Here is a 56475-nt window from a genome sequence, read left to right on the forward strand (position 1 = left end):
GTTTCACGAGGTCCTTCAGGCGGAACTCCCCGCGCAGACGGCCGCCAGCTGGGGCGCCCTCGCGGACAGGATCGGCGAGGGCTTCAGAACAGGCGTTGTGGCCATGCGCCAGCCAAAGGATGCAGTTCCGAACCTGTTCTGACGTTCTGTTGTGACGACCGGCCGCGCCGCGCCAGCGGCGCCGGGCCCAACGGGGCGAGGCCGTCGCCAGACGGCCGCAGCCCGGGCGGGAGCTGCACCTTTCCCTTCGGTCACAGCCGCCAGCCAGCCCAAACCGCTAGGTTTTGCGCTTTGAAAACAGGCCCGACAGCGCGCCCTGGACCACCTTGCGGGTCGAAGGCTTGCGATGCGCGGAAAACGGCATCGGCCGGCACACCTCCATCGCCGCGATACCCACCCGCGCCGACAGCGCCCCGTTGACCACGCCCTCACCGAACCGGCGCGACAGTTTCGACAGGACCGAGCCACCCAGAACCGACTCCAGCATGTCATCGCCTGCCGCAACGGCCCCCGTCGCCACAAGATGCGCCAGAACCGCCCGCATCAGCCGCCAGGAACTGAAAAGCCCCGACCGGCCGCCATAAATCTCAGCCACCCGGCGGATCATCCGCACCGAAGCCGTCAGCGCCACCACCACATCCGCAAGCGCCAGGGGCACCAGTGCCGTTACCATCGCCACCTGCCGCGCTGCGGCCTCGACCTCAATCAGGGCCTGCGCATCCAGCGGCGCCAGCAATTCCTCTTCAACGAGGTCCAGCACCGCATCGCCATCCATCACCTCGCCGCTACGCTCCGCCAGACGGGCGCGCTGCCAGCTCAGGTCTGCGCGATGGGCATAAAAGCGGTCTATCCGATCCTGAACCTGCCGCGCAGCGGAGATATCCACGGGCGCGGAGGCCCGCGCCTGCGCAGCGGTGCGGCGCAGATCGTCCACCCGGCGCAATCGCGCAATCGCCAGCCCTTCCCACACCAGCATGACCAGCGCCAAAGCCAGCAGGATCACCAGCCCTGCACTGACCGCCCAGCCCAGAAGCGGGATCCGCGCAACCAGGGATGTGGCAAAATCCCAGGCAGCGACCGAGACCACCGCCCCAACAAGCGCCAGCAGCATGCCCCAGAACCATCGCGACAGGCGCGAGCCTGGGCGGGCCGCCAGACGGGCCGCCCGCTCCAGCGCCGCGGGCGAGGCCTCCGGCCCCGCAAGAGGCGCGATGTCCGGCACCGGCGCGGCCTCGCTCACCCCGGGCGCGGGCTTGGCGTCATGCTCAAGATCAAAAATAACGGGGCCCTGGGTCATGCAGGTTCCTCCAGCTTGCCATCACACGAAGGCCAGACGAATTCGATATCCGGCAGGCCCTCTTCATTGCGATTCCCGTCGCTGCGCCGGACCTCGGCAAAACCTTCACGCCGATAGAACCGCTGCGCGCCCTGATTGGCCTGAAAGGTCCAGAGACTGAGCCGCAGCGTTTCAGCCTCCGTGCCGACCTGCCCCTTTGCAGCATCCAGGAGCCGCTTTCCGATCCCCCTGCCGCAGGCCTCGGTGGCCACGTAAAGAGAGCAGATTTCCCCGCCGTCCCGCGCCAGAAATCCCAGGATCCCCCCCTCCGCTTCAGCCACCGTGACCCAGCCTCGGTCGATCATCTCCCCGCAAAAGGCAATGGTTTCGGCCCCTGTATAAAGATCAGGCATCCACGCGGTTTCTTTCGAGAACCCATGCAGGATCTCGCCAATCTGTCCGGCATCGGTCGAACGGGCAGGCCGCAAGGTCAGGCTCATAGCCGATCTCCGATCAGGAATTCCGCCGCCCGGTCCAGCCGGATATGCGGCGGGCCGTCACCGGGTTTGAGATCCAGGACCGCAGGCGCGAAGTGCATCGTCTTGTAGTCCCCTTCCAGCCAACGCTCGGCGCCCTGACGGGCCGGGACAAGCAGCTTGCCCGGATCCTGCGGCAATGCGCCGGGATAAAAGGCTGCCTGTCGGCCGCTGTCCAGCAGGGTGCCCCGCACACACGGCAGATCGCGCCCCTCGTGCGAGCGCATTTCCTCGGTCGTCGCCCGGATCGAGGCCAGCGCAAGCGCTGCCGTCTGCGCCCCGGCAAAGCGGGCGCGATCCCGTGCGTCGCGGGTCAGCGCTTCGATCACGGACGTCAACTGCGGGTGCTGCTCGTGGTGCAGATGATCCGCCTTCGTCGCTGCAAAGAGGATCTTCTCAACCCGTTTTCCGCCCAGAATTCGCGTCAGAAACCGATTGCGGCCGGGCCGGAAGGCGCCAAGGATATCCGCCATCGACTGGCGCAGGTCCTCGACCGCGGGCGGCCCGGAATGAATGGCCCCCAGGGCATCTACCAGCACCACCTGCCGGTCGATCCGTGAGAAATGATCGCGGAAGAACGGCCTGACCACCTGCGCCTTGTAGGCCTCATAACGCCGCGCCATCTCGCGGCGCAGGCTGCCACGCGGCGGCTTTTCCTGCCCGGCCCGCAATGGTGCAAAGGTCAGAACCGGCGATCCTGCCAAATCGCCCGGCAACAGGAACCGACCCGGCGTGCAATCGTAAAACCCCGCTTTGCGAGCGGCGGTCAGGTAGTCGGTGAAGGCCGCGGCAAGCGCCTGGGCCTGTGGCTCTTCATGGGGCGCTCCGGCGTTGCATGAGGCAACCGCCGCGAGGAAAGACTTCGCTTCGGCGCGCGGCTTGATCCGCGTCAGAACCTCGTTTGACCAATCATCATAGGTCTTGTCGAGCAGCGACAGATCCAGCAGCCACTCCCCCGGATAGTCCACGATATCGAGGTGCAGCACACGTGACCCCTGAAGGCCCGCCAAAAGGCCCGTGGGCCGCACCTTGAGGCTCAGCCGCAGTTCTGAGACGGCCCGCGTGCTGTCAGGCCAGTGCGGCGCCGGACCGGTCAGGGCCGCCAGGTGGTTTTCATAGTCAAAGCGCGGCACCGTGTCATCGGGCTGGGGCTGCAGAAAGGCCGTCTCGATCCGCCCCTCGCGCGCCGCCGACAACTGCAGCATGCGGCCCCGGTTCATAAGGTTGGCCACCAGCGAGGTGATGAAAACGGTCTTGCCCGCCCGCGCAAGCCCCGTCACGCCAAGACGCAGGGACGGCTCGAAAAGGGCCTCGGACAGGCCGCTGCCCAGGGCCTCGACCCTGCGGGCCGTGCTGTCGGCTAGGGATGTCAGTACCACGCGCCTGCCTTTGTTCTGCTCTGCCACTTGCTTCGGTCGTTGCGCCGATTCAGTCAAGATAGGAAGGAAGGCGCGGCGATACCAGTGCAGGGCGTGCCATCCCCAAGGGGCTTGCCTCAGCCTGTGGCCCGCGCTACTGCCCCGCCATGGCACGCTATGCTTTGAAAGTCGAATATCACGGAGCTCCTTTTGCCGGGTGGCAAAGGCAGAAGGATCAGCCTTCGGTGCAAGGCGCGATCGAGGCGGCTCTGGCGCGGCTTGAGCCGGGGGAGCACACGATTGCCGCCGCAGGGCGCACGGATGCCGGGGTTCATGCGCTGGGGCAAGTGGCCCATTGCGACCTTGCAAAAGACTGGGATCCCTTCCGTCTGTCCGAAGCGTTGAACTATCACCTGAAACCGGAGCCGGTGGCGATCACGGCCTGCGCAAGGGTGGCCGATGACTGGCACGCGCGGTTCTCTGCCGTCGAGCGCCAGTATCTCTTCCGCATCCTGATGCGCCGCGCCCCGGCCACCCATGAGGCCGGACAGGTCTGGCAGATCTCCCATGATCTGAATGTGGAGGCGATGCAGGAGGCGGCAGATCACCTGTTGGGCCGCCATGACTTCACCACCTTCCGCTCGTCGATCTGCCAGGCGCAAAGCCCGGTCAAGACGCTGGACGAGTTGCGCGTTGAGAGGGTTGCCGGCTTCACTGGTCCCGAAGTGCACTTTCACGTGCGCGCCCGCAGCTTCCTGCACAACCAGGTGCGCAGCTTTGTCGGCACGCTGGAGCGGGTCGGCGCGGGCAGCTGGACGCCACAGGGCGTGAAGGGCGCTCTTGAGGCCTGCGACCGCGCCGCCTGCGGCCCGGTCTGCCCGGGACATGGCCTCTACCTTGCCCGCGTAGGCTATCCTGACCCGGTGTTCACCGAAGACCACGAATAAAATACAAGCTCTCCCGCGCCTTTCCCCGCATCACAGATGCGCAAGAAAGCCTTGGGCCCGGCGCCGCTGACGCGGCGCGGTCCCTCTTTAGCCGCCGGGTCAAGGGCGGCTCTGCCGCCGCGCGGCACGCGCGGTTTACCCTTGAGGCGGCAGCCGATACCACAATCGAACACGCGCGTTCAGGGGCACACCTGCCCCTGAACCGCTTCCCCAGCAGATCTGCGCCGCGTCAGCGGCGCCAGGCCCAACCATGAGCAGCATTCGCAAGAATGCTCCAAATGGGCGGGAGCCCCCGTTCGCAGTCAGGAGGGCGGATGCAGCACAAGGGTCTGCAGCGCCGTGCCGAACGGTCCCTTGGTGTCGTGCAAGACCGATTGCGACATGCCGATACCCGTGCCATGCCAATGTGAAATCGCCTCGGCAGCCAGCCAATCGCTTTCCGGCTCTCGGTGGACGTGCAGCGTCAGGTCCGTGTTCATGAACCCCATCTCGGAGGGGCGCGCATTCCAGGAAATGCCGTTGCCGCAATCGGCCAGCGCGCAGATGGACTGGATGGGCGATTGCACCTCCCCGTCCAAAAGCTGCGGCGTGCGCATCCACATGGTCTTCGGCCCGATGCCCACCGAGAAACCAGGGGCGTAGGCCACCTCGATGAAATCGGCAAAAAACGGTTTCTGATGCGGACCCCTGTCGGGGAAAAACGGCCCCGGCACGGCCTCTTCGAATCGCAAGGGGGTCACCGGCGTGGTCGGCACCGGCCCGAGGGTCTTGCGAACCAGGTGCATCGTGCTTGCCCGGGCGCAGAGTGTGCCTTCGAGATCCCGCACCGAAACCAAGGTAGTCGCAAGCGTTCGGGTGTGGCGCGTCGTCTCCGCAGAAACCTGCAGGCCCGCCAGGGGCAAGGGCCGCAGGATATCAAGGGTCAGCCGGGTCAGCATCTTCTCTGGCCCGACCTCCTGTTCGGCGGCCCGCGCAACCAGCCCCGTTACGGGGCCGGCATGACAGTGCGCGGGCGACCAGGGCCCGCGCGCCGTATCATTCCCGACAAAAACGCCTTGCGCGTCCTGCGAGAAAAACGGCGGCGCGGTGCGGGCATCGGCCACGCGATTCAGACCTTTTCCTGCGTGTACTTCTTCAGCTCGGCCCGAGCGACCTGACGCCGATGCACTGCATCGGGGCCATCCGCCAGGCGCAGGGTGCGCACATGGGTCCATGCAATGCCGAGGGGCGTATCCTGGCTGATCCCCTGTCCGCCATGCATCTGCACCGCCTCATCGATGACCTTGAGCGCAACGCGCGGCGCGACCACCTTGATCTGACTGATCCACGGGGCCGCCGCCACCTTGTCGCCCTGATCCATGTACCAGGCCGCCTTGAGGCACAACAGCCGCGCCATTTCGATCTCCATGCGGCATTCGGCAATGATGTCATAGTTGGCGCCCAGCTGCGCCAGCTTCTTGCCAAAGGCCTCGCGCTGAAGCGAGCGTTTGCACAGAAGCTCAAGCGCCGCTTCGGCCTGACCGATGGCCCGCATGCAGTGGTGGATCCGTCCCGGCCCGAGGCGCCCTTGCGCAATCTCGAAACCGCGCCCTTCGCCCAGAAGCAGGTTCTCGGCTGGCACGCGCACATTGGTGAAACGGATGTGCATATGACCATGCGGGGCATCGTCGTGGCCGTAGACTTCCATCGGGCGCAGGATCTCGATCCCCTCGGCGCCCGCGGGCACCACGATCATCGACTGGCGCTTGTGCTTGGGCAGATCGTCGCCGCCGGTCTTGACCATGACGATATAGACCTTGCAGCGCGGATCGCCGGCGCCCGAGGCCCACCATTTTTCGCCGTTCAGCACATAGTCATCGCCATCGCGCACGCAGGACATGCAGATATTGGTTGCATCGGACGAAGCCACATCCGGCTCGGTCATCAGATAGGCCGAGCGGATCTCCCCCTCCAGAAGCGGCGCCAGCCACTGCTGCTTCATCTTCTCGGTGCCGTAACGTTCGAAGACTTCCATGTTGCCGGTATCAGGCGCAGAGCAGTTGAAGACCTCGGCCCCCAGCGGCGTCTTGCCCATTTCTTCGGCAAAGAGCGCATATTCGACCGTGCTGAGACCAAAGCCCTTGTCGCTGTCGGTCAGCCAGAAGTTCCACAGACCTTCGGATTTCGCCTTCGCCTTCAACCCCTCAAGGATCTCGGCCTGCCGCGCCGTATAGGCCCAGCGGTCCTCCTTGCCGATTTCGGCCTGATACTCGGCCTCCAGCGGCATGATCTCGTCGCGCACCATGGCTGCGACCCGATCGAGCAGTTTGCGGTTTTCCTCCCGCATCCCGAAATTCATATCCATGACCGTCCTCCCTGCGGCTTTCGCTTTGGTCGAAATCATGGCTTAGTCGCGCAAAGACTGTCCAGCGCTGTGACGGAACGTAACAGGCTGACGGTACGGCACAAAGACGAAGGACATTGTTTCAATGGCATTGCTCATCAGCATCGGGCACGGCGGATGGTACAGCGAAGAGGACCTGGCGGCAGAGCTGCGTAGGCTTGCCCCCGGAGCTGATATCCGCCCCGCCTCAGACCCCGGAAACCTCGATGAAATCACCATGCTGGCGGTTTCCAACCTCAGGACGGATATCGCCGCGCGCCTGCCGAACCTGCAGCTGGTGCAGAAACTCGGCGCCGGGGTGGAGACCATCGTCAATCACCCCACCGTGGCCCCTCATGTGCGCGTGACGCGCCTCAAACCCGAGGAACCCGCCCGCGAGATCGCCGAATACTGCCTGGCTTATGTGCTTCGCGAGCAGCGCAACCTACTGCACCATGCCAAGGCACAGAGCCGCGCCCATTGGGATCCGGTCGAACCGAAGCGCACGCATTTGACGACCGTGGGGGTACTGGGTCTGGGTCATATCGGCGGGCTGACGGCACGACTGATGGCACGCCTCGGCTTTCAGGTCCACGGCTGGAGCCGCACTGAAAAAGCCATCGAGGGCGTCACCTGCCACCACGGCAGTGATGCCCTGCCGGAGATGCTGGGACAATGCGACTATGTCTGCGCGATCCTGCCTTCGACGCCGGACACCCGTGGCCTGATGAATGCAGAGATGCTGGCGGCAATGAAGCCCGGCGCGGTCCTGATCAACGCCGGACGCGGCGATCTCATCGATGAAGCCGCGCTGATTGCCGCGCTGGACAAAGGCACACCGGGCCATGCGGTGCTGGATGTCCTGTGCACCGAGCCTTTGCCCGAAGACGATCCGCTCTGGCGCCACCCTGCCGTCACAATCACCCCGCATGTGTCGGGCTGGCACTTGGGCGATGCGCTGGGGGATGTGGTGGAAAACCTGCGCCGCCTGACCAGTGGCGAGGCCTTGCTGCACGAGGTGGACCGGGCGCGCGGCTACTGACGCGCCCGGATACCTGTCTCAGATCGGCGCGAGGCACTGAAAACCAGAGCGTTCATACAGCAGCGGCTCGCCGTCGCCCTGCGCGATATCGACGATCCGCCCGATGAAGACCGTATGGCTGCCCGCCTCGGTCGCCTCGATCACATCGCAGGAAAAGCATAACAGCGCAGAGGTAAGTCGCGGCAGGCCGCGCGCGTCGCTGATCCAGTCGCCTTCCGCGAATTTTGCTTCGCCCGTGACCCCGCCCTGACCGGCGAATTGCAGCGCCAAGAGGCCGTCGGGCTTGGCCAGTAGGTTGACGTTGAAGCGGCCCGTCTCATGGATCGCAGCGCGGGTGCCGGTGGCGCGGTTGACGCAGACCAGAAGGCTGGGCGGATCGGCTGAGACCGAGCAGACGGCGGTGGCGGTGATGCCCCGCCGCTCTGCGCCCTTCCCTGACCCATCGTCTGACCCCGAAAGGGCGGTGATCACCGTCACCGCCCCCGGAAACCGCGCCATGGCCGACCGGAAGGCGCTCGGATCGACGCACATGCTCATGCCTCAGGCCGCCTGCAGGTCTGCGAGGTAGGCCTCGGCCGCCTGCGGATCGGCGAACCAGGGGAAGAAATCGCGCGGATCATCGAACCCATTGGTGATGCGATTGGCCAGGCGCTGCTCACCGCAGGCGGTGCCCATGATGTTCAGCACATGGGGCGGCGGCGGCAACAGCATCATGTTGGTCCAGTTCACAACCCATTGCGCATAGTCCCAATAGGCGTTGAAGGTGCCTTGCATCCAGACCTCATCAAAGGGCAGATCGTCCCGTGCCAGGATCCGGTCCATATAGACCTTGGCCGCCTTGGAGGCATTGTTGGACCCCTGCCCGGTGATCGGATCGTTGAGGCAAACCGCATCCCCGATGCCCAGGACCTTGGCCCCCGACGGCAGCGTTGCCACCGGTTTGCGCACCGTGGGCGGGAAGCGGCCCGCAAGGATGCCATTGTCATCCGTCAGCTCGATATCGGCGCAGCGCTCTGCCTCCCAGGGCAGGAAGGTCGACAGGATCTCTTTCGATTTTGCCAGATGCTGATCGGGGGATTTTACATCGCCCCAGCAATCCATCGGCCCACCCGGCACGCCCTCGAAGACCATGATCTCGCAAGGTCCCGTCGTGGTCAGGGCCGGGAATACGAAATATTCGCCAACGCCAGGGATCAGGTTGAAACAGACGGCAGAATGATCCGCGCGCGGGGTCATGCCCTTCACGTAAGTCAGCGCCAGCGCCCGCATCGGCGCATCATAGGGCGATTTCTCGGCGTCGCGTTCAAAGAGCCGCCCGACCTCGCCCTTGCCCGAGGCGACCAGCACCAGATCATCCTCGCGTGCTTAGAGCTCCAGATCGCTGATCCCGGCCTCCTTGATCACCAGCTGGCCGCCAAGACGCTCGAATTCATCGAGCCAGACCGGCATCTTGACCCGCTGGTCCACGGAATAGGCAAAGCGATCGAGTTTACCGGTCCAGTCGATCGCCTTGGCGCCTGCCTGTTCGGGGTGCGGCACGGCAAAGGAAATGCCCTCGACCGGAGGGCACTGGTCCTCTGTCCAGAAGTCGATGCCGAGGTCGCGCTCGTTCTGCACCGATTCGCCGAACATGCACTGGCTTGACATGACGCGGCCGTTCTTGATGTCCTCGCCGGTGCGGTTCTGCACGATGCGCACCTTGTAGCCCTTCTTCAAAAGGCCAAGGCCCAGTTGCAGGCCGGACTGGCCGCCGCCGATGATGGTGATTTTTCTCATTGTCATAATTCCCTGTCTTTTTTGTTTTGCGCGCTCAGGCCATCAGCTGGGCGATGGCTTCCTCGTCGCGCTCTGGCCCCATAGCGGTGTAGCCGCCGTCCACGCGGATATCGGTGCCGGTGATGAAGCCCGCCTCGTCAGAGCAGAGGAAGAGCACCGCGCTGGCGACCTCTTCCGGGTTGCCGGTACGCCCCAAAAGGTGAAAGGGCTTGGCGACATTGTCGGTCTTCTCCCGGTCGCCGCCGGTGAGTTCGTCCATGATGTTGGACCAGGTCCATCCCGGGCTGACCGCATTCACACGAATGCCATCGGGGGCCAGATCCATCGCCTGATTGCGCGTCAGCTGCAGGATCGCCGCCTTGGAGACCGGGTAGAGCCAGCGGCCCTTTTGCGCGACGCGCGAGGAGATCGAGCCGAAATTGACGATGGCACCCTTGGTCCTGGCCAGTTCTTCGCGCACCGCCTGCATCAGCATGACCGATCCGACGATGTTCACATCGAGGCTTTCGAGCCATTCTGCGCGGGTCGAGTCTGCTCCGTTGTCGAGGTAGGAGCAGGCGACGTTGACCAGAAAGTCGATGCGCCCGTATTCCTTCTTGGTGGCCGCGACCAGCGCGGTGATGTCATCGTCCTCGCGCAGGTTAGTCTTGCAGAAGGCGATGCCATCCGCGACCAGAGCCTGGCCTGCTTCTTCGTTGATATCGGCGATCATCACCCTGGTGCCGGCCGCGCGAAACGCCGCCGCAATGGCAGCGCCGATCTTGGTAGCGCCGCCCGGAATGATGGCAACTTTGCCGTCCAGTCCCTTCATCTGTCATATCCCTGTCGTTCTGGTGTGGTTCTTGCTTTGTTATGTGAGACAGGTTTCCCGCAGAGTTTGCGCCCGGCTATCCGGATCGCGCAGCCATTATCCGAAAAACGAAGGAATCTGCGTCGCGCTATGTGCAGCAGCAGAGCCGTGCTATGGTTGGCCAAGTTCAACAGGACGACAGATGCCAGCCCCGCAGGACACGCAGCATACCGCGGACCGGGGACCGGCAGCACCGCTGGCGCGGTTTGCACGGTTCCGCACGCATGATCTGGACGAGGCCCGCGAGGCCGTCGGCCGGATTTTCTGTCCCCATGAGCTGCACACCATCGGCAAGGAGCCCTTTGCTGCGCGTCACCACCATGTGCCGGGCGAGCGGGTGTCGCTCAACTATATCGAATATGGCGCAAAGACGCAGATCGCACCGGGGTGCCTTGATCAGTTCTACCTGGTGCAGATCCCGGTCGCGGGCAGCGCCGCCATCGTCAACGGGTCGGACCGCTACACCAGCGACACGACCCGTGCAGCGGTGCTGAACCCGCACCGGGAAACCACGATGATCTGGGAAGAAGGCTGCAGGCAGCTTTTGCTGCAGATCAGCCGCCGGGCGCTGCATGCCCATGCAACTGCGAACCTCGGCCTCAGCACCGACCAGCCCATCACCTTTGAAGGGGCTATGGATTTGTCACAGGGGCCGGGTGCGCGCCTGTTGCGGCTGGTGCATATGCTGGTGGCCGATGCAGAGGTGGCTCAGGGACCAGCCCCGTCACACGCCAGCCCGCTGCTCACCCACTACATGGAAAACACGGTGATGACCGGCCTTCTGGAGGCGCATCGGCACACCTATTCCGACCAGTTGCGGCGGGTGACCTCCTCGGTCATTCCCGGCCATGTGCGCCGGGCACAGGCCTATATGCTGGCCAATCTGGACCGCCCGCTGGACATCGATGAGATCGCCGCCTACGCCGGGGTGAGCGCGCGCAACCTGCAGATCGGGTTCAAGCGGTTCCTGTCCACCGCACCGATGGTCTACCTGCGCAATACGCGCCTGCAGCGCGCGCATGAGGATCTGCTGCAGGGCCGCCGCAGCGACAGTGTCACCGACATCGCCGAACGCTGGGGCCTGACACATCTGGGGCGATTTTCACAATACTACAAATCCCGCTATGGATGCAGCCCGCAGGATACCCTGAAAAGCGCCCGCGCCCGCGACTTCCTGTCTTGATCTGACCTGCGCCCACGCCCGGCGCCGCAACTCCACCAGGGTTGCGCGCTGGACAGTTTCCCCGGTATGCCGCAGCGCAGCACCTTCCGTTGCGTCACGTTCCTTCAGGGCGGGCTCAAGAATCCTGTTGCCTTTCCGGCAGCGATCAGACAAGAATTTCCAATATCGGAACTTAATTCTGCATAGTGGAATATCTCTGGGAGGAGACCATCATGACAACCCCTTTGAAATCACGCCTGAAATCCGCCCTCTTGCCTGCGGCGCTGATGGCTTTTGCCGGCGTTGCTTCGGCCGAGACCACGCTGATCCACGGCGAGGCCGGCCCGAATCGCGGCGCGCGTGCCGCTGCCCTGCAATGGTTTGCGGATAAGGTTGGCGAAACCTCGGGCGGGGACCTCAAGATCGACGTGCAATGGGGCGGCGCCCTGTTCAAGGCCAATGCCGCAGTGCAGTCCATCGGTGACGGCGTGGCCGATCTTGGCACCGTGATCGCCGTCTACTACCCGCAGGAAATGCAGTCCTACGGCATCGCGGATCTGCCGCTCGACAACCCGGACGCCTGGGTCGGCATGCGCGCCACGGACGAGCTGATGCGCTCCTCTCCGGTCATTGCCGAGGATCTGGCCAAGAAGAACCTCGTCTACATCGGCACCTTTACCACCTCTGCCGTGCATATCGGCTGCACCGGCGATGCGATCCGCTCGGTTGCGGACATCAAGGATCGCAAGATCCGCGGCACCGGCGCCTATGGCAAGGTATTCGGCGAGTTGGGCGGCAACATGGTCAACATGAGCATCTACAAGGCCTACCAGGGTCTGGACACCGGCCTTCTGGACTGCTCGCAGGGCTATTCCTACGCGGTGACCGCGCTCAAGCAGCAGGAGGTGATGGAAAACTACACCCTTCTGAACTGGGGGCAGGTGGGCGCCGTTGGCATCCTGATGAACAAGGACGTCTTTGACAGCCTCTCGGACGATCAGCAAAAAGTCCTGCTGGAGACCGGCAGCGCCATGGCGGATGAGTTTGGCCGCCTGATCACCACCGCAAACGATGCGGCGATCGAGACCATGAAGGAAAAGGGCATCGAGGTCATCACCCTGCCCGAAGAAGAGCGCGCGCAGCTGGTGGCCGCCGGCGGCAAATACATCGACGCCTGGGTCGAGCAGATGAATGCTTCGGGCATGGACGGCGCGGCCCTTCTGGAGGAATACCGGGGCCTGATCACCAAATACACCGAAGAGCGTGACAGCAAGGGCTACCCCTGGGCGCGCTAATCTTGATCCAAGGTTCCCCCCTCCTCAGTTTTGGTGGCCTGTCCACCCGGGGGGACCTTGCCTTGCAGGGGCTGGCCGCGTGCCGCCCCTGTTCTTTTCCCAACTGCCTGACAGATAAGAGAAACCAATGCTGAAAGCGCTGGAAAGCTTCCTCTTGAACCTTGCGGTGGCTGCTGTCATCGCCCTGGGTCTGTTGATCACGGCCAGCGTGGTCTCGCGCGCCCTGTTCAACTTTGCCCTGCCCGACACCATCGTCATCGTGCGCGAGCTGATGGTCGCCGCCATCGTGCTGCCGCTCGCTGCGGCAACGCTCGCACGCAGCCATGTCGCGGTCGAGTTCATCGCCGCCAAAATGCCCCGCCGGGCGCAGGCCTGGCTTGCGGTCTTTGGCTCTTTTGTCGGGCTCTTTGCGCTGATGCCGCTGATCTACGCGGGCGGGCGGGAGTTTGCGCACACATTCACCTCGGGCGGGTTCTTCTACGGCGATCTGGAGCTGCCGAAATGGCCCGGACGCCTTGTCTTCCTGGTCGGTATATCCCTGTGCTGGCTGCGCCTTCTGGTGCTGGTGGTGCAGGACATCCGGTCGATCCGCACAGGCGATTTCAGCTTTGTAGACACACACGCAGAGGGTTTGGACTGATGGACGCCTCAACAATCGGGCTGATTGCCTTTGCCGCCGTTCTGATCCTGCTGGCCCTGCGCGTGCCGATCAGTTTCACGCTTGCGGGCGTTGCCGCTGTGGGCACCTTCTGCATCTTCGCCTTCCGCACCGGGACTTTCATGCCCGAACGGGCGCTCAAGGCCACCACGTCGATGGTGTTTTCCAACTCCTTCGACCTCATACATTCCTACGATCTGTCGATGATCCCGCTGTTCATCGCCCTGGGGCATATCGCCTACAAGGCCGACATCACCACCCGCATCTACCACGCGGCGCGAGTCTGGCTGTCGGCGGTGCCGGGAGGGGTCGCCATGGCCTCGGTCATGGGCTGCGGCGGGTTTTCCGCCATCACCGGATCCTCAATCGCCTGCGCCTCGACCATGGGTCGGATCTGCACGCCGGAAATGCTGCGCATGGGCTATGACAACCGCCTTGCCACCGCATCGGTCGCGGCGGGCGGCACACTCGGCTCGCTGATCCCGCCAAGCGTCCTGTTCATCATCTACGGCATCTTTACCGAAACCTCGATCAACAAACTGTTCGTGGCAGGCATCCTGCCGGGGCTTCTGACACTGGCTGGGTTCGTTCTGGTGATCTTTATCTGGGTCAAGCGCGACCCTGCATCCGCCCCGGTGGATACCACCGAAATCACCTATGCCGAGCGGTTCCGCGCCGCCCTTCTGGCCTGGCCCGCGCTGGTCTTGTTCCTGGTGATCATCGGCGGCATCTATGGCGGCATTTTCACCGCGACCGAAGCCGCCGCCGTCTGCCTGAGCGCCGCCGTGCTGATCGGCATTGCCCAGCGCAAGCTGACGCTTGCCTCGATCTGGGAGGCCTTCCGCGAGACCTGCCTGCAGACCGCCGCGATCTTCTTCATTGCGGCCGGTGCCAAGATCTTTGTCGCCTTTGTTGCGCTCACCGGCGTTGCACCCGCCATCGTCGACGTGGTGACTGCGGCGGAACTCTCGGTGTTCTGGCTGATGCTGTCGATTGCGCTGATCTACCTGCTGCTCGGCATGTTCCTTGACCCGATCGGGATCATGGTGCTGACCCTGCCGCTGATGGTGCCGCTGGTGGAAACCTACGGGATGGACCTGATCTGGTTCGGTGTCGTGGTCATCAAGCTGCTGGAGATCGGACTGATCACCCCGCCCGTGGGTCTCAACGTCTTTGTCATCGCCAATGTGGTCGGCAAAGAGGCGCCCATCGACAGGATCTTTGCCGGGATTGCACGGTTCCTGTCAGTGGATGTGATCGTATTGATCCTTCTGATGGTCTTTCCCGCGATTTCGTTGCTTCTACCGAACTCAATGATGTAATCCGGTCTGAACCAACTATGACGGGAACCACAGACATGGCCAAGGAAGCTCCGACGGATCGCCGGTTTGCCACCACCCTGGCGCGCGGCATGAGCGTTCTGCGCGCCTTTCGTCCCAGCGACGACGGGCTCAGCAACCAGGAACTGTCCGAGCGCACCGGCCTGCCCAAATCCACCGTCTCGCGGCTGACCTTCACGCTGCAGACGCTCGGCTACCTGTCGCACGGGCATCGGCATGATCGCTACCGGCCGGGGCCTGCCCTTCTGGCCCTGGGGAACGTGGCCTCGGCCTCGGTCTCTTTCGTGGATACGGCAACGGACATCATGCAGCCCCTGGCCGATGAGACCGGCACGCTGGTGCTGATCGGGGTGCGGGACGAGCAGAAGATCCTGCTGACCAAGACCTGGCGCCCGCATCAGGCCTCCTCCATCTGGCTTGAGGTCGGGCACCGCATTCCGCTGACCCATTCGTCATCGGGGCAGGCCCAGCTTGCCGCCCAATCCGACCGGGAGTTCGCCGCCTATGTTTCGGCTTTCGGCGATGCCGTGGAAGGGTCTGACGTCACGGTCAGCGACCTGCGCGAAGATGCCTATTCGCAGCTCGTGGCACGGGGTTTCGTGATCGCAGGCAGGGGCCTGCGCTATGCGAGCACTGTCAATGCGGTCTCTGTCCCCTTCCGCAGCCATGAGTTCGACGAACCTGTCGTTTTCACCTGCGGCGCCACGCCAGACATGCTGAGCCAGGAGCGGATGGAGGCCGAGGTCGGTCCGAAATTGCAGGCCGCCGTGCGCACGCTGGAGCGGATGACCGGCAAAAGCCCGGCCCTGGTGCAGCGCGGATAATTCCGCATATCGGAATTTAATTTTGTCAGTTGAAACATCAGTGCCCCTTGTTATGGTGCCGCCAAAACGACTGCGCGCCCTGTAGCCCCATCGGCGCAGGCGCCGCAGGACCCAAGGAGCCACTGATGCAAACGCCCGATCTGATCATCCACGGTGAAACCGGCCCGCAGCGGCTGATCGGCTATGTGCTGGATGTGAGCAACAGCGCAGGCGATGGCGGCGCGCGATGCTGGCTGGACCTGAATGACAGCCACCTGAACCGCCACGGGGTCCTGCATGGCGGCATTGCCACGACCATGCTCGACAGCGCCAGCGGTGCCACAGGATCGATGAGCGTGGACCCCACCGGGCGCGCGCCTTTCCTGACGATCTCGCTGACCACGCAGTTCATCGCCCCGGCACGCAGCGGCCGGGTGACGGCGACGGGGCTGATCACCGGCGGCGGACGCAGAACGCTGTTCATATCCGCACGGCTTGAGGCTGAGGACGGCACGCTGATCGCCACCTCAAGCGGGGTCTTCCGCCGCGTTCCGACCGAACGGCTGCCACAGAGCTGAGACTGCGATGACATCGGGCCAGCAATATTGCCCGCAAGATATTCGATGAAGACTGGACATTTGCCATGACCACCTACACCCGCATTCACGAAACCGTCGGCCACTGGGCCACGACCACGCCGGGCGCCCTTGCCCTTCTGGATTTCGACGGTCGCCCCCTCAGCTATGGCGAGCTGAAACAATCCATCAAGGAGGCCAAGGCCGACCTTCTGGCCGAAGGTGTTGCGCCGGGCGATCGGGTGCTGATCATTTCGGAAAACTCCATCGCGACGGTCGCCTTCCTCTTTGCCTGCAGCTGTATCGATGCCTGGGCGGTCCCAATCAATGCCCGGATGAGCGCCGATGAGATCACCCGCGTGACGGGCCACGCCAAGCCCCGCGCCATTGTACTGACCACCGCCGCCTCGAGTGAGGCAACTGCCCATGCCAAACGGCTGGGCGCGCAGAGCCGCTATGGTCTTTATGGTCAGGTCGCCATCGTAGCACCCGGCCCCAGTGCGCCGGAACCGGTACAGGAAGGCCCCGAACAGATTGCCGTGATGCTTTACACCACCGGCACGACCGGCGATCCCAAGGGCGTGATGCTGAGCCATGCGAACCTTCTTTTTGCAGGGCAGGCTTCGGCCAATCTGCGCGGCATTGGCCCCGGCGATCAGGTCTATGGCGGCCTTCCGATCACACATGTCTTTGGCCTGGCCTCGATGATCGTGGCCTCTACCCGAGCAGGTGCCGCGGTGCGTCTGCAGGCACGGTTCTCTCCGGCGGCGCTGTTCGACGCGCTGCAGGATGGCGTCACTGTTCTGCCCGCCGTGCCGCAGATGCATGCGCTCTTGATGCAGCACGCCCGCGCGCAAGGCGTTGCAAAACTTGAAGGCGCAGCGCTGCGCTATGTCTCTTCCGGCGCCGCTCCGCTTGATCCCGCCTGGAAGCGCGAGGCAGAGGCCTTTTACGGCCTGCCCCTGCAGAACGGCTATGGTATGACCGAATGCACTGCGGGGCTATCGGCCACGACCAATGCCATAGGCGATCCCGACACCAGCGTCGGCACCGCCCTGCCCGGCACCGAAGTGCGCATCAAGGATGGCGCCGAAACCGGCGAAATCGAAGCCCGCGGTCCTCATGTCATGGCAGGCTACTACCGCAACCCGGAGGCCACCCGCGCCACAATCGACGCCGAAGGCTGGCTCAGCACCGGCGACATTGGTCGATTTGACGAACTGGGCCGCCTGCACATCGTCGGGCGCAGCAAGGAGATCATCATCCGCTCGGGTTTCAACGTCTACCCGCAAGAGGTGGAGGCCGCTCTGAACGACCATCCCGCCGTCGTGCAAAGCGCCGTGGTGGGCCGCAAGGTGGAAGGCAACGAAGAGGTGCTGGCCTTTGTGCAGGTGACGGCTCTGGATGCCACCGACGAGGCCACGCTCAAGGCCCATGTGGCGGATCGCCTGTCGGCCTATAAACGCCCCTCGCGCGTGGTTCTGACGCTGGAACTGCCCGCAGCCCCGACCGGCAAGATCCTGAAACACAAGCTGATCGAGACCTTTGCCAAGGACCTGGGCTGAGGTCTGTCAGATCTCATCGGGGCGTGGCTCGATCAGGGTGCCATCGCTGATCAGATCCGAGGGATGCAGGATCACCCGCTCACCGGGCTTCAGCCCTTCCAGCACCTCGGCATTGTGATCGTTGCGGCGTCCCAGAGTGACGAGTTTGCGCTCAGCCAGACCGTCTGCCTCGACAAATACGGCCCAGTCGGCGCCGTACCGGAAGACCGCGCTCAGCGGCACCGAAAGAACGTTATCGCTTTCCCATTCGACGATGCGCAGGAAGACCGCAAAGCCATCGCCCATGCCCGCGTAGTCTTCGGGCGGTGAGGTCAGATCCAGGATGACATCCACACGCTGTTCCTCGATGCCCAGGGCCGAAACCTTGGTATAGCCCGCCGGTTCGATCCGCCGCACGCGGGCGCTGAGGTTTTGATCGCCGCCCCAGCGTTCGACAATGGCCCGGTCGCCGTCTTTCAAACGCACCGCATCCGTGGACAGAAGGTCGGCCACGATTTCCAGATCGCTCGGATCGCCAAGGGAAATCAGCCGGGTGCCCGCCAGCACCGTCTGCTCGCTCATGACATCGACGGTCAGAACCTGCCCCGACATCGGCGCCGTGACCGTCAGGCAGCAGCTGCTGCCCGCCTCGGGCGCGCCGGGTTCAATGAGCGCCGCGCGGGCGCGGTCGAGCGTGCCCTTGGCCATCTCCAGCGCCGACACTGCCGCCGTCATCGCAGCGCGGTCGATGTGAAGCTTCTGTTCCAGCTCCTCGAGCCGGGTTTTGGACACCACGCCGCGCTGCACAAGCGTATCAGCCCGTTTGAACTCGCTTTCCGACAGGGTCAGCGTTTCCGAGGCCTGACGCATCTTGCTGCGCGCCACCGCAAGCCCCGCTTCGGCCTCGCGCACGGCAGCCTCGGCCTGGCTGCGGCTGCGCGCGTCCAACAGGTTTGCCGCGGCGGGTTTCAGCACGGCCACCACGGTTTCCCCTGCCGTCACCACATCCCCCACCCGCACCGGCGCGCGCTGCGCCGTGCCGGTTATGGGCGCAGAGACAGCATAGATTTCGCGGATGCGGGTCTTGCCATCGGCGTTGACCGTCACCTGCAGGGGGCCGCGGCCGATTTCGTGCAGGTCCACCGCCACTGGTTCGGGGCGCAGGGCGATATATCCCAGTGTTCCGGTAACCAGCAGCGCCAATCCGGCCATGACAACCGTGCGTGTTCTCAGCATTATCTTTCTACTCCCGCGTTTTCATGACCTGAACCAGATCAAGCCGGTCCAGCCGCCGCCGCACCACCAGGACGGAGACGAGCGCCGCCCCCAACACCACCAGGCTCGCCGTGGCAAATCCTCCGGGCTTCAGCACCAGAGGTATCGAATACAGATCGGAGGAAGAGGTCTCGGCCAAAAGCTTGGCGATCCCCGCTCCCAAAAGCCAGCCTAAGGGCTGCGCCAGAAGCGCCAGCAGCATGGTTTCCCCAACCAGAATGAACGAGACCTCCGCCCGCGTGAAGCCAAGGATGCGCAGGCTGGCCAGTTCTCTGGCGCGCTCGGACATCTGGATCCGCGCGCCATTGTAGGCCACACCAACAGTGATCAGCACCGCGATCACGCTATAGATCGTGGTCATGATAATCACGTTCTCCCGGATCGTCTCGCGGAAGGACTGGCGGATCTCGGTCATCATCGAAAGACCGCTCAGCGAGGGCGTCTCTTTCAGCAGCGCATGCAGATCCGGCACCGCGTTCTGATCGAGGCGCAGATGCGCCACGCTCACGCGGGGCGCCTGACGCAGCAAGGCGCTGAGGCTGTCCAGGTCCATATAGGCACCAAGACCGAAATACTGCATGACGATGCCCGAGACCCGCACCATATGGGTTTCGTTGCGCCCGCCCTTCAGCTCGACTTCGATGATGTCACCGGCCTGCGCATTCAGCTGTGTAGCCAGCCGCTGCGACAACAGAATGCCGCTGGCAGGTGGCTCCACCACGCGGCCGTCCCCGTCCAGAATGCGGGCCAGATCAGCGCCGGGGCGGCGGGCCTCGATCGAGATGTCCTTGCTCAGATGACCTTTGCGCAGCACTGCGGCCTGATAGAACTGCCCTTCGGCCCGCATCACGCCGGGCAGGTTCGCGACATCAGCCAGGGCGGTTTCCGGGATCTCGGGCGAGAAGATCAGCGCCGCATCCTGCCGGTTGGCCCGGTAGAAAGAGGTCTCCATGATCTCGTCCAGCGCGTCCTGAAAAAAGCCGGAGGCGACCAGAACCGAAACCGCCAGCGACAAGCCCAGAATGCTGAGGCCCGAGCGCACCGGCCAGCGCACCAGACTGCGCAGCACCATCATCACCGCCTGCGAGGGGCCGAGCCGCGTCAGAATCCGATCAAAGATATTGCGTTTGAACCGGGGCGGCGCGGGCGGCGACATGGCAACCGCCGGCGCCAGCCGCGCAACGGCCAGCGCGCTTTGGGCAGCGCCCAGACCCGCAGTCAAAAGCGCCAGCACCCCTGACAGCCCGTAGGCACCAAGCGGCTTGCGGAAAATCAGATAGGGGAATTCGTAGAACTGCGCATAGATCTGCGCCAGCCCCCGCGCCAGCCAGCTGCCCGCCGCCCAGCCAATCAAAACGCCAAGGCAGGCGATCAGCCCCGCCAGCATCAGATAGTGCAGGCAGACCTCTGCGTTGGAATAGCCCAGCGCCTTCAGAAGGCCGATCTCGCTGCGCTCCAGAAGAATGATCCGCCCGATCACCATATTGACCAGAAAGGCGCTGATTCCGAAAAAGATCGGCGGCAGGATCAGGGCGGTGTTGTGCAATTGCTTGAGTTCCGCATCGATGAAGCTGTCGGACAGCTGCTGGTCGCGCCCATGGGCCCCGAGCCCGCCATAGGGCGCCAGGATGTCGTCGATGCGGTCGATCACCTCTTCCTCTCGGGCCGCTGGATCAAGTTTCACCGACAGGCTGTTGAAGGCGCCTTGCATGTCGAATGCCGCCTCGGCCACGCGGTCGGGCAACCAGAGGATGCCGAAGGTTTCATTGTCCGGCATCAGGGCGCCCGGGCCAAGCGTATAGATGAACTCTGGCGACAGCACGGTGCCGGTAATACGCAGCTCGCGCCGGTTGCCATCGAGGTTGGCACTGAACCTGTCGCCAGGCTTCAGACCGTTCGCCTCGGCAAAGGGTTCGTTGACCAGGACCTCGTCCGAGGCATCGGCATCAGGAAGGCGCCCCGTGCGCAACAGGGGCACGTTCAGCACTGGCCCGCCGTTTACCGGCAGCGACAGCACGAGGCCCGTGACCGTCTCCACCTTCCCCGGCAGGTCAAGGATCGCGAAGTGTTCCACGCGCGCTTCGCCCGCCCGCACGCCATCGATGGCCAGGATACGGCCCATCTCGTGATCGGGCACGCGCGTCGCCTTGGCAAAGACATCGGCGAAACGGTTGCGTTCGTAGTACGCCTCGCGGGTGTCGCCGAGCGCCCGCTCCATGCCAAAGGCCATCAGGAGGATCGCAACCCCGCAGGCCAGCACCAGCGCAATGGCCAGCGCCTGCGCCCAAAGGCGGCGGAAACTGCGCAGAAGTTTGAGATCCAGCGCCTCCATCACGCTACCACTCGATCTCGGACGGGGCGAGCTGGGTTTCGTTCTCTTCGACCAGCCGGATCTTGCCGTCCTGGAACCAGATCACCCGATGCGCCATCTGCCGGATCGCGGCGTTGTGGGTGATCACCACGGTGGTGGTGCCGGTCGTTTCATTGATGCGCTGCAGCGCCTCCAGGACCTGCACGCCGGTCTTGCTATCAAGCGCGCCCGTGGGCTCATCACACAAGAGGATCTCGGGGCGTTTGGCGATGGCGCGGGCGATGGCAACGCGCTGCTGCTCTCCGCCTGACATCTCGGCCGGGAAGTGATCCATCCGGGCGCCAAGGCCCACCTGATGCAGCGCCTCTTCGGGGGGCATCGGATTGCGGGCCACATCGGTCACCAACTGCACGTTCTCCCATGCGGTCAGGCTGGGCACCAGATTGTAGAACTGAAAGACAAACCCGACGTGGTCGCGCCGATAGCGCGTCAGCCCACGGTCGTTCATGCGTGTCAGCTCCTGATCGCGGAACCAGACCCGCCCGTCGGTTGCATGATCGAGCCCGCCCAGAATGTTCAGAAGCGTCGATTTCCCGCTGCCCGAGGGACCAAGCAGAACCACGAGCTCGCCGGCATAAAGCTGCAGATCCACGCCCGCCAGTGCATGCACCTTTTGCGTGCCGGTGTCATAGACCTTGGTCACACCTTCGGTTTTGAAAACGACGTCTTTCATAATCACCTCTGACCGCAAGAAATAGGCGTGCTGCGGTGCAGAGACTTTGACATGGCTCAAGCTGAAACCAAAGCCCGATGTAGGTCCTTTGATCTTTTCCCCTGAAGGCACGCAGCGTGACTTTTCCATAGAGGCTTAAAAAGCTTGACCAAATCGGGGCAGTCGGCAGGATCTCGGCCAGAACCAGGGAGGAAAACATGACAGCAACGGCCCCCGCCGACCAACAGGATTCGCAGCTCTCCGCCACCATTGCCCGCGCGCGCAGCCAGCAGCTGGGTGATCTATTGCGCCGCAGCGCTGCCCGCACGCCAAACAAGACTGCCTTGGTCTTTCGGGGCCAGCGCGACAGTTTCGCAGAGCTCGACCAGGTGGTGAACCGCTGCGCCAATGCGCTGGCCGCGCGCGGCGTCACCAAGGGCGATCGCATCGCGCTGCTTTCCCACAACAACCGCGCCTTCGTGGTGTTTCGCATGGCGCTGGCGCGGCTTGGCGCGGTGACCACGCCGGTCAACTTCATGCTCAGCGCCGAGGACGTCGCCTATATCCTCGACCATTCCGGCGCGCGGGCCATCATCGCAGAGGACGCCCTGTGCGCAACTGCCGATGCGGCGCTGGCCCAGCTGGATCAGCCGATGCTGTTCCGCCTGTCGATCTCCCACGCGATGGACAGCCTTCCCGACGGCTGGGAGGCCGCCGAGCCGCTGTTCGACCACACCGATGACAGCGCCCCCCATGTCGAGATCGCGGGCGATGATCCGATCCAGATGATGTACACCAGCGGCACCGAGTCCCGGCCCAAGGGGGCCTTGCTGTCCTCGGATGCGCTTTATGCGCAATACGGAAGCTGCATCAGCGATGGCGAGATGTCGGCCAGAGATATCGAACTGCACTGCCTGCCGCTGTTCCACTGTGCGCAGCTCGACTGTTTCCTGACGCCGGACCTGTATCTGGGCGCCACCAGTATCCTTATGGAGGCCGCCGATCCCGGCAAGATGCTGGAAGCCATCGCGGCCGAGGGTGTCACCAAGCTCTTTTGCCCGCCCACCGTCTGGATCGCCCTTTTGCGCCACCCCGATTTCGACAAGACCGACCTCAGCGCGCTGCGCAAAGGTTACTATGGCGCCTCGATCATGCCCACGGCCATCATCGAGGAGCTGACCACGCGCCTGCCGAACCTGCGCCTGTTCAATTTCTACGGTCAGACCGAAATGGCCCCGGTCGCCACCATCCTTTTGCCGCATGAACAGCTGAGCAAGCTCGGCTCTGCCGGTCGCCCCGCGCTCAACGTGGAAACCCGCGTGGTGGATGATAACGGCAACGACCTGCCTGTCGGCGAGGTGGGCGAGATCGTGCATCGCAGCCCGCATCTGATCCTTGGCTACTACAAGGATCCGGCCAAGACGGCCGAGGCCTTTGAGGGCGGCTGGTTCCACTCGGGGGACCTGGGGCGGTTTGACGATGAGGGCTATCTCTATGTCGTCGACCGCAAGAAAGACATGATCAAGACCGGCGGCGAAAACGTCGCCAGCCGCGAGGTGGAAGAGGCCATCTTCCGCCATCCCGCCGTGGCCGAGGTCTCCGTCTTTGGCGTACCACACCCCAAATGGATCGAGGCGGTCACTGCCGTGGTCGTGATCAAACCGGGCGAGGAAGTCAGTGTCGAGGCTTTGCAGGACTATTGCCGCGAAACGCTGTCCCACTTCAAAAGCCCCAAGCACATCGCCCTGACGGATACCCTGCCCAAGAACGCCAGCGGCAAGATCCTGAAACGCGATCTGCGCATCGCCTATGCCGGTGTCTTTGAAGGCGAGGACGCCTAGGTCCGGGTCAAGAACATGATGTCGCGTTCTGAACGAGCGCGGCAAAGCCAGCCGTGCCTCATCCGTCCAGCGGCGTGTAAAGTGGCGAAAAATCTTGCAAACGCTCAATATTTGCGCACAAGCTTCCAGGCATATCGCTCCAACGGTTGCCCGCTTGCCTGGCGGACGCAAAATTTTTACCGATTGGACAATCGCCCCACATTTTGACCGGGGCGGATTTCAACAGGGGGATTGTTCCATGAAAGATAAAGCAACGAGCGTTGTGTCACGCCGCCAGTTTCTGGGCACCAGCGCCGCCGCCGCATTGACAGCAGGCGCCATGTCCGCACCCGGTCGCCTGTTTGCCAGCGAACCGCTGAAGGTCGCCGGCATCTACACCGTTCCGGTGGAGCAGCAATGGGTCAGCCGCATTCACGTCGCCGCGCTGACGGCGCAGGACCGCGGTGACATCACCTATACCTATTCCGAGAACACCTCGAACTCTGACTATTCCCGCGTGATGCGCGAATATGCCGAACAGGGCTACCAGCTGATCATCGGTGAAATCTTTGGGGTCGAGGCAGAGGCGCGCGAGGTCATGGCTGACTATCCGGATGTGGCCTTCCTGATGGGCTCCTCCTTCAAGGAAGACCCGAACATTCCGAACCTTTCGGTCTTTGACAACTACATCCAGGATGCCGCCTATCTGTCGGGCATCATCGCCGGCGCCATGTCCAAGTCGGGCAATATCGGCATGGTCGGCGGCTTCCCGATCCCCGAGGTGAACCGCCTGATGCATGCCTTCATGGCCGGCGCGCGCGAGATGAACCCCGAGATGAAGTTCCAGGTTTCCTTCATCGGCTCGTGGTTCGATCCGCCAAAAGCCAAGGAAACCGCATTCGCCATGATCGAGAACGGCGCGGATATCCTTTATGCCGAACGCTTTGGCGTGTCGGACGCGGCCAAGGAAAAGGGCCTGCTGGCCATCGGCAACGTGATCGACACGCAGGCGGACTATCCCGATACGGTTGTTGCCTCGGCCATCTGGCATTTCGAGCCGACGCTGGATGCGGCCATCGCCGCGGTCAAGGGCGGCTCCTTCACCGCCGCCGATTACGGCATCTATTCCTTCATGAAAGAAGGCGGCTGCTCGCTGGCGCCCTATGGCACCTTCGAAGGCAAGATCCCGCAAGAGGCGCTTGATCTGGTCGCCGCCCGCACCGCCGCGATCAAGGACGGCTCCTACACCGTCGCGATCAACGACGAAGAACCCAAATCCTCGTGACCCGGGCCTTTCAGGTATGACTGACAGTGAAAAGGCGCAGGTTGTCCTGCGCCTTGACGGCATTACCAAACGGTTCGGCCCCGTCACCGCCAATGAAGACGTCAGCTTTGCCCTGAACCGGGGCGAGGTGATCGCGCTTTTGGGCGAGAATGGCGCGGGCAAGACCACGCTGATGAACATCCTTTTCGGCCAGTACACCGCCGATGAAGGCGCGGTCGAGCTGTTCGGCGCCCCCCTGCCCGCCGGCAATCCGCGCGCCGCGCTGGATGGCGGCGTGGGCATGGTGCACCAGCATTTCACCCTGGCCGGAAACCTCACGGTCTGGGAAAACATCGTTCTGGGGGTCGATGCCCTCAGTGCGGCCAGCCTCAAACCCGCCGCCGCCAAGGCGCGTATTCGCGATCTGTCCGAGCGGTTCCATCTGAAGGTCGACCCGGACGCCAAGGTCGGCCGCCTCACCGTGGGCGAACGACAGCGGGTCGAGATCCTGAAGGCGCTCTATCGTGACGCGAAAATCCTCATTTTGGACGAGCCCACAGCCGTTCTGACCCCGCAAGAGGCCGATGCCTTGTTCGCAACCCTGCGTGAGGCGATTGCATCCGGCCTGTCGGTCATCTTCATTTCCCACAAACTGCATGAGGTCATGGCGATTTCCGACCGCGTGCTGGTGCTGCGCCACGGTCGGCTTGTGGCAGAACGCGCCACCAAGGATACCAATGGCGAGGAACTGGCCGCCCTCATGGTCGGCGCCGAGGTCAGCGCCCCCAGCATCGCCCCCGCCACCCCCGGCGCGCCGCTGCTGTCCATGCGCGATGTGACCACGCCGGAGGCAGGCTCCGCGCCCGGCCTCGCGCGCGTCAGCCTTGACTTGCGCGCGGGTCAGATCACCGGGCTTGCCGGTGTTTCCGGCAACGGTCAGGCGGCGCTGTCGGATTTGATCTCGGGCCTGATCGCCCCGGCCAGCGGCAGCATGGAGCTGCACGGGCAAGCGCCGCAGGGCTGGTCGCCGCGCGCTGCCATCGCAAATGGCGTGGCCCGCATTCCCGAAGACCGGCACAAGACCGGCACCATCGCCGATTTCGACCTCACCGAAAACGCCATCCTTGAAACCTACGCCACCCGCTTCAGCACACGCGGCTGGCTTGACTGGAGCGGCGCGCGCGCCTTTGCCCAGAAGCTGATCGATGGCTACGACATCCGCTGCCCCGGCCCGGACATCCGCATCCGCCTTTTGTCGGGCGGCAATATGCAGAAACTGATCCTTGGCCGCGTGCTGGAGGGCGCCCCCGATATCATCCTGGCGAACCAGCCGGTGCGGGGGCTGGACATCGGCGCGGTGAACTACGTGCACGAACAGCTGGCCAAGGCGCGCGATCGGGGCGCTGCCGTTCTGCTGATCTCCGAAGACCTCGATGAAATCATGCGCCTGTCGGATGTGATCCATGTGATCTCCGAAGGGCGGCTCAGCCCCGAATTTGCGCGTGGCACCATGCGCCCCGAAGATCTGGGCCGCTGGATGGCGGGCGAGGGCTTTGAGAAGGGACATACCGATGCGGCTTGAACCCATTGCAGCGCCCTCCTTCGGGCGGCGCGTCCTGCCGCCTGCGCTGGCGATCGGTGCGACGTTTGTAGTGGCTGCACTTTTGGCGATGATCGCGGGCGGCAATCCCTTCGCGGTCTTTGGCCTGATCCTGAAAGGGGCATTCGGGTCGAAATTCGCCATTCTCGAGACCCTCAACAGCGCAACGCCCCTGATCTTTACCGGGCTGGCCATTGCGGTGTCATTCCGTGCCAAGCTCTGGAACATCGGCGCCGAGGCGCAGCTTTATGCCGGTGCGGTGCTCACCGTGGTTCTGGGCACAGGTGCCCTGTCGCTGCCCGCGCCGCTGATGCTGGCGCTCTGCGGTATTGCCGCCATGCTGGCCGGCGCGTTGATGCTGCTGGGGCCTGCCCTCTTGAAGACCCGGCTCGGCGTGGATGAGGTGGTGACGACGCTCCTCTTCAACTTCATATTCCTGCTGTTCGTCAGCTACCTGCTTGAAGGGCCGCTGAAAGATCCAATGGGCATGGGCTGGCCCAAATCCGCGCGGCTGATCCCTGAGGCGCGCCTGCCCCGCATTGTCGAGGGGCTGCGCCTGCACTGGGGCTTTGCGCTGGCGCTGATCGCCGCCCTTGCCGTCTGGGTCATCAACACCCGCACCACCCTGGGCTACGAAATGCGCGCCGTCGGCCAGAATGCCGAAGCCGCAGCATTCGCAGGCATTCCGGTGACGAAGGTGATCCTCAAAACCGCGCTCCTGTCAGGCGGCCTTGCAGGTCTTGCGGGTTTTTCCGAGGTCTCGGGCCTCAAAGGCTCGCTGACGCTCGATCTCAGCCCTGGCTTTGGCTACACCGGCATCGTGGTCGCCATGCTGGCGCTTTTGCACCCCCTTGGCGTGGTCGTCGCGGCGCTGTTTGTGGCGGCCATTTTCGTCGGCGCCGACAGCATGAGCCGCGCCGCAGGCGTGCCGAGCTACCTGGCCGATATCATGCTGGCCTCTGCGCTGTTGTTCATGGTGCTGGCGATCCTTCTCACCAAATTCCGCGTGCGGAGGGACTGACATGGACCTGATCGACATCCTTTTGTCCGCCAGTTTCTGGGCCGCCGCCATCCGCATCGCATCGCCCTTGATATTCGCCACCATCGGAGAGCTGATCTGCGAGCGCGCGGGCGTGTTGAACCTCGGTATCGAGGGCATCATGGTCGCGGGCGCCTTTGCGGGCTGGATCGCGCTCTGGGGTGGGTTGCCGCTTTGGGGCGGCGTTGCGGTCGCGCTCCTGACGGGAATGATGCTGGGGCTGGTGCATTCTATTTTCAGCGTTCCTTTTGGCCTGTCGCAACATGTGGTGGGGGTTGGCCTGACGCTGCTGGCCACCTCGCTGACCTTCTATACCTACCGTGTGGTGCTGCCCGAGGTGTCGTCCCCGCCCAAGATCACCGCCTTTCAACCCTATGAGATCCCTCTTCTGTCCGATCTGCCTCTGGTCGGCCCGGCACTGTTTTCGCAAACGCCGCTCACCTATGCCGCGTTCATTCTGGCGGGGCTGACGGCACTGGTGCTTTACCGCACGCCGCTTGGCCTTGCGGTGCGCGCCGCCGGGGAAAACCCGCAGGCCGTCGCAGCCCAAGGCCTGTCGGTCACCGCGATCCGCATGGGCGCGGTTGTGGTCGGCTCGGGCTTCATGGCGGTGGGCGGTGCCTTCCTGACGCTTTCAGCCTTTGACAGCTTCTTTTTCGACATGGTGAACGGGCGCGGCTGGATCTGCATCGCACTGGTCGTCTTTGGCGCCTGGAGGCCGGGCAAGGCGGTGCTGGGTGCCATCCTCTTTGCCGCCTTCGACGCCCTGCAGATCCGCCTGCAGCAGACCGGCATTGGCGCGGTGGTGCCCTATCAGGTTTTCCTGATGATGCCCTATATCCTGTCCATTCTGGCGCTGGTGGTGATGTCCCGCCGGGCCGAGATCCCGGCGGCGCTGATGGTGCCCTTCAACAAGGGAGAAAGATGATGTTCGACCTGATCGTCAAGGGCGGCAGCCTGCCCGATGGCTCAGTCGCCGATATCGGCATTGCGGGCGGCAAGATCACCGCCATTGAGGCGCAGCTTACAGCCGAAGCACTCGAGGTGATCGACGCCAGCGGAGACCTCGTCTCCCCTCCTTTCGTGGACCCGCACTTCCACATGGATGCGACGCTGTCCTACGGCAAGCCGCGGCTCAACACCTCGGGCACGCTCTTGGAGGGGATTTCCCTTTGGGGAGAGCTGCGTGACATTGCCACCGTGGACGAAATGGTCGAGCGCGCCCTCACCTATTGCGACTGGGCCGCCTCCATGGGGACACTGGCGATCCGCTCTCATGTGGACACCACGCCCGATCACCTCAATACCGTCACCGCCATGCTGGAGGTGAAGGAAAAGGTCAAAGATTACATCGACCTGCAACTGGTCGCCTTCCCTCAGGACGGGCTTTACCGCACGAAAACGGGCCGCGAGAACGTGGTCCGCGCGCTGGATATGGGCGTCGATGTGGTGGGCGGCATCCCCCATTTCGAGCGCACCATGCAGGACGGCGCCGCGTCGATGCGCGACCTCTGCGAAATCGCCGCCGAGCGCGGCCTGATGGTCGATATCCACTGCGACGAGACAGACGACCCTATGTCCCGCCATATCGAGGCGCTGGCCTATGAGACGCAGCGCCTGGGTCTGCAGGGCCGCGTTGCGGGCAGTCACCTGACCTCGATGCATTCGATGGACAATTACTACGTCAGCAAACTGCTGCCGCTGATTGCCGAGGCCGGGATTTCCGCGATCCCCAACCCCCTGATCAACATCATGCTGCAGGGGCGGCACGACACCTTCCCCAAACGCCGCGGCCTGACTCGCGTGAAGGAAATGCAGGCGATGGGCATCCCTGTGGGCTGGGGTCAGGACTGCGTGCTGGATCCCTGGTATTCCTTGGGCACCGGAGACATGCTGGATGTCGCCTTCATGGGGCTGCACGTGGCGCAGATGAGCCACCCGGACGAGATGGCCCGCTGTTTCACCATGGTAACCGAGGTCAACGCCCAGATCATGGGGTTACAGGATTATGGGTTGAAGGTCGGCAGCGACGCCTCCCTGGTGGTTCTGGACGCCAGCACCCCGACCGAGGCCGTCCGCCTGCGCCCCGCCCGTCTGGCAGTGGTGTCCAAAGGCAAGATCATCGCCCGCAGCGCCCGTGGAGATGCCAGCCTGATACTTCCGGGACGGCCCGGAAGCGTACGGCGGCGGCATGAGGTGGGGTAGCGCCCACAGGGCCTTAATGATTTTTCACTCGGCTGAACTCATCATTGCGCACCTTGTTCCTCCCATCGGCGCACCGCGAGAACAATCTCAAGAAAGAACAATGGCGGCCAAAAGAAAAGAAACAAAACAGACATCAGCCCCAACTTTCCCGAAGTGAAATCCAGTGGGTTAAAGATCACTCCGTACGCCAAAAGCAGATGAATAAGCGTTGCAATAATAAATTTGGGTACCAAAGCTCTCCAAATCACCTCCAAGTTCCTCCTGCACTTTCGTTCGGTTGACGATAACCGGGTACGACTTGCCCCGCTAGTATTGGCTCATACCGTTGTCATACTTGAACTTTGCCCAATAGGCGCGCCTAGCTACCCAGATACTGATCCATCAGTTTCGGTGTCAGTTCGTTCAGCGTCTTGTCCCCCGCCAGGATCGGTCGATCTTCCCCCCACCATCAAATGCCGCAATGCGGCGCAAAAAATGCTGCACATGCAGCGCCCCCTTGACCACCAAAGCATCAAATATAAATCAATAATTACAGTCACTTAAATCATTACTAATTTTTTAGTTTGACAAGACGTCGCAGCCTGTGAAACCTCTAGCACAGTCAGGTGCATTGAACGCAAAGCTGACAATAATGACTTTAGGGAGGAGAAAGATGCGCAAGTATCTTTTGTCCGCAGCAGCGGTTTGCGCCGTGGTTGCGGGACAGGCAGCCTATGCCGATGAGGCCGCTGCCAAGAAATGGATTGATGAGGAATTCCAGCCCTCGGCCCTCAGCAAGGACGAACAGCTGTCAGAAATGCAGTGGTTCATTCAGGCGGCTGAGCCCTACAAGGGCATGGAAATCAACGTGCTGTCCGAGGGCATCCCCACGCACAGCTATGAATCCGAAGTGCTGACCAAGGCCTTTGAGGAGATCACCGGGATCAAGGTGAATCACCAGATCCTCGGCGAGGGTGAGGTCGTGCAGGCGGTTCAGACCCAGATGCAGACCAAGCGGAACCTCTATGACGCCTATGTCAACGATTCCGACCTGATCGGCACCCACTCGCGCCTGCAGCTGGCCTATAACCTGACCGACATGATGGCAGGCGACTTCAAGGACGTGACCAACCCCGGACTTGATCTGGGTGACTTCATGGGCACCCAGTTCACCACCGGCCCGGACGGCGACCTCTATCAGCTGCCGGACCAGCAGTTCGCGAACCTCTACTGGTTCCGCAAGGACTGGTTCGATCGCGAAGACCTGCAAGCGGCCTTCAAGGCGAAATACGGCTATGATCTGGGTGTTCCGGTCAACTGGTCCGCCTATGAGGACATCGCCGAGTTCTTCTCGGAAGACGTCAAGAACATCGATGGCGTCGATATCTATGGCCACATGGACTACGGCAAGCGCGCGCCCGATCTTGGCTGGCGCATGACCGATGCCTGGCTGTCGATGGCCGGTGCCGGCTCCAAGGGTGAGCCGAACGGTGTTCCGATCGACGAATGGGGCATCCGCATGGAAGCGGGCAGCTGTAACCCGGCGGGCGCAAGCGTCACCCGTGGTGGTGCTGCAAACGGCCCGGCGGCGGTCTATGCGATCCGCAAGTGGGACGAATGGCTGCGTAAATACGCACCTCCCGGTGCGGCGTCCTATGACTTCTACCAGTCCCTGCCCGCCCTGGCGCAAGGCAACGTGGCCCAGCAGATCTTCTGGTACACCGCCTTTACCGCCGACATGGTGAAACCCAAGTCCGAAGGCAACAACACCGTCGACGACAGCGGCACCCCGCTGTGGCGCATGGCGCCTTCGCCGCATGGTCCCTACTGGGAAGAAGGCCAGAAGGTCGGCTATCAGGACGTTGGCTCATGGACCTTCCTCAAGTCCACGCCCCTGGACCGCGCACAGGCTGCATGGCTGTACGCACAGTTCGTGGTCTCCAAGACCGTGGACGTGAAAAAGTCGCACGTCGGCCTGACCTTCATCCGCGACAGTTCGGTCAACCACGAAAGCTTTACCGAACGTGCGCCCAAGCTGGGTGGCCTCGTGGAATTCTACCGCTCGCCCGACCGCACGGCATGGTCGCCCACTGGCGTGAACGTGCCCGACTATCCGAAGCTGGCCCAGATCTGGTGGCAGCAGATCGGTGACGTGAACTCTGGTGCCTTCACCCCGCAGGAAGCCATGGACCGTCTGGCCGAGGAAATGGACATCACCATGGCCCGTATGCAGCGCGCAGACGAGCAGGCGAATGTCTACGGTGGCTGCGGCCCGCGTCTGAACGAGGAAAAGGACGCCGAGTGGTGGTTCGCCAATGGCGGCGCCAAGCCGAAGCTGGAGAACGAAAAGCCGCAAGGCCAGACCGTCAACTATGACGAACTGGTTGCCCGCTGGGCCAAGCAGTAAGGCTTTCCTCCTGCCGGGTTTGGGCGCGACACCCTGTGCCTGCCCCGGCGACACGCCCCGGAGCCTCCCCCGCGATGCTCCGGGGCCTTTCCCCCCACACACGACACCTCTCCCCTGCTCCACAGCGGGGATGCAGCCGACACCGCCTTGCCGGGCGCCTCGCGGCTCACAATGCCGGAAAGTCAAATCAAGATGGCACTTGAACTTAGAAACGTGACCAAGCGCGTTGGCGCGATCGAGCACATCAAGGACACCTCCCTTGTGCTGGAAAGCGGTCACTTCAACGTCCTTCTGGGCGCCACCGGATCGGGAAAGACCTCCCTGATCAAGCTGATGGCAGGCCTTGATCCGATCGCCAGCGGCACCGTCTGGATGGACGGGCAGGACGTCACCCGCCTCAGCACCCAGAAGCGCAACATCAGCCTGGTGCACCAGTTTTTCATCAACTACCCCCACATGACCGTCTTCGACAACATCGCCTCCCCCCTGAAGGTTGCAGGCATGGCCAGGTCGGAGATCGAGGGCCGCGTCGAAGAGGCTGCCGACATCCTGCAATTGCGCCCGATGCTGCATCGGCGCCCGCACGAACTGTCGGGTGGTCAGCAGCAACGCACCGCCCTGGCGCGCGCCATCGCCAAGGAAAGCCGCGCGGTCTTCCTGGACGAACCGCTTGCGAACCTGGACTACAAGCTACGCGAAGAGTTGCGCGACCAGCTGCCGGACCTGTTTGCCGGGCGCGGCGCGGTTGTGGTCTATGCCACCTCTGAACCCGAAGAGGCGCTGTTGCTCGGCGGCAAAACCGCGCTGATGCGGGACGGGCGCGTGACCCAGTTCGGGGCCACCGCCGATATCTACCGCAATCCGGCCAATGTGGATGCGGCGCGGGTGTTCTCGGATCCGCCCATCAACACCGCCGAGATCCAGAAAGAGGGCAACACGGCCCGCCTGACGCGGGATGTGTCATGGGTGCTGAACGGCGCGGCTGCGGGCTTGCGCGATGGCACCTACACCATCGCCATACGCCCCCACCACGTGCTGCCCTTTGCGGGCGCGGGCACCTCGGTGCGCATCGCTGGCCGCGTTCAGGTGACCGAGCTTTCAGGCTCTGAAAGCAGTGCGCATTTCGACCTCGGCCTGCCCGGATCAAACGACAGCTGGGTCAGCCTTTCAGCGGGTGTTCACCCCTATGAGGTTGGCGAAATGCATGATTTCTATATGGATCCTACGGCGGCCTATGTCTTTGCCCCCGATGGCTCCCGCGTGGCGTGAGGCGAAACATGGCTAAGATTACTCTCTCCAAGCTGCGTCACAGCTATCTGCCGAACCCGGCTTCCGAGTCCGACTACGCGCTCAAGGAAATCGATCTCGACTGGTCCGATGGCGGCGCCTATGCGCTGCTTGGGCCTTCGGGCTGCGGCAAATCCACCCTGCTCAACATCATTTCGGGTCTTCTGGTGCCCTCGGACGGCAAGATCCTGTTCGATGATCGGGACGTAACAACCCTGCCCCCCGATCAGCGCAACATCGCGCAGGTGTTCCAGTTCCCGGTGATCTACGACACCATGACGGTCTACGACAACCTGGCCTTCCCTCTGCGCAATCGCGGTCGGGACGAGGCAACGGTCAAGACCCGCGTCATGGCGATTGCCGAGATGCTGGAGCTGACCGAGATGCTGAACACCCGCGCCGCGGGCCTCAGCCCCGATACGAAACAGAAGATCTCGATGGGGCGCGGGCTGGTACGTGAAGACGTCAACGTGGTGATGTTCGACGAGCCGCTGACGGTGATCGACCCGCATCTGAAATGGAAGCTGCGCTCCAAGCTGAAAGAGCTGCACCAGCGCGTCAAGGCAACCATGATCTACGTCACCCACGACCAGACCGAGGCGCTGACCTTTGCCGATCAGGTTGTGGTGATGCAGCTGGGCGAGGTGGTGCAGGTCGGCACGCCGGTCGAGCTGTTCGAACGCCCTGCGCATACCTTTGTCGGCCATTTCATCGGCTCGCCAGGCATGAACATCCTGCCCTGCGCCCTGATGGAGGGCGCGGCCCGTTTTGCCGACCGGACAATTGCCCTGGAAGGCCCGATAAAGGGCACCCCACAAGGCAAGACCGAGATCGGCATCCGCCCCGAATTCGTTTCCATCGGCGCCAGCGGCCTGCCCGCAACCGTCACCAAGGTCTCCGACGTCGGACGCCACACGGTGGTGGAATGCACGGCGGGCGGTGAGCGCATCAACGCCATCATCGAAGGTCAGGCACCGGAAAAAGGCGCCTCCGTTCATCTTGAGTTCCAGCGCGATCAGACCCGGCTCTATGTCGATGGCTGGCTCGCCACCACCCCAGAGGAGGCCGCGGCATGAAGACCGAAAACCAGAAAGCCTGGCTGTTCGTCCTGCCGGTGCTGGCGCTTGTCGCCTTCAACGCGCTCATCCCGATGATGACGGTGGTCAACTATTCGGTGCAGGAGACCTTTGGCGACAACGTCTTCTTCTGGCAGGGGCTGGACTGGTTCCAGCAGATCCTGCGTTCAGAACGGTTCCATGATGCGCTGGGGCGTCAGTTCCTGTTCACTTTCCTGATCCTGATCATCGAGATTCCGCTGGGCATCGCAATTGCCCTGTCGATGCCACGCAAGGGGTTCTGGGTACCTGTCTGTCTGGTGCTGATGGCCCTGCCGATGCTGATCCCGTGGAACGTCGTGGGCGCGATGTGGAACATCTTCACCCTGCCTGACATTGGCCTGTTGGGATACTTCCTGAACCATGTCCTTGGCATCAACTATGACATGACCCAGGACCCTGTTGCCGCCTGGGTTACCATCGTCACCATGGATGTCTGGCACTGGACCTCCCTTGTGGTGCTGCTGAGCTATGCGGGCCTCGTGTCGATCCCGGACGCCTATTATCAGGCGGCCAAGATCGACGGCGCCTCGAACTGGGCCGTGTTCCGGTTCATCCAGCTGCCAAAGATGAAAACGGTTCTGACAATCGCCATCCTTCTGCGGTTCATGGACAGTTTCAACATCTACACCGAGCCCTTCGTCCTGACCGGAGGCGGCCCCGGCAACTCCACCACACTTCTATCCATCGATCTGGTGAAAATCGCGCTCGGTCAGTTCGACCTTGGTCCCGCCGCCGCCATGTCGCTCATCTATTTTGCCATCACCCTGCTCGTCAGCTGGCTGTTCTACACGCTGATGACCAAGGATGACCTGAACTAAGGGAGGGAAACGTGCAGAAAAGATCCATCGTTCCCATCGTCTATATCCTGTTTCTCATGCTGCCGATCTACTGGCTGGTGGCGATGAGCTTCAAGACAACCAATGAGATCCTTGCGGGGTTCTCTCTGTTTCCCCAGACCTTCACGCTGGAGAACTACCAGACGATCTTTACCGATCCGACCTGGTACTGGGGCTACATCAACTCGATCCTTTACGTGTCGATCAACACCGTGATCTCGGTCGCGGTGGCCCTGCCGGCCGCCTATGCCTTCAGCCGCTACCGGTTTCTGGGCGACAAGCAGCTGTTCTTCTGGCTCCTGACCAACCGGATGGCGCCTGCGGCTGTCTTTGCCCTGCCCTTCTTCCAGCTCTATTCCGCTGTGGGACTGTTTGACACCCACCTGGCCGTGGCCCTGGCACACTGCCTGTTCAATATCCCGCTGGCGGTCTGGATCCTCGAAGGGTTCATGGGGGGCGTGCCAAAGGAACTCGATGAAACCGCCTATGTGGATGGCTATTCCTTCCCGCGCTTCTTCGTGGTGATCTTCATCCCCGCGATCAAGGCTGGCGTGGGGGTGGCAGCCTTCTTCTGCTTCATGTTCTCCTGGGTCGAGCTGCTCCTGGCCAAGACCCTGACGGCGGTGGCCGCCAAACCCATTGCCGCCACCATGACCAAGACCGCCTCCAGCGCGGGCTACGAGCTCGGCCTTCTGGCGGCTGCGGGCACACTGACAATCATTCCGGGCGCCATCGTGATCTGGTTCGTCCGCAACTACATCGCAAAAGGCTTTGCGATGGGGAGGGTTTGACATGCTGTCCTGGATGGCCTGGACCTGGCCGACCGCTTTGGTCTTCATCGGCATCTTTTCAGCGATCGCGGTGCTGATCGTGCTGGAAATCCGTCACCCCGGAGGCGCTATGCGCAAAGGTGTCCTGGGCCTCACCACCACACGCGGCGACCGGCTGTTCATCAGCCTTCTGGGCACGGCCTATATCTTCCTCGCCTGGCTCGGCCTTGTCGGCATGCCGCTCTGGACCCCGCTTGGCCTTTCCATCGCATGGGGCACCTTCTGCTTCTGGAAAGTCTGACACCCGCGGGTCAAGGAGGCCGAAGGCCCCGCCAAAGGCGGCCTGTCCTTGACGCGCAACACAAAACACAATCGAAATCGGCCTTGAGGGCAAGCCTGTCCCTCAAGGCCGTCTCAGCCAAAAACAAACCGCCAGCGCCGCGCGCAGCAAGAAGGGCGGCGCGTCACCTTGCGTCTTGCATAAGACAAGCGCGCGGAAGCGCACAATTTGACAACAGCCTCAGCGCCCTAACGCAACTTCTAAAAAAGTAGTTTTCAACCCGCCCCGCTTTGCCTAGCATGAGCGGACGACCAAAAGGACCAGGCATCAGCGCTCATGCGAAAGAAACAGGACAAATCGCTTCTGACCGAGGTCGAACTCGAGTTCATGACCGTGATCTGGGAAACCGGGGGCGGCACCGTGCGGGATATCCTAGCGGAACTCAACAAGGTTCAGGAGCGCGCCTATACTTCGGTTGCCACGGTCCTCAAGATAATGGAGCAAAAGGGTTTTCTGACCAGCGAGCGGGCCGACCGCTCCCTGGTCTATCGCCCCGCCGTTCCCAAGGCAGAGTATCAGAAAACCTCGCTGAAAAACCTTTCGAGCAAACTCTTCAACGGAGCGCCGGCAGCCCTTGTCGCCCGGCTGGTCGATGATGAGGACGTGACCGATGAAATGCTCGAGGAAATGCGAGCGCTTCTGGAGGAAAGGCTGGGGGACAATGCAAACTGATGCTCTGCTGAATGCCTATATCGATCTGAACATCCTGCTGCTTGCAGGGGCGATGCTCTGGCTTGCCATGCGCAGTGGTCTCGAACGCACAGGGCTGGGAAAAGCTTACCGCTCGCAACTCCGACTGCTCAACGCCGTCACGATTTTGCTGGCGCTCTCGCCGCTTCTGGTGCTGGTGCTCACCAGCCTGTTGCGACATCCCTCACCCAATCTATCCGACTTGTTGGTCGCACAGTATCTGCAAGGCAACGTCAGCATGAGCGCAGCGCGCTTTGAAGACCTTTTGGGACTGCGTGAGGATTTTGTACGCACTCTGCTCAGTGGCCAAGCCCCCTGGGCCCGCTTTTTGGTCGTCGGCTTTGCAGCCGGTAGCCTCATCTGTTCTTTGCAACTGGGGTTGTCCGTTTTCAGGCTGCGCAAAAGCCTTGCGCAGTCCTTCACATGGAAACGGATCGGGCGCACGCACCTGCTTTTGTCGGATGAGGCCCGCGTTGCCTATTCAACGCGCGGCATCCGGGCACGTTACGTTGTGCTGCCGACGTCCCTTTTGGAGAAACCAAAGGATCTGCGTCTGTCTGTGGCGCACGAACTGCAACATTTCCGTCAGCGCGATATCGAGTGTGAATTCCTGCTCAGTGCACTTCGTCCGCTCCTGTTCTGGAATCCGGCGTTTCATATCTGGCGCCGAGAGGTTCGGATGTTGCGCGAATTCGCCTGCGACCAGGCCCTTATGAGCCGTCCGAGCTTTGATCTGCGCGGCTATTGCGAATGCCTGATCCGGGCCTGCGCCAACGCGTCCAGAGATCCGGTTCTGTTTGCGCGGCGCAGCCCGACCGTCGCCCTGGTGGACCGCCGGGAAACCCGACGCGGCTCTTCCGCATTGGTGCGCAGGCTGCATGCCGTGACCGCCCCGCAGCCGCAGTCAGACACTCCCCTCGGGTGGGCTCTTGTGTCCGGCCTTCTGGTCGCGGCTGTCATGACGACAGCTCTGCTGCTCCAGCGCCCCGCAGACTGGAGCCATGACCGGATCATGCTATCGACCATCGTCAACCTTGAACGTATGGCCAGCCGCACCTCTGCAACTCGACCAATATCGCTCAGTGCTCTTTCTGGCAGCTTTGCAGCCTCCAGCCAGTAGTCTGCTCCACGTCCAATCTGCACCGGACGGCCCGGTCCGCCTCTTGCTCCGAAAAGCGGCGTCTCGACAGGCAAGCGATCCCACACGTCATCGGGTCGGCCCCGTTGTGCATCCTGTCCACCAAAGCTTTGCAGATGAGGAAAAAGTCCCTATCAAGGCTGTATGGAGGACCCAAGCCGAATGAAGCTCAATCCCGTCGACATATCAAAAACCGCCTCTGCGTCTTCGATCGTCTTCGAAGCGCTGCGCAAGGCGATCATCGAAGGGGACCTGAAAGTGGGTGAACCCCTGCGCCAGGATGAGATCGCCGGGATGTTTAACACCAGCCGGATTCCCGTCCGGGAGGCCATTTCACGCCTCGAAGAACAGGGGTTGGTCAAAACCCAACGCTACAAAGGGGCCGTCGTCGCGGGACTCTCTGCGGATGAAGCACATGAAATCTTTGATTTCCGCGCGCTGATCGAACCAGAAGTCATCCGCCGGGCCGTTCCCCAGATGTCGCAGGAGACCTTGCAGCGGGCCAAAGAGTGCCTTGAGGCTTTCTCCGCGTCGGACGATCCCATGACCTGGGGGCGGTTGAACCGGGATTTCCACTCAGAGCTCTATCAAGCCAGCGGTCTGCAATATCATCTCGACGTAATCGACAATGCCATGGACAGGGTTGATCGCTATCTGCGGACTCAGTTGGTTCTTTCAAACGGCATGAAACGCGCTCATGAAGAGCATATGGCGATCTGGAATGCATGTAACGACGGCAATGCCGCGCAGGCCGCGGAGCTGACCCGGCGGCATATTCTGGATGCCCGCGACATGCTGATGGAGAATATCGCATCCTTGCGCTGACATCGCGCCGGGACGCGATATCGCAAATCTATCGCAAATATCCTGCTGGAAATCACTTTGTGATTTGACCGATTGTCTGTACTACTTCCCTTGCGGAAAAAGTTAACGCCGGACCGTCCGCATGTCCCGGCGAGGGATTCGTCTTTCTCCATACGAACCTTGGGCTGCTTGGGAGAACACTCGGTTGAACACACCGCCCCGCAAAATTGCCATTCTCGGCGCAGGTGCCATTGGCTGCTTTCTCGGGGCGCATTGGGCATCTGCCTGTCACGCGGCGGGCACACAACTGACATTGATCGGGCGTACCGCAACCTGGGATCAGATGGCACCGGGGCCCCTCAGGGTTTCGGGAGGAGTGCCCTTGCAAACCCAGCTATCGCTGCTTGATCTGGCCGACAGTCCGGCCGCCCTCGACGGCGCGGACCTGGTCCTGCTCGCCCACAAATCAACCGGTCTGGAACGATCGATCCAGCAGCTCAGCGCCCATGTGGCCGACGACACGACGATCATTTCGCTGATGAACGGGGTCTCTCCGGTCGATCACTTGCGGGCAGCTTTGCCAAGGCATCACATTGTTGCCGGGATGGTGCCTTTCAACGTGGTTTGGAAATCTGGCAGTCATCTGCACCGGTCCAGCACCGGCGACCTTGCCTTGGAGCGCACCTGTGCCACCGAGGCACTGGCGCAGTTGGTGGCAGCCACAGGCGTTCCCGTGCAACTCTGCCCAGACCTCAAACCGCTGCAGTATGGCAAGCTGCTGCTCAATCTAATCAACCCGGTCAATGCCCTCAGTGGACTGCCACTGCGCGAAATGCTCTGCCAGCGGGATTACAGGCGGGTCTATGCTGCGGTGCTCCGCGAGGCGCTCAGCGTTTATGACGCGGCGCATATTCAATGGCGCAGGGTCGGTCCGCTGTCGCCCCGGCTCGTCCACCGTCTGCTGTTGCTGCCTGATGCCGTGTTCAACAGCACCCTGCTGAACCTTCAGAAGCTGGACCCGGAGTCCATGACCTCCATGGCGGCCGACATGGCTGCGGGCCGCCCGACCGAAATAGACACCCTCACCAATGAAATCCTGCGCCTGGCTGAACAATCGGGCACCGCCGCGCCTATCAACGCCTCCCTGTCGGAGCTGATCCGCCAAGCAGAAGCCGCCCCCCACCCGACAGGGGCACGGTCGACCCAATCGCTCCTCGAACACCTGAGGCTTTCCCATGAGTGTTGACGCATTTCCCTGCCTTAGGTTTGGCCCCCTGAAGACGCGGGAAACCCCGAAACAGGTCCGCGCGGTCCGGCGCATTCATTTGATCCTGAACACAACCGCGCATCTGCTGTCCGAAACCCCGCTGCAGTCGATCACCACAACGATGATTGCGAACGAGGCCGGGATTCCCGTCAGTTCAATCTACCGCTACTTTTCGGATGTGACGCATGTTCTGAACGAACTTTACCTGCAAAGCGCGCAGGAACTGCGGGATCGAATTGTGGAAATTGCGGACGACAGACAGACTTGGCCAGCCTGGAAGGACCGGGTTCATCAGATCATCCTGTCGCAACGAAACCATATCCAGAACAACCCGCATTATGCGCCGCTGCTGATGCATTTCGTCTCCCAACGTACGGCGGTGGCCGCAGAGGATCAGCAACGCGAGTATGTCACGGATTTTCTGGAGATGCGCTGGAAGCAAGGCCTGGACGGGTTTCATGACGGCGATCCGAGAGTCGTTGCGCAAACCGTCCTTCAGATCGCCGTGACGATGGAGGACCTGATCGCGGCCCAGTCCACCCTGTTTCACGCGGATGTCTTCGCAAAGGAAACCCTTACAGTCCTGACGTCCTACCTTTCCAATTACCTGACCGACGACTGATACAGACCGGTCAGGCAATCGTATCCGACCGCCCCACCTGACGCCCGGAAAAAATGCAGCCTCCCAAAAAGGTGCCTTCAAGCGCGTTGTAGCCGTGATAGCCGCCGCCTCCGAACCCGGCGACCTCGCCCGCCGCGAAAAGCCCCGGAATGGTTTTTCCATCAGCATCGATCAACTGCCCGTTCAGATCGGTCTGCACCCCCCCAAGCGTCTTGCGGGTGATGATGTTCAGCTTGACCCCGATCAAAGGTCCATTGTCCGGGTCCAGAATGCGATGCGGTTTGGCGGTGCGCATCAGCTTGTCCCCGCGATAGTTCCGCGCGGCGTGAATGGCCATCATCTGAGCGTCCTTTGAAAACGGATTGGCGATCTGTGCATCGCGCGCCGTGATCTCGGCCCGGATCTTTTCAACGTCCAAAAGGCTATTGCCTTCCAGGGCGTTCATCTTGGCCACCAGATCATCCAGCCTGTCGGCGACAACAAAATTCTCACCGTGCTCCTTGAAGGCTTCCACATTGGGCGTGGCCTTCTTGTTCAAAAGCCGCTGCTTCAAAACCTGTTTCCAGCTTTTTGACGCCAGATCCGGGTTCTGCTCGGACCCTGACAGGGCGAATTCCTTCTTGATGATCTTCTGGGTGGTGATGAACCAGGAATAGTCATAGCCCGTCGCCAAAATGGCCTTCAGCGTGCCAAGGCTATCGAAACCCGGCATCGCAGGCGGCGCAAAGCGGTTGCCGTTTGCGTCGAACCACATCGACGACGGCCCGGGCAGAATGCGAATGCCGTGATTGGGCCAGATCGGATCCCAGTTCTTCACGCCTTCGGTGTAGTGCCACATGCGATCCGCGTTGATCACATGGCCGCCTGCCTCTTGCGTGATCGCCACCATGCGCCCGTCCACATGGGCGGGCACACCCGAAATCATTTCCTTCGGCGCGGGACCAAGCCGGTCGACAGGCCAGGCCTTGCGCACCAGATCCAGATCACCTCCGATACCACCCGACGCCACGACGACGCTGGCCGCGCGCAGCTCGAAATCGCCTACAACATCCCGGTTGGTCTGCTGCCCGCGTGCACTGCGATCCTCGGCCAGGATTTCCCCGCTGATCCCCTTGCAGGCCCCGTTCTCCATCAGGAGGTGCGAGCAGCGATGACGGAACCTGAGGATGATCCGCCCGGCCTTTTCATGCTCGCGCACGCGTCGTTCGAAAGGTTCCTGAGTGCCCGGACCCACACCCCAGGTCAGATGAAACCGCGGGACGGAGTTGCCATGCCCGGACGCAAAGGACCCACCCCGTTCCGCCCAGCCCACGATGGGAAACCAACGCATTCCCATGGCATGCAGCCAGGGCCGCATCTCTCCGGCCGCAAAATCGATATAGCTTTCCGCCCACTTGCGCGGCCAATGATCTTCGTCCCGGTCAAACCCCGCACTGCCCATCCAGTCGGAATAGGCCAGGTCCCGGCTGTCTCGGATGCCCATGCGGCGCTGCTCGGGGCTGTCGATCATCAGAAGGCCACCCAGCGACCAGAAGGCCTGCCCGCCCAGAAATCCTTCGGGCTCCTGATCGACGATGATGACGCTCTTGCCCCGGTCCGCCAGTTCTGCCGCCGCCACAAGCCCGGCCAGGCCACCTCCCACGATGATCACATCAGAGTCTTGCATGCTTTCCCTCCAAAGCGCACCGGGCTCAGCTCCTCCCGTGGCGCAGCACGGGGGCCAATCTCCTCCGCACCGGTGCAGGTTGCCCGCAACCCCGACCGATGCAAAACATCTACCAGCTTGGCAACAAGCTGCCCAGACGAACCAAAGGTAAGCACACAGTCAATTCCGACATTTCAGGCACAGGTTCCACCAAGCAGAACTACTCTCTCGACGAAAGCTGCCCTTGCGGAATATGTTTCCCTCAGTGGGATTTAAAACGGGTAGGACTAAGTGACCAGCAAGATTGAACTCGTGCGTTTTTGGGTGGAAGAAGTATGGGGCAAAGACAACGATAAGATCCTGGACGACATGTTTTCGTCCAACACAAAGGCAAGCGGCCCGGTCTCCAGCGTGGCGGGCAAGGACTTCCGATCAATCGATATCGTTTCGGCCCTGAAATCCCTGTTTCAATGTCCGCCAGAGCTGACATTCACCGTTCTGGAGGAAATGGGCGACTGGGTGATCGCCTGTTTCAATGTCGCCGTGAATGACCATCCTCACCGTCCTCCGTTTGAGTTTGACGGCCAGATGGTGTTTCGGATCATGGACGGCAAAATCACGGACATTCATTCCAATCTCAACTACATCAAGATGTTCGAAGGGTTGGGCCAGATGCCCGAAGACACCCTGCTGATCGCATTGACCGGAGCGGAACTGGACTGGAAGTGAATGGTCTGTCACAGCTTGGCAATTGCATCTCCTGGCGCTGACCCGCAGCTGCCCTCAACATGACAGATCCAAAGGCCCCAGATAAGATGAGCGATACTTCCTTCCCCGACCGCGCTGGTGCCATTGCGCGCGCAGAAGCCTATTTTGACAGCGGAACCTTTCAGGACGACCTGGCGGACTGGGTCACCTACCCGACAGAAAGCCAGAAACCGGACAGCGGGCACGAGCTGACACGTTACCTGCAAAGCGCAACCCGACCACGCCTGGAGGCCGCCGGATTCACCTGCGAGATTTTTGATAATCCGGTGGCGGGGGCTGGTCCGCTCCTGGTTGGAGAGCGGATCGAGGACGCCACCCTGACCACCATCCTGACCTACGGGCATGGCGATGTGGTGCGCGGCCAGGCCGATCAGTGGCGCGAGGGGCTTGCGCCCTTTCATCTGGTGGACGAGGGCGAGCGCCTTTACGGCCGCGGGACCGCTGACAACAAGGGCCAGCACCTGATCAATATCGCCGCCCTCGAGGCCGTGCTTGCCGAACGCGGGCACCTTGGGTTCAACGTCCGCATCGTGGTGGAGATGTCCGAAGAAACCGGATCGGCAGGTCTTGGCGACTTTTTCCGGGCTCAAAAGGACCGCCTCAAGGCTGACGTCCTGATTGCCTCGGACGGGCCGCGCCTGCAGCCGGAAACGCCGACGATGTTCATGGGCTCGCGCGGAGGCGTGAATTTCGATCTGGTTGTCGATCTGCGCGAAGGGGCGCATCACTCGGGCAACTGGGGCGGCTTGCTGGCAGACCCCGCGATGATCCTGGCACATGCCCTTGGCACAATCTGCGACCGGCGTGGCCAGATTAAGATCCCCGAATGGCGCCCCGACAGCCTGACAGATACCGTGCGCGCCGCGTTGGACGGCCTGCCGATCGAAGGGGAAAGCGGCCCCAAAGTGGACCTCGACTGGGGCGAAGAAAGCCTCACCCCCGCCGAACGTGCCTTTGGCTGGAATTCCTTCGCGGTGCTGGCGATGACCAGCGGCGTTCCCGAAGCACCGGTCAATGCGATCTCCGGGCGGGCGCGGGCCACCTGCCAGCTGCGCTATGTGGTGGGCACTGATCCCGACGATATCCTCCCGGCCTTGCGCAGGCACCTGGACCATCACGGGTTTGAAAACGTCGAGATCGTGCCCGACAAAGGCGGGCCCTTCAAGGCAACCCGGCTTGACCCGGATCATCCGTGGGTCGATTTCGTGGCAGGCTCGCTGACCCGCACCGCGGGCCAGCCTCCCCATATCCTGCCCAACCTCGCAGGGTCGCTTCCCAACGATTGCTTTGCCGACATCCTGGGCCTGCCAACCGTCTGGATCCCGCATTCCTATCGCGGCTGTTCACAGCATGCGCCGAACGAGCATGTCCTCAAGCCCCTGTGCCGCGATGCGCTGAGGCTGATGGCCGGGCTGTTCTGGGACCTGGCAGAGGCGGAAGCCCTCCCAGACACGCGTTGAGACAACAGGGCGCGTGATCAGCGCCCTGTCTGCCATGCCTAATCCTCTTCGCTCACGCCAGACGATCCCGAGGAGGAGCCCATCGCCGCGCGTGTCTGGGCGAACTCCAGCAGTTTGACCTCGATATTGCCGTTGATGGAGCCGTCCTCGAACTCTCCATGCAGATCGCGCAGGCCGGCGGGCAGACCGGTCAGCTGCTCGATCGCCTCATCCACATGGGAGACCGCGTGGATCTGGAATTGCCCCGCGCGCACCGCGTCGACCACCTCTGTCTTCAGCATCAGATTGGGCACATTGGCACGCGGAATCACGACCCCCTGTCGGCCCGTCAGCCGCTGGGCCTTGCAGACCTCGAAGAAGCCCTCGATCTTTTCGTTGACGCCCCCGATGGGCTGCACATCACCCATCTGGTTCACGGATCCCGTCACCGCATAGGACTGCGAGATCGGCACCTCTGCAAGGGCCGACATCAGCGCGCACAGCTCGGCAAGTGAGGCGCTGTCGCCTTCGACCCCGCCATAGCTTTGCTCGAAGACAAGGCTCGCCCAGAGCGACAGGGGCGTTTGCGGCACATAACGCGCGGCCAGATAGCCCGACAGGATCAGAACCGCCTTCGAATGGATCGGACCGCCCATCTTGGCTTCGCGCTCGATATCAACCACACGCCCCCCGCCGACCCGAACACGTGCGGTGATCCGCACCGGCGCCCCAAAGCTTTCATCGCCAAGGGCAGAGACGGTCAACCCGTTGATCTGGCCGATCTCACTGCCGTGGGTCGAAATCATGATGGTGCCGCGCCGGATCATCTCATGCACGCGGTCACGGATCAGACCGCGCCGTTCCTCCGCCGCCTCGATTGCCCCAGTGACATGCTGTGCCGTGATCGCGGGGGCCTTTTCCTTGCGGGCGCGGTGGTTGCCCTCCCGCAGGATGTCCCAAAGCGTTTCTATTCTGAGGCTCAGTTTCTCCTGATCCGCAGCCAGGCGCGCAGCGGCATCAATCAGGGCTGCAACCCCGTCCGCCGTCACCGGGCGCAAGCCCTCATCCCGGACAAGGGCGGCAATCCTTCGGGCAAAAAGCACAACACTCTCGCCGTCGCGACCCATGTCGGGACCGAAATCCGCCGTAACGCGGAAGAATTTATCAAAGTCAGGGTCGAATTCGGCCAGCAGCATATGGAGCATGCGATCCCCAACCAGCACCACCCGCACATCCAGGGGAATCGGCTCCGGCTTCATCGTTGTGGTGGAGATCAGCCCCAGCCTTTCGCCCGGTGTGATCACATGCACGGCCTCGGTCTCAAGGCAGCGTTTGAGGGCATCCCAGGAAAAAGGCTCCCCCAGGACACGCCGCGCATCCACCACCAGAAAGCCACCATTGGCCCGGTGCAAGGCGCCCGGTTTGATTTGGGTGAAGTCGGTGACCAGAACCCCCTGCATCGCCATATAATCGATCTGCCCGGTCAGGTTGGCCAAGGTCGGCAAGCTCTCCTCAACCACCGGCGCGGTTGTGCCTTTGGGATCATGGGTGACGACCACATTCACATGGTAGCGGTGAAACTTCGGATCTTCGCGCAGCGCCGCCAGACCGGCAGGAAAGGGATCCTTCGAGCGCCCGATTTCCAGCGCCAGGAACAGATCCGCATGAGACACCAGATCGTCTCGCAGCGCCCGAAAATAGGGGGCAAGCTCGTCGATTTCCACGAACCCACGGCAGGCCCGATCCACCGCGGCATCCACGGCAATCCGCGCCATATCGGCATTGAGGTGGGTCAGCGCATCGCGTTGCTGGCGCTCATGTTCGGGCTGATCCAGCAGAAAGTCCTCAAGATCGGCCTGAATTTCGGAGACCGCCGCACGGATCAGGGCGCGCTCTTCCTCGGGCAGCTTCTCGATCACCTCCGGTTTGAGAATCTCCTCATCCCGCTTTGCGGCCAGGGAGAATCCCATGGGTGTGCTCAGGATCGCGACGTTCTGGGCTTCGGCCTTCTGACGCAGAGCATCAAAGGCCTTTTCCCGCCGGGCGTTGAACTCCTGCTCCAGCGCCATGCGCTTGTTCTGATAATCCTCGGAGACCAGCAGCGCTGGAATGTGATTGGCCAGCTCCTCCAGAAGACGCGCCATGGCACTGCGCAACAGCGGCCCCTGCCCGCGCGGCAAGCAGATTGCATTGGGCTGATCCGCATCATCAAAATTCTGCACATAGACCCAGTCCTTGGGAACCGGACGGCTTGCGGCCTCCTCCTCGAGCACACGCAGGACAGCAGATTTCCGCCCGCTGCCGTTCGGCCCCTGCACATAAAGATTGAAGCGACGATGCTTCATCTGGGCAGAAAGCCGGATCGCCTCCATGCCCCGCGCCTGCCCCAGTTGCCCTTCAAGCGGGTCCAACTCGGCGGTGGTCTCGAAGGCAAGATCTGCCGGATCGCAGATCCGCCGAAGGGCGTCGGGCGACAAAGCCGTGTCAGACATTTTGTTTCCTTGGTCGGTGAAGCTGTTTCCTGTCGAAGGTGTCACATACGATCCTGCTTCGCCAAGCCCTCGGCTTCATCCAGCAGGGTGATCACCTCGGCGTCCGGGGTCTGTGGGAAGTCGGCGTAAAACCGGCCGATGGCACCAAAGGGCACCGGCTGGTGCAGGCAGATCAGCTCATCCACCTCTGCCGCAAGGTCCCCGGCCACATCGGGCGGTGCAACGGGCACGGCCAGCACCAGCTTTGCGGGACCCCGTGCGCGGACCGCCTTCAGCGATGCGCGAACCGTCGCGCCTGTTGCAATCCCATCATCAACGACGATCACCGTGCGTCCCTCCAGCGGAGGCTGGCTCCGTCCTTTGAGATAGAGCGCCCTGCGACGCCGGATTTCCTCCAGCCGGGGTTTGGACATTTCTTCGATCTCTGCCCGCGACAGGCGGAAGGAACCGGCGATCGCTTCGTTCACGACAATCTGCGGAGCGTCTCCATTCACGACGGCCGCCACCGCGAGCTCCGGCTGGCCCGGCGCGCCGATCTTGCGGACCATCACCAGATCCATTGGAGCCTTCAGTGCACGCGCCACCTCAATCGCGACGGGCACGCCGCCACGTGGCAAAGCCAGGATCACGGGCGCCTCGTACCCTTTGGCCACCAGCGCAGCTGCCAGCGCCTTGCCCGCTTCGCTGCGGTTCTGAAAGATCATGGCGGTGCCTCCCTGCTGCATCCCCTCTCCCGAACGGGGTGCACCAGAGGTATCCCATTGGGTCAGGCCACTCCTTGATCGACCTCAATGCAGCAGGCCGCCGCCCACCAATCCTCGCAGGTCTGCGCCCAGGCACGATCCGCAAGGCCACTCCCCGAGAACATCGTCGCAACAAACCGCAAACCGATCATGCACCAGCACCCAAACCGGACCACTTTGGCGGGACTGATCCGGTGGAAGCGGGTCCGGCTGCGGGTGTTGAAATCCTGTTCCAGCGTGAGGACCTGCTCCGGCTCGACGATCAGGCGATGCGGGCACGTCGTCGGGATATTCATCCGATCCATCCTCTCGCGCACGATATCCACCACCCGCAATCTTGGATTTAGGAAAGAACAGGGATCCTGAAAGATCAGATGAACCTTTTGGCACGGATGAAACGAGCACCGGCTCTGTCCTACCTTTTCATCAGCCACGACCTTGGAGTGGTGCGGCGCCTCTGCGATGATGTGGCGGTGTTGCACCTCGGACAGACCGTCGAACGGGCCAGCCGCGAGGATCTGTTTGACAGTCCCAAGCGCCCCTACACGCAGGCCCTGCTGGCGGCTGCACCCTCATTGGCGCGCCGCAAATCCTTAGGATACGTGCGTCCACTCAAACTGTCAGGCGATCCGCCAAGCCCGGTCAACCCGCCCAAGGACTGCACTCTTGCGCAGCAGCGCTGCCCCAAGGCGCAGGAGATCTGCCGACAGGAGCAACCAGTTCTATAGGCCTGCAGCGCGCCCCATGTCGCCTGTCACTTTGCCGCGGCCTGAACGCCACGCAGACCACTGGGCAGGATCATGAAGGCGTCAAAGAACCGGCCGAGCTGCTCATGAGCATCAAGCGGCAGCACCTGGGCCACATGCTGGTCCGGGCGCACCAGAACCATGCAGCCTCGGATGCGGTCAATGCCGCGCATGTCAAAGATGTCCTGACCTGATTTCAGATCCGGGCAAAAGACCTTTTCATAGTCGCGCAAGCCGTATTTGCCTTTGAGCGGACGCAGAAGGCCCGGCATGTCGCCCGGCGTCAGGCTGCGGAAATCCTGTTGCAGCACCGCGCGCAGATCCAGAACCGAGTCGATGTCGGAATCCGCTGGCGTGTAGCGGCGCACTGGGGATGTTTCATCCGTTTCCAGGAACCGACACAAAGAATGAAGCCTGCCCCCTTCGCCGCCCCGGTCATCCGCACCCGCGAAGGCAAAAAGCCGCCAGCGTCCATCGGCCCGCACCACATGCCCCAGATGCATGGGCCGTGCATCAGAAAGCCGGATGACCGGCGCCGAGTGGAACCGCATGCCCAGCGGGAAACCTGTGGCGAGGGCCTGATGGGTATCCTCACCGGTCAGAACCGAGGGCGCGTATTGAATGGCCGTCCCGGCGGTGAACCGCCCGTGCTGCACGAAATACTTCTGGAACTCTTCGGGATCGACGCCATCCTTGTTGTCGCCCGATTTGGGTTTGGCACTGAACATGCGGGCGAACTCGCGGTCGAAATCGATCAGCATCTTGGCCACGCCCTGCCGTTCGGCAGAGTAGCTGTGCAGGATCTCAGGCACGGCCTGCCCGCGCAGCACGGCAGCAAGTTTCCAGCCCAGATTGAACCCGTCGCGCATGGAGACATTCATGCCCTGCCCCGCCTTGGGGCTGTGGGTGTGACAAGCATCGCCCGCGATGAAAACATGCGGGAGTTGATGGTCGATACTCTCTACCGGGACATCGTCGAACTTGTCGCACAGCCGCTGGCCGATCTCATAGACCGACCACCAGGCGGTTTCCTTCACCTCCAGCGTATAGGGGTGCAGGATCCGCTTGGCCGCCGCCACCAGTTTATCGAGCGTGATGTTGCGACTGGCGACCCGTTCATCCGCTTTCAGCTTGTCCAGCTCGATATAGAGCCGGACCATGTAGCCACCCTCGCGCGGGATCACCAACAGGTTGCCCTCTTCCGCCGAATGCACGGTGGCCTTCATGCGGATATCGGGGAAGTCGGTGACCGCAAAGACATCCATCACGCCCCAGGCCTGATTGGCGGAATCCCCGGTCAGCTTGCGCCCGATCGCCTCGCGTACGCGGCTGCGCGCGCCATCGCAGCCCACCACGTATTTGGCGCGCAATACATGGGTTTCGCATTCATGGCCTTCATCTGTGCGCTCCAGGGTCACGGTCAGGGGATAGTCCGCGCCCTGCTCCACCTTCAGATCCTTAATGCGGTGATTGTACCAGGGTTCCAACGCGGTGGGCGCATTGCGCATGGTCTCGAGGAAAAAGTCATGCACCCGCGCCTGGTTGAGGATCACATGGGGGAACTCCGAAAGCCCGTCTTCGGTATCCTGAATGCGACCGCTGCGGGTGATCTTGGACGGCTCCTCGGCATCTGGGCGCCAGAAGGTGGTTTCATTGACCCAGTAAGCCTCTTTCAGGATCTTTTCGCTGAACCCGAAGGCCTCGAACATCTCCATCGAGCGGCAGGCAATCCCATCCGCCTGACCGATCTCAAGAGGGCTGGATTTCTGCTCTACGATCCCGGTACGAATGTCCGGGAATGCCGCAAGCTGGCTGGCCAGAACCAGCCCTGTGGGGCCGCTGCCGACAATCAGAACATCCAGTTCATCGGGCAAGGTCCCTGCATCAGCCAGACCTGCCTTTGGTGAAACTGCCGGATCACCGGGGCGAAAACCGTTCAGATGATATTGCATGCGTTTTCCCTCCGCGGCGCGTCACTTGATAAGCACACTTACGTAATGGGCACCCCATGGTCAATCAAAATTTATAAGCATACTTACCTTTTATGGGCCTAAAACCGCTTCCAAGCGCCTATGTTCGGACAAGGCACCATCCCTTTATTATTTGCTTTCAGATCCTTATGAGGCACCCAGAGAGGCAGGTTTACCACCGCTTGAGCGCATCCTCATCTGCGTCCTTTGCGGCAACCCACTCCGCCTCTCCCCCTTTCAGGATTTCCTTCTTCCAGAAGGGAGCGCGGGATTTGAGGTAATCCATAAGGAATTCAGCCGCCTCAAAGGCGTCCTTTCGGTGGCGCGCAGCGGTCGCGACCATCATGATCCGATCACCCGGAACCAGCCGTCCATGGCGATGGATGACCAGCGCATCGGCCAGATCCCAGCGGGTCATCGCCTCCGAGGCGATCTTCTCCAGCGCCTTCTGGGTCATGCCCGGGTAATGCTCGATCTCCATCGCGGACATCTCGCCGGTGTCAGCCTCGCGCACAACGCCAGTGAAGGTGACAACCGCGCCTGCGCCAGCGACCGCATCGGCGAATGCTTCGGTCTCTGCCCCCAGATCGAACGGGGCCTCCTGAACCTTGATGCGCATCGCCCTAGCCCCCTGTCATGGGCGGAAAGAAGGCAACCTCGCGAACCCCTTCAAGGGAGGCATCGAAATCCGACAACTCCTGATCGAGCGCCACGCGCAGGGCCGACAGATCGGCAAAGGCCGCCTCATAGCGCGGCTCGCGCGCGCGCAACTCCGCAACCAGATCCGAGACCGTGGCGGCAGAGGTGTCGATGGTCTCGCGCGGCAGACCGATCCGCTCACGCACCCAGGCAAAATACAGAATGTCCATCAGCGGCTCTCCTTCAGATGCGGCAGGGCCTTTTTCAGATAATCCACGCCGGTGATCAGCGTGAGCGCTGCGGCGATCCACAAGAGCCACAGGCCGATCCGACCAGTCCAGACCATGCCATCGTACTTCCAGCGCAGGCCCACCGTATCCTCCACACTCCCGGACAGCACCTCTGAAATGAGAGCATCATCCATCCCGAAGGAGGACATCACCAGATAGTGCTCAAACACGCCCTGACAAAACAGCGCGGCAATGGCGGTCATCTGCGCCGTGGTCTTCCACTTGGCCAGTTGTGTGACCTTCAGCGTACCAGCCGTGTCACCAAGGTATTCGCGCAAGCCCGACACGAACACCTCGCGAAACAGGATCACTGTCGCGGGCAGCACAAGCCAGGGGGCCCAGTGCTCTGCTGCATAGCCAACCAGGATCATCAAGGCGATCACCACCATGGCCTTGTCCGCGATGGGGTCCAGCATGGCGCCGATCTTGGTCTCCTGCTTCCAGGCCCGCGCCAGATAACCGTCGAACCAGTCGGTCACAGCCGCACCCACAAACAGGAGCAGCGCAAACCAGTCCGCCAGCGGGCGATTGAAGTAGAGGAACATGATGGCAAGACCGGGTGCAGCAAGCAGACGCAGAACGGTCAGGATATTCGGCAAGGTCCATATCATGGCGGCACATTATCCCGCTGTTTCAGAAGTGGAAAGCGGGACAATGCAAAATTCGCCTCTTGTCCGACCGGCGCTTGGCGATCCCGGTTGGCGACGAGGCGGCGCAATGCTGTTCCTTACGCAGTCTCGGGGGCCTGTTGTGATCTGGACAGCAGGGCGTGCGCCGCAATCAGTGCAAGCGCCAGCGCAATACCGATCCACATCACCAAGGCCGTTTTCCACAGCACCAATACGGCCGCAAGCAGGCGCAAGACGATCTCCCATCGGGCAAGCAGCCCACGGTCAAACCGCGCCAAGGCCGAGGCCATGAGATAAAGCGCCAGCACCAACCGCATCCCCAAGAGCGTCAGCGTAATCAGATTGACCGTGCCGGAGTACCCTTCGATGAGGACACGGCGGCCCATATCATCGGTGATGGTCACGGCTTCCTCGATCAGCAAGAGTTCTGGATACCAGGCAAAGACAAAGGGGATGGTGAACATCACGATCCCAACCCGCACCGCAGCAATGCCTGTGCGCATCGGCTCGGTCCGGGTGATCGAGGCGGCGGCAAAGGCGGCAATGGCGACCGGCGGCGTGATGGCCGAGGCAACCGCGAAGTAGAAGACAAACATATGCGCGGTGAAAAAGCTAACGCCAAGGTTCGCCAGCAGCGGCCCCAGCAAGAGCGCCACATTCACATAGGCAGGCACCGTCGGCATCCCCATGCCCAGGATGATGGCGCAGATCATGGCGCAGGTGAGCGCCAGCATCAGGTAGACCCCGCCGACAATCGGGATCTCAAAGCCAAAGAGACGCAGAATCTGCGCCTGCTCCAGCCAGGAGGTGACGGCGCGTGTCAGCTCTCCGGTCAGACCGCTTTCGTTCAGGAAAGCCGAAATGATCGACACCGCGAACAAGAGCAGGAAGAGACGCGATATGAGGATCCCGCCATCGGCCAGCGATATGAGGATCTTTGACGGTTTCGCGCGTGTTTCGGGATCAAGGAACAGGAGTGGCAGCAGCACCGCAACAGCCCACCACCCTGCCGAGACCGCATCGCCCGTGGCGTTGGTGACGATCTGGGTCACGAACGTCGGCATCAGGGCCGCAAAGACGCCGACGCCAACCGCATCCTTGCTGCCCAGAAGCAGGAACAGGATTGTCAGGATCGGCAGGAAGATGATGACAAGGTTCAGCCAGTCCTGACGGTGCATCACCAAATCCTCGGGGATCTCGCGCATCGCCTCGACCCGCTCGCGCCGGGCCTGGAACATCACTGCCAGGAAGATCGAAAAGAAAAACGCCATGGCGGGCAGGAAGGCAGCCGTTATCACCTTGGTGTAGGGAACCGCCGTCAGTGCAACCAGCACAAAGGCCGCCACTCCCATGACCGGCGGCATGATCTGCCCTCCGGAGGAGGCCGCAGCCTCGACCCCGCCCGCAAACTGGGGCGAAAACCCGTTGCGCCGCATCATCGGAATGGTCAGCCGCCCGGTGGACAGCACATTGGTCACAGGACCGCCGGTGATGGTGCCGAACATGGCCGAGGACACGATGGCGGCATGGGCCGGACCGCCGCGCAGATGCCGTGTCAGCCGTACCGCCAGTTTGATCAGAGATGTTCCTCCAGCAGAAGTGCCAAACAGCGCGCCAAGGATCACGTAAGGAAAAACCTGGTTGACTACGATATCCATGAAGCGCCCCATGAACCCATCCGGGGTGATGAAGACATTGGTGGCCTTCTGGATCGCCGCAGCGGTGACGTCTCCGCCATCGGCGCCAAGCTTGGTCAGAAGGAAGTTGTTGTCGCTGAGATCAAAGATCCAGATCAGCGCCGTCCCCACCGTATAAAGCACCACGATGCTGGCCACCGCCACCAGCGGCAGCCCCCAGACCCGCACGTTATAGAGAAAGAACAGCGTGATGATGGTGAACAGAAGCGGGATGATCCAGATCCCGAACCGCGCCTGACAGGCGGGCACCTCGGCCTCAAAGGAGATCCCCGGAATGACACCCGCAGATCGCTCGGCGGCCTCCTTGATCAGACGCGCCCGTTCACCGGTGATCTGGTCGATCAGGCAGACCGAGTCGATCTCGACAAGGAATCCCAATGCCGCCAGAAAGGCCGCCAGGATCAGCCCCGCATCCATCAGCAGACCCAGCCACGCCAAATGCGGCCTGCTCTCCTTCCAGGCCCTGTAGACACTGGCATCGAGCGCCACGATGAGCATCATCAAAAGAAAGACTGGCGGAAAAAAGACCTCAGGCGGAAAACCGGAGACCCGGAAAAACGGACGCCCCGTGACCTCGCGCGCCCAGTCCTGCAGGCCAGGGATTTCCGGCATCGTGTTGATCATGCCAACAAGCACAAGGGCAAACGCAAGCACCACGGCAATGCGCTGACCGACGGGCCGGGAGGGAGTGATATCTGTCATGGCACCGGACCCCTGCAACGGGCAAGGCCGCCAAAGCGACCTTGCTGGACTGCTGATTACGGACGCAGGCAGTCAGCAATTTTGTGACCGGCATCCTCGAAAGCACGGATCGCGCCGGGGTGCATCTTGATCTGGACCGCACCACAGGCCCCCTGGCTGACGCCATCGATGTCGCCAAAGCTGAGCCGCGTGTATGGCCCGCGCGGAGAGCCCTTGAGAAAACGCTCCTCGCCCTCAAGGTAGGCCTTGGTCACCGCATAGACGAGTTCCTCATCCAGCCCTGCCGGCACGATCTGACCAAAGGCAGTGGCGAAACTGTCAAAACTGTCATCGTCAGTGACAATGGTGATGTCATTGCCCGCATAGGCCGCGCGAAACTCCTCAACCGGCACCGAATAGGGCGCATGGCCCGGTGCGGCCAGGATCTGCTGGCCCAGCTTGCTGGCCAGAAGGTCGGACGGCACGTCGTGAATGGTGATACCGCCCGCAGCCGCAATGGCGATCTGTCGGCCAGAGGGCAGACCTTCGGGGATCGTCCAGGCATCGGCGCCGCCGCCAGTGATGGTGGACACCGTATCGGGCCAGGGCGTCTGGATCCCCTCATAGCCTTCGCCATCCTTGATGCCGGACAAAAGCTGGATCATCGCCCTTCCTGAGGTCAGCGCCGCACCCCGCGGGGGGCCGTTCCAGATGCGTTTTCCGGCCAGATCGCGAATGTCGTCGATGGGGTTGCTATTGTAGTAGCCCAGCATCTGCGCCGAGCCGGCGTTGAAGAAGATCACCCGGATATTGGCGGCCAGTTCCGCGCCCTTCTCAGGGCCGATACCGCTGTAGGGACCGATGCCGCGCGACAAAAGGAAGGGCAGGATCAGCGGCGCGGGGGCCATGTCCAGCCGCCCTTCGGCCACCGCCTGCACCGAATTGGTCAGCGTCGCGCCTTCGGTGATCTGCAGGGTGGCGACGCCCGCACTGTCCAGCACCGCGGCAAGCGTCGAATCGATATAATGTGGCGTCGAACCCGGCGTCGTGGTCTCGGCGGTCAGCGTGGCCTGGGCTGCGGCCGCCATAGGGGCCAGCGCCAGCGCGCCTGCAAGAAGCGTCTGTTTGATCATGAGTTCCTCCCTAAGGTGCCCGCCCTCCTCCAAAGACGGATGCCCCCTGCTGCGGGGGTCATGTTTTCAGGCTTGCAGAAACTATATGACTTGTCACCAATTATTTTTTCGGGCTTTATCAGGGCAATGGGAGGAAGAGAATGAGCAAGCCCACAGAACGGGACATCGCGCGGATTCGTGCACGGCAAGCGCGCGAGGATTTCAACATCTTCTCTCGCCTGCCCGCGGTCTACGCCGCCTCGCGCAGCCAGGGACAGAAGTTCCTGCAAAAAGGCGGTGGGCTGTCGATTGTGGAATGGCGCACCCTTTGGGACCTGCATGAGGTCGGGCCGATGACGATCCGCGACCTGGCGACAATCCAGCGCGCCGACCATTCCCTCCTCAGCCGCGCCCTGCCTGAGATGCGGCGCAAGGGTTTCGTGACCATGCGCCGCGATGTGCAGGACGGACGGCAGACCATTGTGGAAATCGCCGATGCAGGTCGCGCCGCCTATGAACGCGCCGCCCCGGTGATGGCACAGCGCCGCGCCGCGCTGCGCGGGGTATTCTCGGACGAGGAGATCACCGCCTTTGTCGGCTATCTCGATAGGATGGA

At 62.4% G+C, this 56475-nt stretch carries 53 protein-coding genes (2 of these 53 running past the window's edge); 31 read left to right on the plus strand and 22 right to left on the minus strand.

Annotation, left to right across the window (positions count from 1 at the left end; genetic code table 11):
* Nucleotides 1-142: the 3' end of a group III truncated hemoglobin gene (locus AADA15_RS08790; RefSeq protein ID WP_341641184.1), read on the plus strand. The gene continues 284 nt to the left of window position 1, outside the view; the window shows 142 of its 426 coding nt (coding positions 285-426); its start codon lies beyond the left edge, outside the window; the stop codon is at nucleotides 140-142.
* A gap of 135 nt (nucleotides 143-277) precedes the next feature.
* Here the strand turns inward: AADA15_RS08790 and AADA15_RS08795 are convergent, their stop codons facing one another.
* From AADA15_RS08795 to AADA15_RS08805, 3 genes are read right to left on the minus strand one after another with little or no spacing between them, the layout of a single operon-like run.
* On the minus strand, nucleotides 278-1297 hold the full coding sequence (locus AADA15_RS08795; protein ID WP_341641185.1) for a YcjF family protein: 1020 nt from the start codon (nucleotides 1295-1297) through the stop codon (nucleotides 278-280).
* Nucleotides 1294-1776, minus strand: a complete 483-nt coding sequence (locus AADA15_RS08800; RefSeq protein ID WP_341641186.1) for a GNAT family N-acetyltransferase — start codon at nucleotides 1774-1776, stop codon at nucleotides 1294-1296. The genes AADA15_RS08795 and AADA15_RS08800 overlap by 4 nt, the downstream gene beginning before the upstream one ends.
* Nucleotides 1773-3191 carry a YcjX family GTP-binding protein gene (locus AADA15_RS08805; RefSeq protein ID WP_341641187.1) on the minus strand — a complete coding sequence of 473 codons (1419 nt, stop codon included), beginning with the start codon at nucleotides 3189-3191 and terminating at the stop codon, nucleotides 1773-1775. Before AADA15_RS08805 ends, AADA15_RS08800 begins: the two co-directional genes overlap by 4 nt.
* A gap of 146 nt (nucleotides 3192-3337) precedes the next feature.
* Between AADA15_RS08805 and truA the strand changes: the two genes are divergently transcribed.
* Nucleotides 3338-4117 (plus strand): tRNA pseudouridine(38-40) synthase TruA, encoded by a 780-nt coding sequence (gene truA / locus AADA15_RS08810; protein ID WP_341641188.1) that lies wholly within the window; start codon nucleotides 3338-3340, stop codon nucleotides 4115-4117.
* A 302-nt stretch (nucleotides 4118-4419) separates the two neighbouring features.
* Here the strand turns inward: truA and AADA15_RS08815 are convergent, their stop codons facing one another.
* Both AADA15_RS08815 and AADA15_RS08820 read right to left on the minus strand, forming a co-directional pair.
* Nucleotides 4420-5220, minus strand: a complete 801-nt coding sequence (locus tag AADA15_RS08815) for a thioesterase family protein (protein WP_341641189.1) — start codon at nucleotides 5218-5220, stop codon at nucleotides 4420-4422.
* Between the two features lie 5 nt (nucleotides 5221-5225).
* Complete coding sequence (locus AADA15_RS08820) at nucleotides 5226-6461, minus strand: acyl-CoA dehydrogenase family protein (protein WP_341641190.1); 1236 nt, start codon at nucleotides 6459-6461, stop codon at nucleotides 5226-5228.
* A 124-nt stretch (nucleotides 6462-6585) separates the two neighbouring features.
* Between AADA15_RS08820 and AADA15_RS08825 the strand changes: the two genes are divergently transcribed.
* Nucleotides 6586-7521, plus strand: coding sequence for a 2-hydroxyacid dehydrogenase (locus AADA15_RS08825; protein ID WP_341641191.1), 936 nt, complete (start codon nucleotides 6586-6588; stop codon nucleotides 7519-7521).
* Between the two features lie 18 nt (nucleotides 7522-7539).
* Here AADA15_RS08825 and AADA15_RS08830 read toward each other — a convergent pair whose 3' ends face one another.
* Genes AADA15_RS08830 through AADA15_RS08845 form a run of 4 tightly spaced genes read right to left on the minus strand, consistent with a single transcriptional unit; the run spans nucleotide 7540 to nucleotide 10108 of the window.
* Nucleotides 7540-8058: a flavin reductase family protein gene (locus AADA15_RS08830; protein WP_341641192.1), complete on the minus strand. Its 519-nt coding sequence runs from the start codon at nucleotides 8056-8058 to the stop codon at nucleotides 7540-7542.
* 3 nt (nucleotides 8059-8061) lie between these two features.
* On the minus strand, nucleotides 8062-8868 hold the full coding sequence (locus AADA15_RS08835) for a styrene monooxygenase/indole monooxygenase family protein (protein ID WP_341641193.1): 807 nt from the start codon (nucleotides 8866-8868) through the stop codon (nucleotides 8062-8064).
* A gap of 18 nt (nucleotides 8869-8886) precedes the next feature.
* Nucleotides 8887-9303, minus strand: coding sequence for a hypothetical protein (locus AADA15_RS08840; RefSeq protein WP_341641194.1), 417 nt, complete (start codon nucleotides 9301-9303; stop codon nucleotides 8887-8889).
* Between the two features lie 28 nt (nucleotides 9304-9331).
* Complete coding sequence (locus AADA15_RS08845; protein ID WP_341641195.1) at nucleotides 9332-10108, minus strand: SDR family oxidoreductase; 777 nt, start codon at nucleotides 10106-10108, stop codon at nucleotides 9332-9334.
* Nucleotides 10109-10289: 181 nt separating this feature from the next.
* Between AADA15_RS08845 and AADA15_RS08850 the strand changes: the two genes are divergently transcribed.
* The 7 genes from AADA15_RS08850 to AADA15_RS08880 all read left to right on the plus strand — a co-directional run bounded on the left by AADA15_RS08850 (nucleotide 10290) and on the right by AADA15_RS08880 (nucleotide 17545).
* On the plus strand, nucleotides 10290-11330 hold the full coding sequence (locus tag AADA15_RS08850; protein ID WP_341641196.1) for an AraC family transcriptional regulator: 1041 nt from the start codon (nucleotides 10290-10292) through the stop codon (nucleotides 11328-11330).
* Nucleotides 11331-11542: 212 nt separating this feature from the next.
* A complete protein-coding gene (locus AADA15_RS08855) occupies nucleotides 11543-12604 on the plus strand; it encodes a C4-dicarboxylate TRAP transporter substrate-binding protein (RefSeq protein ID WP_341641197.1) in 1062 nt (353 codons plus the stop codon).
* Nucleotides 12605-12731: 127 nt separating this feature from the next.
* On the plus strand, nucleotides 12732-13244 hold the full coding sequence (locus AADA15_RS08860) for a TRAP transporter small permease (protein WP_341641198.1): 513 nt from the start codon (nucleotides 12732-12734) through the stop codon (nucleotides 13242-13244).
* Nucleotides 13244-14584, plus strand: a complete 1341-nt coding sequence (locus AADA15_RS08865; RefSeq protein WP_341641199.1) for a TRAP transporter large permease — start codon at nucleotides 13244-13246, stop codon at nucleotides 14582-14584. The genes AADA15_RS08860 and AADA15_RS08865 overlap by 1 nt, the downstream gene beginning before the upstream one ends.
* Nucleotides 14585-14619: 35 nt before the next feature.
* On the plus strand, nucleotides 14620-15426 hold the full coding sequence (locus AADA15_RS08870; protein WP_341641200.1) for an IclR family transcriptional regulator: 807 nt from the start codon (nucleotides 14620-14622) through the stop codon (nucleotides 15424-15426).
* Nucleotides 15427-15551: 125 nt separating this feature from the next.
* The gene (locus tag AADA15_RS08875) at nucleotides 15552-15983 is read left to right on the plus strand and encodes a PaaI family thioesterase (protein ID WP_341641201.1); all 432 of its coding nucleotides are present in this window, start codon (nucleotides 15552-15554) and stop codon (nucleotides 15981-15983) included.
* A 65-nt stretch (nucleotides 15984-16048) separates the two neighbouring features.
* Nucleotides 16049-17545: a class I adenylate-forming enzyme family protein gene (locus AADA15_RS08880; protein WP_341641202.1), complete on the plus strand. Its 1497-nt coding sequence runs from the start codon at nucleotides 16049-16051 to the stop codon at nucleotides 17543-17545.
* A gap of 6 nt (nucleotides 17546-17551) precedes the next feature.
* Here the strand turns inward: AADA15_RS08880 and AADA15_RS08885 are convergent, their stop codons facing one another.
* The 3 genes from AADA15_RS08885 to AADA15_RS08895 are packed head-to-tail and all read right to left on the minus strand — an operon-like array spanning nucleotide 17552 to nucleotide 21843.
* Nucleotides 17552-18760 carry an efflux RND transporter periplasmic adaptor subunit gene (locus AADA15_RS08885; protein WP_341641203.1) on the minus strand — a complete coding sequence of 403 codons (1209 nt, stop codon included), beginning with the start codon at nucleotides 18758-18760 and terminating at the stop codon, nucleotides 17552-17554.
* Nucleotides 18761-18767: 7 nt separating this feature from the next.
* Entirely contained in the window at nucleotides 18768-21131 is a 2364-nt protein-coding gene (locus tag AADA15_RS08890) for an ABC transporter permease (protein WP_341641204.1), read from the minus strand.
* Nucleotides 21132-21135: 4 nt separating this feature from the next.
* Nucleotides 21136-21843, minus strand: coding sequence for an ABC transporter ATP-binding protein (locus tag AADA15_RS08895; protein WP_341641205.1), 708 nt, complete (start codon nucleotides 21841-21843; stop codon nucleotides 21136-21138).
* 197 nt (nucleotides 21844-22040) lie between these two features.
* Between AADA15_RS08895 and AADA15_RS08900 the strand changes: the two genes are divergently transcribed.
* The 17 genes from AADA15_RS08900 to AADA15_RS08980 all read left to right on the plus strand — a co-directional run bounded on the left by AADA15_RS08900 (nucleotide 22041) and on the right by AADA15_RS08980 (nucleotide 41008).
* Nucleotides 22041-23663, plus strand: a complete 1623-nt coding sequence (locus AADA15_RS08900) for an acyl-CoA synthetase (protein ID WP_341641206.1) — start codon at nucleotides 22041-22043, stop codon at nucleotides 23661-23663.
* Between the two features lie 238 nt (nucleotides 23664-23901).
* Nucleotides 23902-24927, plus strand: coding sequence for a BMP family protein (locus tag AADA15_RS08905; RefSeq protein ID WP_341641207.1), 1026 nt, complete (start codon nucleotides 23902-23904; stop codon nucleotides 24925-24927).
* A gap of 16 nt (nucleotides 24928-24943) precedes the next feature.
* The gene (locus AADA15_RS08910) at nucleotides 24944-26488 is read left to right on the plus strand and encodes an ABC transporter ATP-binding protein (protein WP_341641208.1); all 1545 of its coding nucleotides are present in this window, start codon (nucleotides 24944-24946) and stop codon (nucleotides 26486-26488) included.
* Nucleotides 26478-27527: an ABC transporter permease gene (locus tag AADA15_RS08915; protein WP_341641209.1), complete on the plus strand. Its 1050-nt coding sequence runs from the start codon at nucleotides 26478-26480 to the stop codon at nucleotides 27525-27527. The genes AADA15_RS08910 and AADA15_RS08915 overlap by 11 nt, the downstream gene beginning before the upstream one ends.
* Nucleotide 27528: 1 nt before the next feature.
* Nucleotides 27529-28473, plus strand: a complete 945-nt coding sequence (locus tag AADA15_RS08920; protein ID WP_341641210.1) for an ABC transporter permease — start codon at nucleotides 27529-27531, stop codon at nucleotides 28471-28473.
* Complete coding sequence (locus AADA15_RS08925; RefSeq protein ID WP_341641211.1) at nucleotides 28473-29750, plus strand: amidohydrolase family protein; 1278 nt, start codon at nucleotides 28473-28475, stop codon at nucleotides 29748-29750. Before AADA15_RS08920 ends, AADA15_RS08925 begins: the two co-directional genes overlap by 1 nt.
* A gap of 652 nt (nucleotides 29751-30402) precedes the next feature.
* A complete protein-coding gene (locus AADA15_RS08930) occupies nucleotides 30403-32136 on the plus strand; it encodes an ABC transporter substrate-binding protein (RefSeq protein WP_341641212.1) in 1734 nt (577 codons plus the stop codon).
* A 192-nt stretch (nucleotides 32137-32328) separates the two neighbouring features.
* Nucleotides 32329-33405, plus strand: a complete 1077-nt coding sequence (locus AADA15_RS08935) for an ABC transporter ATP-binding protein (protein ID WP_341641213.1) — start codon at nucleotides 32329-32331, stop codon at nucleotides 33403-33405.
* A gap of 8 nt (nucleotides 33406-33413) precedes the next feature.
* Nucleotides 33414-34499 (plus strand): ABC transporter ATP-binding protein, encoded by a 1086-nt coding sequence (locus AADA15_RS08940; RefSeq protein ID WP_341641214.1) that lies wholly within the window; start codon nucleotides 33414-33416, stop codon nucleotides 34497-34499.
* Entirely contained in the window at nucleotides 34496-35359 is an 864-nt protein-coding gene (locus AADA15_RS08945; protein WP_341641215.1) for a carbohydrate ABC transporter permease, read from the plus strand. The genes AADA15_RS08940 and AADA15_RS08945 overlap by 4 nt, the downstream gene beginning before the upstream one ends.
* Before the next feature lie 11 nt (nucleotides 35360-35370).
* Nucleotides 35371-36168, plus strand: coding sequence for a carbohydrate ABC transporter permease (locus AADA15_RS08950; RefSeq protein ID WP_341641216.1), 798 nt, complete (start codon nucleotides 35371-35373; stop codon nucleotides 36166-36168).
* Between the two features lies 1 nt (nucleotide 36169).
* Nucleotides 36170-36448, plus strand: coding sequence for a DUF2160 domain-containing protein (locus tag AADA15_RS08955; RefSeq protein WP_341641217.1), 279 nt, complete (start codon nucleotides 36170-36172; stop codon nucleotides 36446-36448).
* A 315-nt stretch (nucleotides 36449-36763) separates the two neighbouring features.
* Nucleotides 36764-37159 carry a BlaI/MecI/CopY family transcriptional regulator gene (locus AADA15_RS08960; RefSeq protein ID WP_192964319.1) on the plus strand — a complete coding sequence of 132 codons (396 nt, stop codon included), beginning with the start codon at nucleotides 36764-36766 and terminating at the stop codon, nucleotides 37157-37159.
* Complete coding sequence (locus tag AADA15_RS08965; protein WP_341641218.1) at nucleotides 37149-38297, plus strand: M56 family metallopeptidase; 1149 nt, start codon at nucleotides 37149-37151, stop codon at nucleotides 38295-38297. The genes AADA15_RS08960 and AADA15_RS08965 overlap by 11 nt, the downstream gene beginning before the upstream one ends.
* 180 nt (nucleotides 38298-38477) lie before the next feature.
* Nucleotides 38478-39140, plus strand: coding sequence for a GntR family transcriptional regulator (locus AADA15_RS08970; protein WP_341641219.1), 663 nt, complete (start codon nucleotides 38478-38480; stop codon nucleotides 39138-39140).
* Between the two features lie 121 nt (nucleotides 39141-39261).
* Nucleotides 39262-40365, plus strand: a complete 1104-nt coding sequence (locus AADA15_RS08975) for a 2-dehydropantoate 2-reductase (RefSeq protein WP_341641220.1) — start codon at nucleotides 39262-39264, stop codon at nucleotides 40363-40365.
* Entirely contained in the window at nucleotides 40355-41008 is a 654-nt protein-coding gene (locus AADA15_RS08980) for a TetR/AcrR family transcriptional regulator (protein WP_341641221.1), read from the plus strand. Before AADA15_RS08975 ends, AADA15_RS08980 begins: the two co-directional genes overlap by 11 nt.
* A 10-nt stretch (nucleotides 41009-41018) precedes the next feature.
* Here the strand turns inward: AADA15_RS08980 and AADA15_RS08985 are convergent, their stop codons facing one another.
* A complete protein-coding gene (locus AADA15_RS08985) occupies nucleotides 41019-42674 on the minus strand; it encodes an FAD-binding dehydrogenase (RefSeq protein ID WP_341641222.1) in 1656 nt (551 codons plus the stop codon).
* A 270-nt stretch (nucleotides 42675-42944) separates the two neighbouring features.
* On the opposite strand from AADA15_RS08985, the gene AADA15_RS08990 reads away from it, so the two are divergent.
* Both AADA15_RS08990 and AADA15_RS08995 read left to right on the plus strand, forming a co-directional pair.
* Nucleotides 42945-43382: a nuclear transport factor 2 family protein gene (locus tag AADA15_RS08990; RefSeq protein WP_341641223.1), complete on the plus strand. Its 438-nt coding sequence runs from the start codon at nucleotides 42945-42947 to the stop codon at nucleotides 43380-43382.
* Nucleotides 43383-43468: 86 nt separating this feature from the next.
* Nucleotides 43469-44881 carry a M20 family metallopeptidase gene (locus tag AADA15_RS08995; RefSeq protein WP_341641224.1) on the plus strand — a complete coding sequence of 471 codons (1413 nt, stop codon included), beginning with the start codon at nucleotides 43469-43471 and terminating at the stop codon, nucleotides 44879-44881.
* 38 nt (nucleotides 44882-44919) lie between these two features.
* On the opposite strand, the gene AADA15_RS09000 is transcribed toward AADA15_RS08995, so the two are convergent.
* The 3 genes from AADA15_RS09000 to AADA15_RS09010 all read right to left on the minus strand — a co-directional run bounded on the left by AADA15_RS09000 (nucleotide 44920) and on the right by AADA15_RS09010 (nucleotide 48424).
* Nucleotides 44920-47352, minus strand: a complete 2433-nt coding sequence (locus tag AADA15_RS09000) for a Lon protease family protein (protein ID WP_341641225.1) — start codon at nucleotides 47350-47352, stop codon at nucleotides 44920-44922.
* Nucleotides 47353-47393: 41 nt separating this feature from the next.
* Entirely contained in the window at nucleotides 47394-48056 is a 663-nt protein-coding gene (locus AADA15_RS09005) for a phosphoribosyltransferase (protein WP_341641226.1), read from the minus strand.
* A 62-nt stretch (nucleotides 48057-48118) separates the two neighbouring features.
* Nucleotides 48119-48424, minus strand: a complete 306-nt coding sequence (locus AADA15_RS09010; RefSeq protein WP_341641227.1) for a hypothetical protein — start codon at nucleotides 48422-48424, stop codon at nucleotides 48119-48121.
* A 63-nt stretch (nucleotides 48425-48487) separates the two neighbouring features.
* Between AADA15_RS09010 and AADA15_RS09015 the strand changes: the two genes are divergently transcribed.
* Complete coding sequence (locus tag AADA15_RS09015; protein ID WP_341641228.1) at nucleotides 48488-48823, plus strand: oligopeptide/dipeptide ABC transporter ATP-binding protein; 336 nt, start codon at nucleotides 48488-48490, stop codon at nucleotides 48821-48823.
* A gap of 26 nt (nucleotides 48824-48849) precedes the next feature.
* Here AADA15_RS09015 and AADA15_RS09020 read toward each other — a convergent pair whose 3' ends face one another.
* The 6 genes from AADA15_RS09020 to AADA15_RS09045 form a co-directional block, all read right to left on the minus strand.
* Complete coding sequence (locus AADA15_RS09020; RefSeq protein WP_341641229.1) at nucleotides 48850-50793, minus strand: FAD-binding monooxygenase; 1944 nt, start codon at nucleotides 50791-50793, stop codon at nucleotides 48850-48852.
* Between the two features lie 190 nt (nucleotides 50794-50983).
* Nucleotides 50984-51430 (minus strand): molybdenum cofactor biosynthesis protein MoaE, encoded by a 447-nt coding sequence (locus AADA15_RS09025; RefSeq protein ID WP_341641230.1) that lies wholly within the window; start codon nucleotides 51428-51430, stop codon nucleotides 50984-50986.
* A 4-nt stretch (nucleotides 51431-51434) separates the two neighbouring features.
* Nucleotides 51435-51680 (minus strand): molybdopterin converting factor subunit 1, encoded by a 246-nt coding sequence (gene moaD, locus AADA15_RS09030; protein WP_341641231.1) that lies wholly within the window; start codon nucleotides 51678-51680, stop codon nucleotides 51435-51437.
* Nucleotides 51680-52351 carry a CDP-diacylglycerol--glycerol-3-phosphate 3-phosphatidyltransferase gene (gene pgsA, locus AADA15_RS09035; RefSeq protein WP_341641232.1) on the minus strand — a complete coding sequence of 224 codons (672 nt, stop codon included), beginning with the start codon at nucleotides 52349-52351 and terminating at the stop codon, nucleotides 51680-51682. The genes moaD and pgsA overlap by 1 nt, the downstream gene beginning before the upstream one ends.
* A 116-nt stretch (nucleotides 52352-52467) precedes the next feature.
* Nucleotides 52468-54768 (minus strand): TRAP transporter permease, encoded by a 2301-nt coding sequence (locus tag AADA15_RS09040; protein WP_341641233.1) that lies wholly within the window; start codon nucleotides 54766-54768, stop codon nucleotides 52468-52470.
* A gap of 56 nt (nucleotides 54769-54824) precedes the next feature.
* Nucleotides 54825-55880 (minus strand): TAXI family TRAP transporter solute-binding subunit, encoded by a 1056-nt coding sequence (locus AADA15_RS09045; protein ID WP_341641234.1) that lies wholly within the window; start codon nucleotides 55878-55880, stop codon nucleotides 54825-54827.
* Nucleotides 55881-56020: 140 nt separating this feature from the next.
* Between AADA15_RS09045 and AADA15_RS09050 the strand changes: the two genes are divergently transcribed.
* Nucleotides 56021-56475, plus strand: the 5' portion of a protein-coding gene (locus AADA15_RS09050) for a MarR family winged helix-turn-helix transcriptional regulator (RefSeq protein ID WP_341641235.1). It continues 55 nt past the right edge of the window; the window shows 455 of its 510 coding nt (coding positions 1-455); it begins with the start codon at nucleotides 56021-56023; its stop codon lies beyond the right edge, outside the window.

The sequence above is a fragment of the Phycobacter sedimenti genome (assembly GCF_038148855.1).
Lineage (GTDB): Bacteria > Pseudomonadota > Alphaproteobacteria > Rhodobacterales > Rhodobacteraceae > Phycobacter > Phycobacter sedimenti.

Excerpts from the sequence above, each read along its gene's own strand:
- AADA15_RS09015 (WP_341641228.1), top strand. The coding sequence starts at position 48,488 with ATGAAACGAGCACCGGCTCTGTCCTACCTTTTCATCAGCCACGACCTT.
- AADA15_RS08825 (WP_341641191.1), top strand. The coding sequence starts at position 6,586 with ATGGCATTGCTCATCAGCATCGGGCACGGCGGATGGTACAGCGAAGAG.
- AADA15_RS09040 (WP_341641233.1), bottom strand. The coding sequence starts at position 54,768 with ATGACAGATATCACTCCCTCCCGGCCCGTCGGTCAGCGCATTGCCGTG.
- AADA15_RS08920 (WP_341641210.1), top strand. The coding sequence starts at position 27,529 with ATGGACCTGATCGACATCCTTTTGTCCGCCAGTTTCTGGGCCGCCGCC.
- AADA15_RS08860 (WP_341641198.1), top strand. The coding sequence starts at position 12,732 with ATGCTGAAAGCGCTGGAAAGCTTCCTCTTGAACCTTGCGGTGGCTGCT.
- AADA15_RS08840 (WP_341641194.1), bottom strand. The coding sequence starts at position 9,303 with ATGACAATGAGAAAAATCACCATCATCGGCGGCGGCCAGTCCGGCCTG.
- AADA15_RS08925 (WP_341641211.1), top strand. The coding sequence starts at position 28,473 with ATGTTCGACCTGATCGTCAAGGGCGGCAGCCTGCCCGATGGCTCAGTC.
- AADA15_RS08895 (WP_341641205.1), bottom strand. The coding sequence starts at position 21,843 with ATGAAAGACGTCGTTTTCAAAACCGAAGGTGTGACCAAGGTCTATGAC.
- AADA15_RS08855 (WP_341641197.1), top strand. The coding sequence starts at position 11,543 with ATGACAACCCCTTTGAAATCACGCCTGAAATCCGCCCTCTTGCCTGCG.
- AADA15_RS08865 (WP_341641199.1), top strand. The coding sequence starts at position 13,244 with ATGGACGCCTCAACAATCGGGCTGATTGCCTTTGCCGCCGTTCTGATC.
- AADA15_RS08930 (WP_341641212.1), top strand. The coding sequence starts at position 30,403 with ATGCGCAAGTATCTTTTGTCCGCAGCAGCGGTTTGCGCCGTGGTTGCG.
- AADA15_RS08870 (WP_341641200.1), top strand. The coding sequence starts at position 14,620 with ATGGCCAAGGAAGCTCCGACGGATCGCCGGTTTGCCACCACCCTGGCG.
- AADA15_RS08850 (WP_341641196.1), top strand. The coding sequence starts at position 10,290 with ATGCCAGCCCCGCAGGACACGCAGCATACCGCGGACCGGGGACCGGCA.
- AADA15_RS08845 (WP_341641195.1), bottom strand. The coding sequence starts at position 10,108 with ATGAAGGGACTGGACGGCAAAGTTGCCATCATTCCGGGCGGCGCTACC.
- AADA15_RS08970 (WP_341641219.1), top strand. The coding sequence starts at position 38,478 with ATGAAGCTCAATCCCGTCGACATATCAAAAACCGCCTCTGCGTCTTCG.
- AADA15_RS08945 (WP_341641215.1), top strand. The coding sequence starts at position 34,496 with ATGAAGACCGAAAACCAGAAAGCCTGGCTGTTCGTCCTGCCGGTGCTG.
- AADA15_RS08900 (WP_341641206.1), top strand. The coding sequence starts at position 22,041 with ATGACAGCAACGGCCCCCGCCGACCAACAGGATTCGCAGCTCTCCGCC.
- AADA15_RS08955 (WP_341641217.1), top strand. The coding sequence starts at position 36,170 with ATGCTGTCCTGGATGGCCTGGACCTGGCCGACCGCTTTGGTCTTCATC.
- pgsA (WP_341641232.1), bottom strand. The coding sequence starts at position 52,351 with ATGATATGGACCTTGCCGAATATCCTGACCGTTCTGCGTCTGCTTGCT.
- AADA15_RS09025 (WP_341641230.1), bottom strand. The coding sequence starts at position 51,430 with ATGCGCATCAAGGTTCAGGAGGCCCCGTTCGATCTGGGGGCAGAGACC.
- AADA15_RS08935 (WP_341641213.1), top strand. The coding sequence starts at position 32,329 with ATGGCACTTGAACTTAGAAACGTGACCAAGCGCGTTGGCGCGATCGAG.
- AADA15_RS08795 (WP_341641185.1), bottom strand. The coding sequence starts at position 1,297 with ATGACCCAGGGCCCCGTTATTTTTGATCTTGAGCATGACGCCAAGCCC.
- AADA15_RS09045 (WP_341641234.1), bottom strand. The coding sequence starts at position 55,880 with ATGATCAAACAGACGCTTCTTGCAGGCGCGCTGGCGCTGGCCCCTATG.
- AADA15_RS08875 (WP_341641201.1), top strand. The coding sequence starts at position 15,552 with ATGCAAACGCCCGATCTGATCATCCACGGTGAAACCGGCCCGCAGCGG.
- AADA15_RS08800 (WP_341641186.1), bottom strand. The coding sequence starts at position 1,776 with ATGAGCCTGACCTTGCGGCCTGCCCGTTCGACCGATGCCGGACAGATT.
- AADA15_RS08830 (WP_341641192.1), bottom strand. The coding sequence starts at position 8,058 with ATGAGCATGTGCGTCGATCCGAGCGCCTTCCGGTCGGCCATGGCGCGG.
- AADA15_RS08905 (WP_341641207.1), top strand. The coding sequence starts at position 23,902 with ATGAAAGATAAAGCAACGAGCGTTGTGTCACGCCGCCAGTTTCTGGGC.
- AADA15_RS08960 (WP_192964319.1), top strand. The coding sequence starts at position 36,764 with ATGCGAAAGAAACAGGACAAATCGCTTCTGACCGAGGTCGAACTCGAG.
- AADA15_RS08885 (WP_341641203.1), bottom strand. The coding sequence starts at position 18,760 with ATGCTGAGAACACGCACGGTTGTCATGGCCGGATTGGCGCTGCTGGTT.
- AADA15_RS08980 (WP_341641221.1), top strand. The coding sequence starts at position 40,355 with ATGAGTGTTGACGCATTTCCCTGCCTTAGGTTTGGCCCCCTGAAGACG.
- AADA15_RS08965 (WP_341641218.1), top strand. The coding sequence starts at position 37,149 with ATGCAAACTGATGCTCTGCTGAATGCCTATATCGATCTGAACATCCTG.
- AADA15_RS08995 (WP_341641224.1), top strand. The coding sequence starts at position 43,469 with ATGAGCGATACTTCCTTCCCCGACCGCGCTGGTGCCATTGCGCGCGCA.
- AADA15_RS08975 (WP_341641220.1), top strand. The coding sequence starts at position 39,262 with ATGTCCCGGCGAGGGATTCGTCTTTCTCCATACGAACCTTGGGCTGCT.
- AADA15_RS09000 (WP_341641225.1), bottom strand. The coding sequence starts at position 47,352 with ATGTCTGACACGGCTTTGTCGCCCGACGCCCTTCGGCGGATCTGCGAT.
- AADA15_RS09020 (WP_341641229.1), bottom strand. The coding sequence starts at position 50,793 with ATGCAATATCATCTGAACGGTTTTCGCCCCGGTGATCCGGCAGTTTCA.
- AADA15_RS08985 (WP_341641222.1), bottom strand. The coding sequence starts at position 42,674 with ATGCAAGACTCTGATGTGATCATCGTGGGAGGTGGCCTGGCCGGGCTT.
- moaD (WP_341641231.1), bottom strand. The coding sequence starts at position 51,680 with ATGGACATTCTGTATTTTGCCTGGGTGCGTGAGCGGATCGGTCTGCCG.
- AADA15_RS09005 (WP_341641226.1), bottom strand. The coding sequence starts at position 48,056 with ATGATCTTTCAGAACCGCAGCGAAGCGGGCAAGGCGCTGGCAGCTGCG.
- AADA15_RS08915 (WP_341641209.1), top strand. The coding sequence starts at position 26,478 with ATGCGGCTTGAACCCATTGCAGCGCCCTCCTTCGGGCGGCGCGTCCTG.
- AADA15_RS08880 (WP_341641202.1), top strand. The coding sequence starts at position 16,049 with ATGACCACCTACACCCGCATTCACGAAACCGTCGGCCACTGGGCCACG.
- AADA15_RS08820 (WP_341641190.1), bottom strand. The coding sequence starts at position 6,461 with ATGGATATGAATTTCGGGATGCGGGAGGAAAACCGCAAACTGCTCGAT.
- truA (WP_341641188.1), top strand. The coding sequence starts at position 3,338 with ATGGCACGCTATGCTTTGAAAGTCGAATATCACGGAGCTCCTTTTGCC.
- AADA15_RS08910 (WP_341641208.1), top strand. The coding sequence starts at position 24,944 with ATGACTGACAGTGAAAAGGCGCAGGTTGTCCTGCGCCTTGACGGCATT.
- AADA15_RS08940 (WP_341641214.1), top strand. The coding sequence starts at position 33,414 with ATGGCTAAGATTACTCTCTCCAAGCTGCGTCACAGCTATCTGCCGAAC.
- AADA15_RS08890 (WP_341641204.1), bottom strand. The coding sequence starts at position 21,131 with ATGGAGGCGCTGGATCTCAAACTTCTGCGCAGTTTCCGCCGCCTTTGG.